This is a genomic window from Paenibacillus sp. NPDC058174 (genome assembly GCF_042883865.1).
Lineage (GTDB): Bacteria > Bacillota > Bacilli > Paenibacillales > Paenibacillaceae > Pristimantibacillus.
The window spans coordinates 1-55,745 of sequence record NZ_JBHVUY010000011.1; the positions used below are offsets into that span (position 1 = coordinate 1).

Below are 55,745 nucleotides of genomic sequence, written 5' to 3' on the forward strand. Positions count from 1 at the left end.
CTAATCGGTCGAGGGCTTATCCTAAATACCCCGATTAGGGGACGCTAAAGTGATACATTTCAATTCGCATCCGGTTTTCAAGGCGCAAAGCTTTGAAGCATATTCCCTGATAGCTCAGTTGGTAGAGCACTCGACTGTTAATCGAGTTGTCACAGGTTCGAGTCCTGTTCGGGGAGCCATATAGAGAGGTGTCCGAGTGGTCGAAGGAGCACGATTGGAAATCGTGTAGGCTCTAACCGGGTCTCGAGGGTTCGAATCCCTTCCTCTCTGCCATAATTATACTTTTCACTTACGAAGTAAGATTTTGCTTCGCAAAACTTTTAGGCCCGTTGGTCAAGGGGTTAAGACACCTCCCTTTCACGGAGGTAACAGGGGTTCGAATCCCCTACGGGTCACCATTTACAATTTCTAAACTTTAACCTAAAAAAGTATTGCAAAGTTGACCTACATATGATATATTATAAAGGTCGCTCAAGCGATATGGAGGCTTAGCTCAGCTGGGAGAGCATCTGCCTTACAAGCAGAGGGTCGGGGGTTCGATCCCCTCAGCCTCCACCATAAATACTTTTTTAACGACGCGGGGTGGAGCAGCCCGGTAGCTCGTCGGGCTCATAACCCGAAGGCCGCAGGTTCAAATCCTGCCCCCGCAACCAAAACTTTACCAATGTGTGTCCGACAATGATGTGGAGCTGTGGTGTAGAGGCCTAACATGCCTGCCTGTCACGCAGGAGACCGCGGGTTCGAATCCCGTCAGCTCCGCCATTAACACAAACATCTGGCTCGGTAGCTCAGTCGGTAGAGCAGAGGACTGAAAATCCTCGTGTCGGCGGTTCGATTCCGTCCCGAGCCACCATTTTTAACAAATGAATATGCCGGTGTAGCTCAGTTGGTAGAGCAACTGACTTGTAATCAGTAGGTCGTGGGTTCGACTCCTATCGCCGGCACCATGTTGTGGAGGGCTAGTGAAGTGGCTAAACACGGCAGACTGTAAATCTGCTCTCTTCGAGTTCGGTGGTTCGAATCCATCGCCCTCCACCACAACCTAGGGGCATAGTTTAAAGGTAGAACAAAGGTCTCCAAAACCTTTGGTGTGGGTTCAATTCCTGCTGCCCCTGCCAATCAATTGAATATGAACATGGCGGTCGTGGCGAAGTGGTTAACGCATCGGTTTGTGGATCCGACATTCGGGGGTTCAATTCCCCTCGTCCGCCCCATATTTTAATTGACATTGGGGATTAGCCAAGCGGTAAGGCAACGGACTTTGACTCCGTCATTCTCAGGTTCGATCCCTGAATCCCCAGCCATTGTTTTGCGGAAGTGGCTCAGCGGTAGAGCATCGCCTTGCCAAGGCGAGGGTCGCGGGTTCGATTCCCGTCTTCCGCTCCATCTATATGGCGCCATAGCCAAGTGGTAAGGCAGAGCTCTGCAAAAGCTCTACCCCCAGTTCGAGTCTGGGTGGCGCCTCCACAATTTAATAAGTATTTTGCGGCCTTAGCTCAGCTGGATAGAGCGTTTGACTACGAATCAAAAGGTCAGGAGTTCGAATCTCTTAGGCCGCGCCATCTTTACAAAATGCCGGTGTGGCGGAATGGCAGACGCGCGCGACTCAAAATCGTGAGGGAAACCGTGGGGGTTCGAGTCCCTTCACCGGCACCAGATTAATCAACTAGAAGTTCATTGGATATGTATCCGATGAGCTTTTTTGTTTTTTATTGAGCTTATTTTCTATTTCTTAAAAACTTAATTCATGGCGATACAAAATGCTGGTTGTGAGAATCATTTTCAATTATAATGAGGTACAGCCTTGATGAAAAGGCAACTTATTAGTATCAGGAAGTGATAGGTATGAATTGGAACGAGCATCTATTGCTGTGGAACGAGGCCAATGTCAAGCTGCTCGACATTAGACATCAGTTAGTGGTGCAAGGAGACGTGCTTCGCGGTTACAAGCTTCCCTCCAACGCTTTCCTGTGGGTGACGAGCGGACGTGGACGGGTAATGCTGGACGGAACTGGTTATGCCATCGATGGCTTTCATTTGCTTCATGGTGCAAAGGGTATGAGCCTCGATGTTATCCCTTCAGGTGACCGCCTCGAATATGATCTCATTATGTATAAGGTACTGTTAGCTTTCCCTGGCAACCGTTATTTGGAGCGGATGTTGAAACGCAGCAGTCCTTTTCATATTCAATATGGATTCACGCCTCATGCTCCGCTTGCCCTTCAGTCAAAGTTCGAGCTGATGGAACAAAGCTGGCGCAATCATACGCTGCTCGACAAGCTGTATGCCAAAGGTGTTCTCTATCAATTTGTCCATGAATTGCTTGGTCAGATGGCTGGGCAGGAGCTTGGGGAGATAAGAGCTGATCTTGTGTCCCAGGCTACTCGCTACATGGAGACCAGCTATTCGGAAGCCTTTACTTTCGAGGGGCTGGCAGAACTGCTTGGATGCAGCTCCAGCTACTTATCCCGTTTATTCAAAAGGCAGCTAGGCATAACGCCTAACGAATATTTGATCCAAGTTCGTGTCGAACATGCCAGCAGGCTTCTGACAAAGACGAATGCATCCTTGCAAGAAATTTCGTCAAGCATAGGTTACTTGGACGTATACTATTTCAGCCGCATGTTCAAAAAACAAACCGGTGTATCGCCATTGCGATTTAGATCGCTGGCAGCAGAGAAGCCGGTTCAGAAAAGTCCATTTAACAGTTCAGGACAAGCTATTGTCCCTCGCGCAGGCCGCAGCTATAATGATAATTATTCTCATTATGAAAAAGAGGGAGATTTAACGATGTCCAAAGAAATGAAACTGTCAGTAACCGCTGTAATGCTGCTCTGCATGACTTTGTTATTCAGCGGTTGTGGGGCTGCAACAGGTTCCAATGAACCATCCGCTGCGGCTGGCTCTCCGGCAGCTGTTGTACAGGAGCAGCTGCAGACCAAGTTGGTTAAACATATGATGGGGGAAAGCGAAGTTCCAAACAATCCGCAGCGCATAGCGGTAAATGGGCTCGAAGATATTATGCTGGCGCTTGATGCGCCAATGGTTCATGCTCAATCGATGAAGGGACAATACTTATACGACACGCTGCAAGCAAAAAATATCCCGTCGGTCTACACGCCAGACGGTATAAATTATGAGTCTATTCTCGATTCCAAGCCGGATCTGATTATTGCCAATCTTTTGCCCACGGATACGGAATCATATAAGCAGCTAAGCAAAATTGCGCCAACTATCGTTTATGATCGAAGCGACTGGCAGACGTCTATCGCGGCGATTGGGAAGGCAATTGGCCGCGAAGAGAAAGCTCAGTCTATCATTCATGACTACCAGGAAAAGCTGAGCAAGGCTAAAGAGGCTATTGTAGCAAAAATAGGGGCTGACCGGACATTAGCTTTTATCCGGCCGTCGAAGCAGGATGTTCAATTGTTTTTCCCGGCATTCTCCTATACCAGCATCGCGTACAAAGATTTAGGATTGACACTAGAACCGATGCTGGCTAACCTCATGAGCAAGGAGGAAGAAGGCGCTTGGGGGATAGAATCATCGCTTGAGACACTGCCCGATCTGACTGCCGACTACTTATTTGTCACAGTAGGGGGCTCATTTGATTCAGAGGATGAAGCTAAGGATGCACTAGAGGAAATGAGTGTAGTGGAGGATCTGAATGTATGGAAGTCGATTCCTGCTGTTAAGCAAGGGCATGTGTACAAAATGTCGTCCAGACATTGGATGCTGAACGGGCCTACAGCAGACAGTATGAAAATCAACGATGTACTCGCTGCCTTTGATCTGCAATAAAATCGATGTAAATGTAGAAAAACCGTTGGACATACGTTCAACGGTTTTTCTGTTTAGCAATCAGATTTAGTCCATTCACGCTTGAGGTGCAGAATTCCCTTTCTTAATACGCAAGGACATGGCCAAGCTCAATATGACAAAAAGCAGTTGAAGCGATAAAGCCAGCATAATGCCGGTTAACAAGCCCCAATTCATGGTTTGGCTAATTGCGATGAAAGCCCCGCCGATCCCGATGCTTAACCCCGGACTGAATGCGTCTGTAAATTGAAGGCTCGCGGATATTTCTCCTTCTTCACCTTTATTCGCTTGCTGCAAGGCAATCGCTCCTGTAGTTGGGTGAGCCAGCCCAATGCCAAACCCGGTAAAAATTTGCGAAATGACTGCATATACGATGCCGCCCTCAGGGAGACTGACAGCAAACATGACTGCAATAACACCAATGACCATCAATCCGATTCCAGCTGTAATCCTTTTATTCCGTCCTGTTCCGTGATCTTTGGCATCAAACCTGGATTGGAGCCAAGCTGCGGCAGACCAGCTTAATGCGCCGGCAGCTACGATTAACCCTGCTAGGTCGGCGGCCAATTTTTTGACATCTGTCAATGCAAGGACGACATAGCTTTCAGTTGCATTATAGCAAGCGACAAACAAACCTCTTGAGATTATCGTTGCTGGCAACCCTCTCCGTGCCCGGAAAGTGCCAGCTGGCAGCAGCTTCCGCAATGGCAGAATCATAATAAGTATTCCTGCTACTGTGAGCACTATTCCTTTCCAGCTCGTTATAGAGCCAAGTCCAGCCAGCAATAATCCGGTTCCAACGGCCAGTAATAGGGCATAACCTTCCTTCCGGCCGTTCTTTGATTCCGATACTTCCTCGGTTTTGAAATTGCGGAAAGCGGGCAACGTAAGGATAACGGCCAAGCCAATGAAAGGCAGTACAAACCAGAATACAAATCTCCATGAAATATATTCGGCTAACAGTCCGGCGATATAAGGACCAACTAATGCAGGCAAAATATACGCGCTTGAAAACATGGCAAGGATCTTCGTTCTCAATCGGTCAGGATAACCTGCCGTAATGCTGAAGTATACACAGGTGATGATAGCACCCGCGCCAAAACCTTGCAGCAGTCTCCCGGCGATTAACATCATCATATTGACGGAAAGAGCAGCAACAATGATCCCGATGACGAAAAAGAGAATTGAAGTGACAAATGATGCAAACACGCCTCTTTTGCTGATCCGATGTCCAGTAATCATTGTTCCGACGATTTGGGCTAGCAGGAATGCGCTAAATATCCAGCCGTATAGATGGATGCCCTGCAATTTTTGCGCGAGACTCGGAGCAATTGTAGTAATCGCTAATCCTTCAAAAGCAACTGTAGTGACGGCAAGAATAATTCCGATCGTTAAGGCTCTATACGGTGCATCAAATATGCCAATTTCTTTTTCAGTTGAATCCATTTTCATTTCTCCTTTTCATTGCTATATCACTAATTGTCGTAGCAAGTATATATTCGATGGCTAAACATATCATTCCATTTCAAAACGATAAAATAACATGTCTTGATGATAATAGACATGACAACTATATATCGCATGGATTCATTCCATTATGAATCCAATGCTGATGGTTTATTTTAAAATACCTAAATATGCGCTCCACGGACCTACATCCGAACCGTATCTTTTTGCCATAACCCGAACGATTTGCGCGATGTGCGTTAAATCATGAACGGCCCATGTTGCGATTAATTCCTTCACCTTGACGACACCAAGTGCGGGATGTGAACCGGTTCGTTCCAAATGGATTTCAGGATGAAGCTGTTCCTTAAGTGCTGTCAGATTTTGTTCTCGCAGCGTTTTGAATTCGAGCAAGTTATGTTCAATTGTTGTTTCCGTTTTTTGATTCAAGTGAGAGTACCGGTCGAATGACGGGAAGGGCTTGCTTTCACCTTCCTGAAGAATAAACGTTAGCCGAGGCATCCAATTATTTTTCTCACCTTCAATCAGGTGCTCAATGACTTCATGGACATTCCAGGTTCCTGTACCTTCGTTGCAGTGCAGCCACCCGTCAGATAAACCGGATAAAAAGAATTCCAATGTTCGTGGCGTACGCTCGAGAACTTCTATCGCTTCCTTTAATTTGAAGTGCATACGATTGCTCCTCTCACTGATTTCCGATTATAGATCTTTCACATTATTGAACATGACAGAGAGCACTCTTCTAAACGTCTCTACTTCCTCATCCGACAACCCTTTGACGGTTTTCTCGTAGGCCTCCATGGACGGAGCAAGAATTTCGTCTTTAATATCGCTGCCTTTGGCCGTTAAATAGACCCGTAAAGACCTTCGATCCGTTTCGTGAACGACCCGGTAAATAAAGCCCTTTTTCTCCAATTTGAACAACATTCTCGCAACATTGGTCTGATCCTTATACAGTCGTTCAGCAAGCTCCTTTTGAGTAATCCCTTCTTTTTCCCACAGGACGACCAGGATCTCCCACTGTTCCACTGTAATATCAAATGGATTGACTACTTTTTGATAATAGTTGTTTAGCTTTAGCGCTGCCCGTTGAACATTGACGCCAATATATTTTTCTAATTCCAAGGGATTCCTCCTTATAGTAGACATGATTATAGTTGTCGTGACCATTATATTCGTATTTGATTTTACTGTCAACGCTGCTGAGTGACTGGGAATACTATTGGCAGTCTGCTAAGGAGATTGCATTTTACAATGGAATCATTTATTATGGACAATATAGGTCTGTAATTAACGGGAGGGAGGAAATCAATATGCAATTCTCCAAAAGTACAGATTATGCGCTGCACGCTTTGCTTCATTTGGGCAACTCGCAGCGTCAACAGAATGTTGGTATTAAGGAGTTAGCTGTGTCACTCGGGGTCTCAGAAAGCTATCTGTCCAAAATCATGTCCAAGCTGAGACAGGACGGTATTGTACGAGCCGTACCTGGGGTCAATGGCGGTTATGAATTGGCAAAGTCAGCGGATCAGATTACTTTTCTTGATGTGATTCAAGTCATTGAGGGCAGACAGCAGATGTTCGAATGCTCGAATACGAATTCCCAGCAGCATCAGCTGTTAGATGATGAAGCCGCTCAGGATAACCGTAGAGGGAGTGAGTGCCTGATCGAGAAGGTCATGTACGGCGCGGAACAGCAGCTTCACCAGTATCTGCAGGCTCATACGATTCAGACGGTAATCGATGAGGCTCTCAAGCGGCATTGCACGGGCAACCATGATAAGAACAAGAAGTAAGCAGTACGCTTCTTGTTGTTTAATTATAGATATTATAGATCTAAGGAAGTATGCAGCTTGGCGGCAAAACCAATAAATAAAATTGAGGAGTGGAAGGAATGAGCATGAACGATTTTTATAATGAAGCTATCTGGGAACAAGCTTGGAAGGATCAGAGCGACATCATGTTGAAAAAGATGCAAAAGGCGGGAATCGATTTTTCCCGTTCCTTTGATCCAAAGGCAAGGGCATTTAACGAGCAATCCTTTAGTGAAGAGGGCAGGAAAAGAAGCCGGCGGATTATCAATTGGCTGGAAGGCCAGGGAGTCCGCTTTGAAAATAGCTCTGTGCTGGACATTGGCGCTGCATCAGGCGTATTCACAGTGCCATTTGCGGAGCGGGGAGCCCGGGTTACCGCTTTGGAGTCCTCTCCTCCGCTAGTTGAATTGCTGGAAGAGAACCTTGCCAAGCTTGCTGATGCTCAAGTGAGCATCGTACATGAACCATTCGAGCATATTGATGTGCAGGATAAGGGCTGGGACAAAGCCTTTGATCTCGTATTTGTATCTATGTGCCCGGTCATCCATGATTGGGAGAGCGTGGAGAAGGTGCTTGCATGCGCCCGGAAGTATTGCTATATCAGCATGCCTGTGACGCATAACGAGCATAGCTTACTGCAAGAAATTTGGCCACTCATTACGGGGCAGCCGTACAAAAAGAAACCTTTAGAAATGGGCTATTTGCTCCATCTGCTCTATATGAAAGGTTATTCTTATGAGTCGCTGCTGACACGGGAAATGAAAACAAAAGAAGTGACGCGCGAAGCGGCGCTGCAAGAGGTGATGTCCCTGCTTGGCCATTACGGTCTGCCTGTCGATGAGCGGACTGTACAAACGGCGGCAAGCTATTTGGAGAAAGCTTATCCGTCAGGCAAAGTAACCGTTCAGGAAGGCGGCCGCTTCGGCAAGGTATTGATCCGGCTGGAAGATGAGAGCATGTACAGCAAAGAAGATTAAGCTTTATCTATTGCTTGCGTAATCTGAGCGGTATGATGCTGATCATGGCTGGCTATATCCTGGATGAATTGCGCCAATGTGAATGTGTTGCCCTCTGCATCTGCATAAACTTTTGAATAATGCTCCTCCGGGATGGATTGCAGAGCATCCGTAATGGCTTTCCTGGAGCTCGTTAGAGCATGGATTAAGTCTTCCTTCGATTGGCTGAGCGCCCAAGCAGCAGCTGATGTGTTGAATGTGCTCACATCATCATCTTCCGACATCGTGATCGGGCTGTTCGTTACGATAGGATGGATTGTTGTTTCATAAAAATAGTGATCCCACCTAATCAGGTGGCCGATTACTTCCTTGATGCTCCATTTGTCTGAACCAAGAGGCGTTAGCCATACCTGTTCCTGGTAAACGCCAAGCTTTGTGACATAATCAATCAAAGCGCTGCAAGCTGTTAGCTGTTTTTGCTTTTGCACCATATTCTTGCCCCCATATATGAATTGTTTAGAGTGACAGAGCGCTTAGCGGCCTGTCATTCTTTTTTTTGTCTCATTTGTCCATAGCGATCGGGACTATGCATAGTATAAATCTTGAAGTTCACTTTAAGTCAAGCGGATGAAATATGCTATGTAAAAAAGCTCTTAAGATTTAACAATAACCTAAAGAGCTTTTTTAATGATCATTTACTTATCCGTATACCCGTCTCGCTTACAGCCACTCATTGAATTTGCGGATGTACCATTTTTTGATTACCTGCGTCAGGACGCAATAAGACAGCAACGTGGCTGCCAGCCATGGGAAGTAGGAGAGCGGCAGCGGCTCCAGGCCGATGCTTGAGCCAAACCCGCTGAACGGCAAGTAAATGCCAAGAGCCATGATAAGACTGGTCAGAAGGACGACCGGGACGCTGGCCGTGCTTTGAATAAACGGAATTTTTTCGGTACGGATCATGTGTACAATGAGAGTCTGCGACAGCAGTCCTTCAATAAACCAGCCCGATTGGAATAAGGTTTGGTGATCGACTGAGTTGGCGGAAAAAATATACCACATGATCGCATAGGTTGAGATATCGAAGATGGAGCTGATCGGCCCGATAAAAATCATAAAACGGCTAACCGACTTGGCATTCCACTTCTGCGGCTTGCGCAAATATTCCTTATCCATCCGATCCCATGGAATGGACAGCTGTGACACATCGTAGAACAGATTTTGAATAAGCAGGTGAATCGGCAGCATCGGCAAAAAAGGGATAAATGCGCTGGCGACGAGTACGCTGAACATGTTGCCAAAGTTGGAGCTGGCCGTCATTTTGATATATTTAATCATGTTGCCGAAAGTGATCCGTCCTTGAATGACACCTTGCTCCAGTACCATCAGGCTTTTCTCCAGCAGAATGATATCGGCCGATTCTTTGGCAATATCGACAGCTGTGTCCACCGAAATGCCCACATCCGCTTCCTTAAGCGATACGGCGTCGTTAATTCCGTCGCCCATAAAGCCAACCGTATGCCCTTTGCTTTTCAATACCCGGACGATTCTGGCTTTCTGCATCGGATTGATTTTTGCAAAAACCGTTGTTTTCCCGGCAATATCGGCCAACTGTTCATCGGTTAAAGTCTCAACCGTATTGCCGAGAACGATGTCATTCACATGGATACCGACATCCTTGCATACTTTGCGAGTAACTGCTGCATTGTCGCCTGTAATAACTTTAATATCGATACCATGTTCTTTAAGTGCCCGAATTGCCATTCTTGCGCTCTCTTTGGGCGGGTCGAGGAAGGCCAAGTATCCGACTAAGACAAGATCCTTCTCGTCCTGCAGTCCGTAGGCGGCATCTCTGGCTTCTGTGCGCTTAATGGCAACGGCAAGAACGCGCAAGCCGTCAGTATTCATCATGTGGACAAGCTGCTGCATCGAGTCCGTTATTTCCGGAGTAAGAGGAATGACATTCCCGTTATCTGCAGTATGGGAGCAGATGCTGAGCACTTCTTCCATTGCTCCTTTGCAGATGAGGATATGGCCAGCATGCTTTTCTTGGAGCACCACTGACATCCGCCGGCGGTTGAAATCGAACGGGATCTCATCGACTTTTGTATAGTTATTTTCTGCGCCTAGTATCTGAGCAAGCTCTGCATGTTCGAGCACGGCGGCATCAAGCAGGTTTTTCAGTCCTGTCTGATGGCAGCTGTTTAAATAGGCGTATTCCAGCACGCTGCTGTCTTCTTTTCCTTGCGTATTAAGATGCTTCTCCAGAATGATTTTGTCCTGGGTGAGCGTGCCGGTTTTATCCGTGCATAGGATATCCATTGCGCCAAAGTTTTGAATCGCGTTGAGCCGCTTGACGACGACCTTCTTACGGGCCATGACAGCCGCCCCTTTTGCTAGATTGCCAGCGACAATGACAGGCAGCATTTCCGGCGTAAGGCCAACTGCTACAGATAATCCGAATAAGAGAGCCTCCCACCAGTCTCCTTTTGTAAACCCGTTAACGAGGAAAATAATCGGAATCATGATGAACATGAACCGGATAAGCACGAAGGTGATGCTTTTGATCCCTTTGTCAAAGCCGGTAAGCGGCGGTTTTCCCGTAAGTGTGCTGGCCATAGAACCGAAATAGGTATTAGCTCCAGTCGCCATTACGACAGCTGTTGCAGAGCCGCTCACAACGTTTGTTCCCATATAGCACATATTGTCTAGCTCCAGTGCATTGATGGGCTTACTCGATTGCTTGCTTGCCAATTTTAATAAGCCGCGCGGAACGCTATCCATCTTCTCGACTGGCATTGCTTCTCCCGTCAGTGCAGATTCTCCGACATATAAATCTTTGGATAAAATCAGGCGGGCATCGGCGGGGACTAAATCCCCTGCTGACAGGTGGATAATATCTCCCGGCACCAAAAGCTCCATGTCTATCTCTTTTTGCTCCGTCTGGCTGCCCGTCTGGCGGCTTACAGAGGATGTCGTTTTGACCATCGCCTTAAGCTTCTCGGCAGTTCGCGCCGAACGGTATTCTTGCGTAAAGGTAATAATGACGCTGACTGTCACCATAACCGTGATAATGATTACGGCTTGAATATCATCATCCATAAAGTAAGAAAAAGCGGCGAGAGAAAGCAAAATAAGAATAAACGGATTTTTAAAGCAGCTGAGCAGCTGGATATACCATACCGGCGGTTTATCGTGGGCGATCCGGTTTTTTCCATGTTGTTCGAGTCTTTGCTTTGCCTCGGTTTCGGTAAGGCCTTGTGTACAGGTATTGAGCTCCTCCATCACATCCTCTTCCAGGGAAAGAGAGGTTTGGATGAGATGCTCTGCGATTTGTTGCGTTACTTTCTTCTGGTCTTTGATCGTTTTAGCCATGCTAATTCCTCCTCGCTGATTGCGATATTGCTAATGAGCGGGAACAAAAAAAAGCTCCCTCTGTGTATCAGAGAGAGCTGAGACGCATGGCCTTGCCGGTCAAAAACGCATACTCAAATAACCCTTCGCCAATAATTTTTTTCGCGAGGAGATAAGCATGGTATGAATGGGCAGGCCAAGCGGGCATAGTTCTCCCTCTGTACAGCTTTTAAATAAACGTAACTAGATCGGCAACTTGGACTACTGTCCATGACATATCCCCCCTTATTGCATAATAAAAACCCTCTAGAGTGATCTAGAGGGTAAAAAAGCGCACAAAAAAACACTTTCGGTTCCCCCTAGTCGAGTTTTGGCACTATACAACGTAAAGAGAAAGTTCTCTTAGCCACCTTATGAAAAGCCTTAATCCGGCAATCCCTGTTCTACCCATGGGCATCTTTCGATATTTCTGGGCAGTGGCCTATGTTCGTATAGGAGCCTCACCTAACGAGGATCATATTCAATTCCTTAGCCATCGTAAATGCTCAAATCTTATTTGTCAAGAGCTATTTTTCAGACAGTAAACAGCTATTGACAAGATCAAACAGTCCAAGTAAAATCTCGTAAGTAATACCCAGAATGAGTTCTAAAGCTTTCAATATTCGAAGAGGGGGAGTATTTACATGGACAGCAGTTCTAGTTTATCTATCGCTATAACTACACATTTATATCCTGTTAAGATGAAAAATTCAGTCTTTACGCTGCTTCCATGTTCCCCCGAGGCAGACCGGCATTTCTTCATTCCAGAAGAGTGTTCGCATAGGGGTTTCTTTGACATGTAATCCGGGTATCGATCGAATTTGAGCCAAGCGCTCCCTCTTGCAGGGGGCGTTTTTTTGTTATTCATTATTTTGAAAAATTAGTAAAAGAGGTGAGTTGCATGACGAATGAACTCGAAATGATGCTGAAGCTGGGGCTCGCCCTGCTATTTGGACTGCTTATTGGAATTGACCGGCAAATTAAACAAAAACAGCTCGGATTAAGGCCTAGTATGGTGATCTGTATTGCCAGCTGCCTGATCACAATCGTATCGATTGAAGCATTCGGAAAATTCGGCGGTCCCAATCATCCGAATATGGATCCTATGCGTTTAGCGGCTCAGATTGTAAGCGGCGTAGGCTTCATCGGAGCGGGTGTTATACTCCGCAGAAGCAATGAAGTGATATCAGGTCTGACCTCCGCCGCGCTTATCTGGTCGGCATCAGCGCTGGGAATTGCAATTGGCGCAGGATTCTATATACAAGCCGTCATGGGTGTTATTTTGCTAATTTTAGCGGTGAACGTTGTCCCTTTTCTAATCCGGTATTTGGGTCCTGAAACGCTTAGCCGCCATGATGTGGCGGTAAAAATTGTCGTCGAGTCCAACTACCGGATGACGGAATTAATTAAAAGAATCGAACGCAAGGATCCGCAGTCCAAGACGAAACAATTCAAAATCAGATATATGAAATTGAAAGATATCGACAACAACCGTCAACGTATCGATCTGACGCTGTCTGTGCCGGATAACCACTATACAACTGAAATTTATTATTACATTAAGAAAATTGACCACGTTCAAAGCGTTGAAGTCGAGCATTTATAAGCGGAGGCTTACATTATCTGGCTGAGGAGGAGAGAGGCGATGATTAAACTGTATGAATACAAATATAAGGAGGAGTATACGTACTATATGCTCCAAGCGTTGAAAGAGGGAAATAAAGAAGGGTTCCGGGAGCAATTTCTGGACCTGTATCCGCCTGATCAAGCAGGATTCTACATGGAGCTGGATGAAGGGAAACGGGAGCAGGTTGCGATCTATTTAACCCCTGCTGAATTTGGAGAACTATTCGATTGCAGAGCTTGATGAATATAATAAAGAGGCTGCACGGCAATTATGCCGGGCAGCCTCTGAATGATTTAAGCAGCTTCATATTTCCGGTCGGAAGCAAAGCAAGCAATAGCCAGAAGAAGTGCTAAGCCTACCAGAATCGCGCCAACCCAAGGGAGGGACACCAAGGATAGGTGAGTAATGACAAATCCGCCGATGAAAGCGCCTGTCGCATTGCCCAAATTGCCGGCTGAATGGCTCATCGTGGAAGCTAATGCGGGAGCAGACTTGGCCAGGTTCATAATGCGTACCTGCATTCCCGGGAATACAGCAAAGGATGCGGCACCCCAAAGAAATATCGTCAATACGGCGGCAATTTGGTTATGAATCGTAAATGTAAATATACCGAGAATGACGCAAGTGGCGAGATAAATACCAAGAATCGTGGGCATGAGCTTCCAGTCGGCCAGCTTGCCGCCAATGATGTTGCCTAGCGTGACACCGCATCCGAATAGAACAAGAATCCAGGTCACATGACGATCAGCAAAGCCTGTAACCTCAACAAGCAGCGGGGCGATATAAGTGAAAATCGCGAACAGGCCTGCATTGCCCAGAACAGATATCATTAGAAATACAAGCAGTCTTGGATTGGCCAGTTCGCTCAGCTGCTGCAATATGCCTGTCGCTTTCTCTTGTTTCAGCTTCGGAATAAATATAATGATGCCGATTAACGTCAAAACGCCCATGATAGCAATCGAAGCAAATGAAGCCCGCCAGCCCATATGCTGGCCGATAAAGGTTCCGAGCGGAACACCTATTATATTGGCAATGGTAAGGCCAGCCATCATCATGGACACAGCGCCGGCTCTTCGGTCTGGATGGACAAGTCTTGATGCGATAACGGCACCAACTCCAAAGAATGTTCCATGCGTCAGTGCGGTAATTAACCGGGCAGCCATTAGAATGGAATAGTTCGGGGCGAATACAGCGGCAACGTTGCCAAAAATAAACAGACCCATCAAGAAAATCAGCAGTTTCTTTTGCGAAATTTTGTGGGTCAGCATAGTCAGTATAGGAGCTCCGACTGCTACACCGAGCGCATACATCGTAATAAGCTGCCCAGCGGCAGAAATGCTAACCCCCAAATCCTCGGCCACATTCGGCAGAATGCCCATAATGACAAATTCCGTCATGCCGATTGCAAATGCTCCTACCGTTAGGGAAAACAAGGAGATCGGAAATTTTTTGGAAGCTTCTTGCGCAACACCAGGTTGAGATAAAATCATGACAGTCTGTTCACCTTTCATTAATAACGATTATAATGTTAGCTTAGCCGGAAGCGGCTAAATCATAAGAAGATTTGTTTATCTTAAACTGCATTGATCAAAGAAACAATACACGGAGCGTAAAATTAAATAAGCTACGTTCTCCAAGTCCGATCTTACAGGCTAGAGCAGCCTCTATGTCAATAGATGAAGAGGGAGTTTTCATCATGGCGAACGGGATGTTTTTCATACGGAGAATAGCCGGGTTTTTATGATAGAATAGATGGGGAAACCCCGCTAATCCGCAGGGCTGGCAGGCTGCCCCGACTAAGGTCTAGTGCAGATACCGCCGTAAGTCCGTTTTAGAAAACCTAAAATCGATCTAGAATAAGAACATAAGCAAGAGAGCAGCAGCAACCAAAAGAATAGAGCAAAGAAATGGAAAGGTGGTGGAGTTAACAATGGATGGTAAAAAAGTGCTTGGCATCCTGTTGGCCGTCGTCGGCGGCATCGTCGTACTTAATTTTATCGGGGTTCACATCGGTTCCATAATCGGCTTTTTGTTCCCGTTTATTCTGATTGGACTTGGGGTGGTCGGTTACCGTAACGACAAGAAATGGCTCGGCGGCATACTAGTTGCGCTTGGTGCGATCTGGCTGTTTGGCAAATACCTGGGGCTGATCCTCGTGATCGCGGCAATCGTGCTTATCATATATGGCGTTTCCCAATACCGGAATAGACGCAGCTACTAATGAATGAAATTTGGCGAGGAGGTCATTGAATGAGCATTATGCGGCGAGTTCGCGACATTACAGTCGCTACCTTAAATGAACGGCTGGAGAAAGCAGAGGATCCGGTTCGGTTGATTGATCAGTTTCTCTGGTCTACAAGAGAAGACATTATCCAAGCGGAGCGGCTGTATCAGCAGTACGCTGGACATAGCAATCACTTGAAGGCACAGTGGCTTCAGGCGGAGCAGCAGAAAGAGAAACGCGAGCAGCAAGCGCTGACGGCGCTGAAGGCAGGCGAAGAGCAGCTGGCAAGAATTGCGCTGCACGAGAAAGCAAGCAGCGAGGAGCGTTCGAACCAATACCGTGATCTGTACGAGCAAAGCAGACAAAACACGGTTGAGCTGGAAGAGCAGCTCCGCCAGATGCGCAGCGAATACCAGACGGTATACGACAAGCGCGAGTATTACGCGGCAAGAATGGAATCGCTCCGATTGCAGCAGAGGCTGAACTCCAGATACTCAGGTATCGGCGAGCAAAGCGCGAATCCTGGCACGATGTTCCGTCGTCTGGAAGACCGGATCAGCGATATGGAGCTGGAAGCCAAGAGCTTTCAGGACCTGCGCAGAATGGGCCGGGAATTCGCTTCCGAAGCGGGACAGACGGTACAATCCGTCATCGAACGCGAACTGGAGCAATTAAAGCGCAAACTCGATAAGGAAGGATGGTCGTCTTGAAAAAACTATACCGTTCGGCACGCGATAAAAAGTTATTCGGACTATGCGGCGGCCTAGCGGATGTGCTTAATGTAGACGCAACACTGCTGCGGATTCTGCTTATCGTTGCAGCGATCTTCACAAGCGGCATGGTCATCCCCGTCTATATTATCGCAGGTCTTGTCGTACCGAAGGAGCCGCCATATGATAACGGATTTGGTCCTGGACCAGGTTACGGCGGATACGGCAATGGATATGGAAGCAACTACAACAACCAGTACGGAAACCATAACAACGGCAGCTTTGGACATAACTTCGGCACGCATGCAGGAGGCCCTTACAAAAATCCTCCGCAGCCGCCGAAACCGCCATGGGGCAATAATGCAGCTACGCAGTCTTCTGATCCGACGCCGCAGCAATCCTCGGCTCAGTTTGATCGGATGATGGATGATTTGGAGAAAAAAGCACTTCGCAAAGAAGTAGATGAGCTTCGCGCAAAACTTGCGCAAATTGAGAAGGGAGAGAAATAAACATGGGAATTTTTAAAAGAATGAAGGATATGACTAAAGCTTCGGTGAATGAGGCGCTCGATAAAATTGAAGATCCGGTAGTAATGCTGAATCAATACTTGCGTGATATGGAGGCTGAGATTCATCAAGCCGAGGTGACGGTTGCGAAGCAAATGGCGAATGAACGCCGTATGAAGCAGCGTCTGGAAGAAGCTGTCCGCAGCACGGCCGACCGCGAGTCGAAAGCGGAAGCGGCACTTCGCGCAGGACAAGAAGATCTGGCCCGCAAGCTGTTGGAAGAAAAGCTGTACTTCGAGCAAAAGACTAGCGAGTACACAGACCTTCATGCGCAAACAAAAGCGCAAGCTGATGATTTGATGCAGCAATTGCACGGCATGAAAGAGGAGTTCTATCAGCTCCGCAACAAACGCAACGAGCTGGCATCCCGCGCTCAAGTAGCCAAAGCGCAAAAACAAATGGCGCAATTGAGCTCGAACCATACGATTGACAGCGGCTCGGCATCGAGAGGCTTCCACCGGATGGAAGAAAAAATTATGCAGATGGAAGCAGAAGCGGATGTGCTCCGTGCACCTTACGCTTTTGGCGGAAGCAGCACGGCCGTCAATTCGATCAACATCGCGGATGTTGAAAAGCGGATGAAGGTTGACGAGCAGCTCGAAGCTTTGAAGAGCAAGCTCAATAAAGCTTCGGCTCCGGTTGAAGCAGACCCGGCCGAGTAAGATAACAAAACAGATTGATTAAGCACAGAGCGGATCGGGCGCGCCCGGTCTGCTCTTGCCTGCTTTCATAATGATTGGCATTGAGGGAGTGAGCGGAAATGGCGGAATCGAAGCCGTCCGAGCAACAGAATAAGGCGGCTCGCCGTAAAAATATAACCGAGACGGTGCTGTGGCTGATTATTATTATTAGTCTTGTCGTTATCGTGCTGCAAAGCATCGGTTATATTCAACTTTTCACCTTGCAGGGGAAATGGGCTGTAATAGGCCTTACCGTTATTGGAGCCTCTATGGCTGCAGCGGCATTTGTCGGCTATTTGCAAAACTCGAAATTAAAGGCTGCGATCCAGCGGTTGACGGAGCAGCAGCGCAAGCGCAATATACGCGTGACAATTGACACTCCGGATGACGCTTCTAATGAAACGCAATCTGAAGAGGAGCAAAGCGACGCGATCTGGGCGGAGAAGGTTAAGTTCTCTGCTGTTCTGGAGGAGCGACAGCGTCTTGCCCGGGAGCTTCACGATGCGGTCAGCCAGCAGTTGTTTGCGATCTCGATGACGGCAACGGCCGTTAGCCGGACGATCGAGCGGGATTGGGAGCGGGCTAAGCGTCAGGTTCAGCTGATCGAGGAGATGGCTTCCGTGGCGCAATCGGAGATGCGTGCATTGCTGCTGCATCTAAGGCCTGTCCATCTGGATGGTAAAAACTTAGGGATGGCGTTGACCGCATTGGTGGACGAGCTCAAGCAGAAGGTTCCGATGCAAATTATACTGGAGGTCGATGATTCGATTTCTCTGCAGACCGATGCAGAGGATCATTTATTCCGTATTGCTCAAGAAGCGCTGTCTAACACGCTGCGCCATTCCAAGGCGGAGCGGATGGAAATCAAGCTGCTGCGCGATGGTCCTTATGTAAGACTGCTCTTGATCGACGATGGCGTCGGCTTCGATCTGGAAGTGAAAAAACAGACCTCTTACGGGCTGCTTACGATGGAAGAACGGGTAAACGAGCTGGGCGGTCTGCTGCATATGGCTTCGAAGCCTGGCGAGGGCACTATGATCGATATCCGGGTTCCGTTGGAAGCCGCATGAAGAATGAGTTAATATAGATGTAGCGAATATGAAACGTTATAAGAAAGCGGTGGGAGCGGGTGGAGCCGATGGAACAGTTGAATCAACGGATTAAAGTATTGCTGGTGGATGACCATGAGATGGTTCGGATCGGACTTGCGGCGGTATTGGATACGGAGGAAGGAATCGAGGTCGTAGGCGAGGCTAGCAATGGCTATGATGGCATCAGGCTGGCGCAAGCCTACAAACCCGATGTCGTTCTCATGGACCTCGTAATGGACGGCATGGACGGCGTGGAGACGACGCAGAAGCTGTTGGAGCTGTATCCGGAGTGCAAAGTCATTGTGCTGACGAGTTATTTGGACGACAGTAAGCTGTATCCTGTCATTGAAGCGGGTGCCTTCAGCTATTTGCTGAAAACTTCGCGGGCGACGGAGATTGCCGATGCGATTCGGGCGGCTTCACGTGGCCAGTCCGTATTGGAGTCCCAGGTGGCAGCCAAGATGATGAGCCGGCTCCGTCAGCCGAAACAGCCATCCCAGGCTCCATTGCATGAGGAATTGACCGAGCGGGAGATGGATGTGCTTAAGCGAGTGGCGCAGGGCATGTCCAATCAGGAAATTGCGGATGAGCTGTATATTGGCATCAAGACAGTGAAATTCCATATTACGAATATATTCAATAAGCTTGGCGTCGACGATCGGACACAAGCGGCGATATATGCTCATAAACAAGGCATCGCGGAATAATTCATCAATGAAGTAACACCGGATATCCGGTGTTATTTTTGTTCTAAATTTGGTAAAATGAGTTTAAATATACTGATCGATCCATCTGCCTCGGCCGTTTACCCCACCCAGTTTGCTTAGATTCAGGGAACGGTCATAGCTCGTATAGTCAGGTTCTCTCTCCTGAACGAAGCGGGACGGTTTTCGCATCCATACAGAAGGCAGCTGTGGTTCATCCTCGCGGAACGAATAAGCAGCGCTGCGTTCGACTGCTTTCACAGGCAACACACGCTCGGCATATCGCGGGGTACGGTAAATTGGACGAATGGACATTGTAAACTGCCTCCTTTGTTTCGGTCGTTTGGTGGACAGCTGGAAAGCCAGCTTTCATTCCAGCTTAAACCGGATGGGGCGCAAAGTCTGACGAATGCCGCTGTCGACTTTGCGGCGATATTGGCGATCTTATAGAAGCAGGAACAGGAAAGCGACTAAAGCCAGATCAAGGGCGATCCTCCCGCCAAACGGGAAATACGGATTGTAGGCGTAAGGGTCATACGGATAGGCTTGTGCCTGCACCGTTTCCTTTTTGGCAGCGGGTGCTTTCGAGCTCTTCCCTTTTCCCTTCTTCTGCTTACCGGGCTTAGCCTGGTTCACTTCTGCGGCAGCTTCGGCTTCGCCTTCTTGCTCGTTCAGCGTCAGTCTGCCGTTGCGGCAATGACTCAGCACTCCGATATGACGCGTTCCGTCCCGCATAATAACGCAAACCGGCAATCCGCAAAAATTAGCGATAACCTCTTCCTGAAGCGGATAAATTTGTTCCATAATGGCATCCCCCACTGATCGATTTGCAACCAGTGTATTCACCTACAGGCATATGCGTATGGATATATACCCAGTTCAAGACGCGTTTAAACAGAATCAATGAAGGATTGGCGAAATGATGTGCCGGGAGGCGGACGCTATCTCAACTTCTTACTATTCGATTCGGACGATTAAGGACCAGAAACGGCAGCAATTGCGTGCCCGTTTGGCTGTGCTTGCTGCTGTCGTTGTACTTGTCGCCGGCGGCGGCTGGGCATTTATGCAGAAAGGGACCGACACAGCGGGGCAAAGCGCTTTTCAGCATGATATGCAAGCGTTATGGTCCTGGACGGACAAGCTGTTCAAAGATGGTGCAAGTTCCGCGGAATGGAGCTTGCGCTGGGATGCGGAGGGTGAAGGAGCAACGGTCGGAAAACTAGTGTTAATGATGACCTCAGAAGATGAAAGGCAGGATAAGAATGTTCTGTACACAGAGGGCGCGGATGAGGCTGCCATTATACTAGAGGACTATGGCGGAGAATTGTCTATTCACAGCCTTCCGGCCGGCAGAGAAAGAAGAGCCATTATGCAGTTCCGTACGAGCGGCGAGGCCAGCAAGCAAAATCTGCTTGATCTTGTGCAAAAGGTGGAAAAGGGACTTGAATGGGCGGGTACGAAATACACAGAAGGTATAACCGCGCGGGGGAAGACGGAATATAATGATGCAATAAGCCGTCTGGAGAAGGCGGGGCAGGCGAGGGAGATCGAGCATTACGCCGATGGCGGCACGGTGAGCAATTCTTACTACACGGATCGGCTGAAGAAATCGGTGCAGAGCGGAGGCAAGGAAGGCAGGCTGATCAGCTTCCAGGCAGCTGTTCACCGTGAAGCCGGCTCCAAGCAGCATGATTTGATTGTCGGTCTTCCGCTAATTACGGGGGATTATGCAAAGAGCGCCCCATAATCAGCAGAAATAACGCAACTTATCAGTTATTTTTATGTGGAAGATGAATAGCAGTTTAAGGATTATTATGCTAAACTACATAACATGTGAAACTACAAAATGAATAGGAAAGAATGAGGAAAATGAACCATACTACGAACCTGGAATCAACCCTCGGGCAGGGCGCCGTATACTATTTGTTTGGGGCAACAGGAGATTTGGCTAAACGTAAATTGTTCCCCGCCTTGTTCAGCTTATATAAAGAAGGCAAGCTGTCCGAAAACTTTGCAGTAGTCGGCCTTGCCCGCCGCACCCGCACGAATGAGCAGTTCCGTTCCGACGTGTACGAATCCATCGTCGAGTTTTGCCGTTACAAAGCCGATGATACCGAGCTGTGGAACCGGTTCGCCGAGCATTTCGAGTATATGCCGCTCGATATTAATAACGTGGATGCGTTCCGCGAGCTTGGCAAGCTCTCTGAGCAGCTGGATGAGAAATTCGATATTCCGGGCAACCGTTTGTTCTATTTGGCGCTGGCGCCGGAACTGTTCGGACCGGTATCGTTCAACCTTCGCGACGGCGGATTGCTGGAGTCGAAGGGCTGGCATCGCGTTGTCATTGAGAAGCCGTTCGGTTATGATCTGGAATCGGCCCGCAAGCTGAACGATCAGATCAGACAGGTTTTCAAAGAGGAAGAAGTATTCCGCATTGACCACTATCTCGGCAAGGAAATGGTTCAGAACATTCAAGTGATTCGTTTTGCCAACGCTTTGTTCGAGCCGCTGTGGAATAATAACCATATTGCTAACGTGCAAATTACGCTGTCGGAAACGGTTGGCGTCGAGGAGCGCGGAGGCTATTACGACAAATCAGGCGCATTGCGCGATATGGGCCAGAACCATATGCTGCAAATGCTTACGATGATCGCGATGGAGCCGCCTAGCCGTCTGCATGGCGAAGATATTCGCGATGAGAAGGTAAAAGTGCTGCGTTCGCTGCGCAGCTACAATTCGCATGAAGATGTCCGCAGCAACGTTATCCGCGGCCAATACAGCGCGGGCGAAGCTCGCGGAACACAGCTTCCGGGCTACCGTGAGGAAGATTCGGTCGGTGAAGGCTCCAATACGGAAACGTATTTCGCGGCGAAAATTGCCGTAGATAACTTCCGCTGGGCTGGCGTACCGTTCTATATCCGTACAGGCAAACGCCTTCCAGTCAAGACGACGGAAGTCGTAATCGAGTTCAAGTCGATGCCGCAAAACGTATTGTTCGCGCAGCGTCACGATCTGGCGCCTAACCTGCTCGTTATTCGCGTCAATCCGACGGAAGGCATTTACATTAAAGTGAATGCAAAAACGCCGGGCGTTGACAATTCGGTACAGCCGGTTGCGATGGAGTTCTGCCAAAGCTGCCAGATTGGCTTGAATACGCCGGAAGCTTACGAGCGTCTGATTCACGATGCGGTTCGCGGCGATTCGACGTACTTTACCCGTTGGGATGAAGTTGCGCAAGCATGGGAATTCGTTGATCGCATCGCTGCTGCATGGCGCGACGATTCCGCTGACTTGAAGCATTATCCAGCTGGCTCCTGGGGACCAAAGGCAGCCGAAGAGCTGCTTGCCAAAGACGGCTTCCACTGGTGGCCGGTTAACGGCCAGGACGAAGACAACGTGATTTGGATTACGAACAACGGCAAATAAATAAAGTTAAATTCAGCGTCTCATCGTCCTTCAACAGCGATGAGACGCTTCGTAATGAGAAGGGAAGGCATGCATGAGTCAATCATTAGGCAATGAAATTAAGCAAGAAGTCGATAAGCGCCGCACATTCGCCATCATCTCTCACCCCGATGCGGGTAAAACGACGCTGACGGAAAAGCTTCTATTGTTCGGAGGAGCGATCCGGCTCGCCGGTTCGGTTAAAGCGCGGAAAGCAAGCCGCCATGCTACATCCGACTGGATGGAAATCGAGAAGCAGCGGGGTATCTCGGTTACGTCCAGCGTGATGCAGTTCGACTACTTGGGACACCGCGTAAACATACTGGATACGCCAGGTCACCAAGACTTCAGTGAGGACACGTACCGCACCTTAACGGCAGCGGATAGTGCGGTCATGCTTATCGACGTCGCAAAAGGCGTCGAGGCGCAGACGATCAAGCTGTTCCAAGTATGCCGCAAACGGGGCATTCCGATCTTCACCTTTATTAACAAGCTTGACCGTGAAGGACAAAGTCCGTTTGAGCTCATGGAGGAGCTGGAGCGGGTGCTTGGCATCCGTTCTGTACCGATGAACTGGCCAATCGGCATGGGGCGCGAGCTTTGCGGCGTCTATGACCGGATGAAAAATCAGGTCGAGCTGTTCCAGGGCAATGATCATAACACGATCGAGGTCCGCAAGGTGGATGACTATAACGATCCTATCATCCGCGAGATGGCCGGCGATTTCTTGCATGATCAGCTTGTGCAGGATTTGGAGCTGCTTGACGTTGCAGGCGACCCGTTCGATTTGGAAAAGGTGCAGGCTGGCGAGCTGACACCCGTTTTCTTCGGCAGTGCCGTTAACAACTTCGGTGTTCAGACCTTCCTGGAAAATTTCCTGCAGCTGGCACCGAAGCCTGAGCTGCGCATGAGCACGAATGGACCAATAGAGCCTACAAACGAGAAGTTCTCTGGCTATGTGTTCAAAATCCAAGCGAACATGAACCCGGCTCACCGCGACCGTATTGCGTTTCTGCGTATTTGCTCAGGCCGGTTCGAGCGTGGTATGAGCGTTCGCCATGTCCGGGCAGGCAAAGATATCAAGCTGTCGCAGCCGCAGCAGTTTTTGGCTCAAGACCGTGATATCGTGGAGACGGCATATCCGGGGGATATTATCGGATTGTTCGATCCTGGTATTTTCCGCATCGGCGATTCTTTGTCGCAAGGCTCCGAGATCGTATTCGATGAGCTGCCGACGTTCTCGCCGGAGATTTTCGCTAAAGTAACCGTTAAAAATGCGTTGAAGCATAAGCAGTATCAGAAGGGCATCGATCAGCTGACGGAAGAAGGAACGATTCAAGTCTTCCATTCCGCAGGCGGCTTCGAGGAGACGATTCTCGGCGTTGTCGGCCATCTCCAGTTCGAGGTGTTCGAGTACCGGATGCGCGGCGAGTACGGCGTAGAAATTCAGCTGCACCGGATGCAATTCCAATTCGCCCGCTGGATCGTAGATGAGACGAATAAGATCGATCCGTCCAAGTTCCGGATCAACTCTTCACTCGTGAAGGATAAGAAGGGCAATTATGTCGTTTTGTTCGAGAACGAATATGCAATGCGGACTGCGATGGACAAAAACCCGACGATGAAGTTTTTGGAGACGGCGCCATAAGCACCGTTTTTGCAGCAAATAGCAACTAACAAACAACCCCTGATGGATACGCAGTATGACTCGCGTTTCCGTCAGGGGTTGTTTGTTATCGTTTTAGAACTGCTGCTGTTGTTGCTGCGTGCGGTGATGAATGATCTGCTCCACGAGCTGATGCTCCAGCACACTGTTGTATTCCCGTACCATCCTTGAAATCAGGCATAAATCGACGATGATCCAAATGAGCAGCGCAATTGCTGGTACAAGGAATAGAACAAGGGAGACTACGAATAAAGCCACACTCCCTATTCCCTCATCAATAAAAGCGGTCATAAATCCGAAAAAAATATAGCCGCCAGACGCAAGGAGGAAGAGGACAAGCTGGATGATGGCTGAAACCTTCTTTTTCAAATAAAAACGATGGACGCCCAAATGGCCGCCTATTAGCATAAGGTAGGCGATTGCTGCGGATTTCTCCACATTTTTCATCTCGGAGTTGAACACCAGCAATTCATTTAAAGTAAGATCGCTTCTATTCATAGCAGCCTACAGCATTCCGTTGCCGGTAAATGCTTTGTGAGCTTGAATCTCGTTAAGGACTTGAGCTTCGATCGCTTGGTTGTGATCCTTGATCCATTGATGAAGCAGGAAGGCGTCGACGATCCACCAGATGAGTGTAATGAAACTGCCGAGAACTGTCAGTGTCAAAATTAATTGTGCGATAGCTGAACCTGTGCGGCCCGTGTAAAAGCGGTGTGCGCCAACGATACCAAGAAAGTACCAAAGTACATAGGCGATAACCATATTTTTGCCACGGTTTTTAACTTCCTGGTCGAGCAAGAGGAGCTCTCTTGCATCCAACTGGCTTTTTTGCGCTATATTGAAATTCATGACCAATCTTTCCCCTCTATCTTATTTATTTTATAGGGCAGTCTAGAGTATAACTGAAATGACAATATCAGACAAGATTCTGAAGCCGTTTCTCCGTAAAAAAATTATAAATTTACATTAAAGTTTATTGACGCATAAGCGCTTTCATGACATAATGTACGCGTGTACATTATTGAAATCGCAAGACATGAAATTGTTGAGGATGATGCTTTATTCGAAAGGAAGTTGCGAAGCTGGCCGGTGTATCGGAAGCAACCGTGTCCCGGGTGCTCAATGATGTAGGGCCAATCAAGCCAGAGACGAAGGAACGGGTACTCGCCGCCGCGCGGGAGCTGGGGTATGTGCCCAACGCGCTTGCGCAGCGTCTTGCGCGCCGGAAGAGCGGCAATATCGGCGTTATTGTGCCGGTCGTGCCGAAGGTGCATCTATTCAGCACTTATTATTTCGCTGAAATATTGAGCGGGATCGGCGATGCGGCAAAGCGCTGTGATTATGATCTGCTCCTAATTTTTCGCGAGATGGATGGGGAGCGTGATTATGCCAAGCTGTTCCGGACGCAGAAGGTGGATGCTTGCATCGTGCTCGGTGCTCAGAACGTTGCGGAAGAACGGGATGCGCTTCGGGAGCTGAAGACGGAGGGGTATCCGTTCTGTCTTGTCAATCAGCGGTTTGACGGAGAAGGCTTCATGTATGTTGACGCTGACCACGAGGCCGGAAGCTATGAAGCAGTGCGCCATCTTCTGGAGCAGGGCCATCGCGACATCGCTTTCTTGAATGGACCGGACGTGTATTCAAACAGTGGGGACAGGCTGGCGGGTTATACACGTGCACTTAATGAAGCAGGGCTTCCCGTGCGGACGGAGCATTTGTTCGAAGGCAACTACAGCCGCAAGAGCGGCTACGAGGCAGCTGCGGGTATTGCCGGGCTGCAGCGGAGCGGCAATATTGACGCGGTATTTGCGGCCAATGACCGGATGGCAATCGGCCTGATGGACGGCTTGCGCGAGCACGGCATTGAGCCGGGCAAGCAGTTGGCTGTCGTTGGCTATGATGATTCGGACGGCTCGCGTATCGTAAGTCCTCGCTTGTCCACGGTGACAGTACCCTTCTACGAGATGGGCAAAACAGCGGCGCTTCGTCTGCTGGCGCCTTCAGCAGTAGAGCTTCCGAAGGGGGACCCTCTGCTTCCAGTGCAGTTCGTGCATCGAGAAACCTCTTAAATAAAATTCGAAGGGCGGTAATCGGAAATGAGCAAAGTTCGTGTCGGAATGGTCGGTTACAAATTTATGGGCAAGGCGCATAGCAACGCGTACCGCGCGCTGCCGATGTTTTTCCCTGATGCGGCTGCAAAGCCGGAAATGAAAGCGATTTGCGGGCGCAGTCCCGAAGGGCTGGAGCAGGCGCGCGCGCAGTTCGGCTGGGAGAGCGGCGAGACGGACTGGCGCAAGCTGATTGCCCGCGACGATATCGATTTGATCGATATCAATGCGCCAAGCGACGCGCATAAGGAAATCGCGATTGAAGCGGCTAAAGCCGGCAAGCATCTCTTTTGCGAGAAACCACTTGCTCTGACGCTGGAAGATTCCAAAGCGATGCTGGATGCTGCTGAAGCGGCTGGCGTTAAGCATATGGTTGGTTTTAACTACCGGTTTGCTCCAGCCGTTCAACTGGCCAAGAAGCTGATCGATGAAGGCAGACTGGGCGAAATTTATCATTTCCGTGCCGTGTTCCTGCAGGATTGGGTACTTGACCCGGACTTCCCGCTCGTATGGCGTCTGCAGAAGGAAATTGCCGGCTCCGGCTCTCATGGCGACCTAGGTGCTCACTTGATCGATATGGCGCGTTATCTCGTCGGCGAGTTCAAAGAGGTAGTCGGAATGGGAGAGACGTTCATCAAAGAAAGACCGCTTCCGACGTCAATGACGGGACTTAGCGCCAAGGGCTCGAAGGATGCGCCTCGGGGCGAGGTTACGGTCGATGATGCAACTTTGTTCATGACCCGGTTTGAGAACGGCGCATTGGGCAGCTTTGAAGCAACGCGTTTTGCAGCAGGTCATCGCTGTACGAACTCCTTCGAAATTAACGGAAGCAAAGGCAGCGTAATTTTCGACTTTGAGCGGATGAACGAGCTTCAGGTGTATTTTACGGACGATGCCGAGGATGTACAGGGCTTCCGCCGCGTACTGGCAACCGATGCAGCCCATGCTTACATGGACGCTTGGTGGCCGGCCGGACATACGATCGGTTACGAGCATACGTTCACGCATGAAGTGCTGGAGCTGATGAACGCGATTGCTGAAGACCGTCAGCCAGTTCCAAACTTCCATGACGGGGTGAAATGCCAAGAGGTGCTGGAGGCCGTTGAGCGTTCGGTTCAGGAGCGCCGATGGGTTGCGCTGCAGGAGCTTCAATAGGGAGCGTCATAGAGGAGCGAAATGATCTTTGTCTAGGAAGCTTCACTACGATTAGTGTTGGAGTTGCTGGCTCTGGTGATGACACCAGAGGGAGAATATGAACAAGAACAAGCCTTATTAAGATGAACTAATACTATATGGCAAGGGAGAATGGCGGCATATGCGTAAAGCGTTAATCGTATGGGGCGGCTGGGACGGGCATCAGCCGAAGGAAGTAGCAGGTATTTTTCAAGAGGTGCTGGAGAAGGAAGGCTTTGAAGTAGAGGTATCGGATACGCTTGAAGCATTCGCAGACGGGGAGAAGCTGAAGGCGCTTGATCTGATCGTACCGGTATGGACGATGGGCAAAATCGAAAATCACCTCGTAGACAACGTATCGGCAGCCGTACAAAGCGGCGTTGGCTTGGCTGGCTGTCATGGCGGTATGTGCGATTCATTCCGTGACAATGTCGACTGGCAGTTCATGACGGGCGGCCAGTGGGTGGCGCATCCCGGCAATGACGGCACGAACTATGTCGTTAATGTGAAGCACAGCTCCAGCACATTGACGGAGGGCATCGAAGATTTCGAAGTGTCCAGTGAGCAATATTATTTGCACGTCGATCCGGTAGTAAATGTTCTTGCAACGACGCGTTTCCCGGTTGCGGAAGGCCCGCATTCGCTTAACGGCGCCGTTGATATGCCGGTTGCTTGGACGAAGCGCTGGGGCGTTGGCCGCGTATATTACAACTCGCTTGGCCATCAAGCCAATATCGTTGACATTCCGGTCGTGAAGGAAATGATTCGCAGAGGCTTCCTCTGGTGTGCAGAAGGTAAACAGGCAGCGAACAATGGGGGTCAGAACTAAAATGAGTAAAGTAAATGTAGGCATTATCGGCACAGGCAACATAAGCAGCGCTTATTTGAACAATCGTGCACAATTTCCTTCGATGGAAATCGTAGCTTGCGCCGATCTCGATGTAGCGCGTGCCGTTGCGAAGGGCGAAGAGTTTGGTATTCGCGGCTGCTCTGTAGAAGAGCTGCTTGCCGATCCGGACATTCAACTGATTATTAACCTGACCATTCCGCAGGCGCATGCTGCCGTATGCTTGCAAGCATTGGAAGCCGGCAAGCATGTCTATGTGGAGAAGCCGTTCACAGTAACCCGCGAGGAAGCGCAGCAGGTGCTTGAGCTGGCAGAACGGAAAGGATTGCTCGTGGGCAGCGCACCGGATACCTTCCTCGGAGGCGGTATTCAAACCTGCGTGAAGCTGATCGAAGACGGCTGGATCGGCCAGCCGATCGGCGCTACCGCATTTATGATGTCGGGCGGACATGAGTCCTGGCACCCTGCACCCGAATTCTACTATCAAAAGGGCGGCGGTCCAATGTTCGATATGGGACCGTATTACTTGACGGCGCTTGTGGCGATGCTTGGACCAATTAGCCGTGTAACCGGCTCAGCCCGCATCTCGTTCCCAGAGCGGACGATTACGAGCCAGCCGAAGCACGGGCAAAAGGTTGAGGTTGAAGTGCCTACGCATGTGGCAGGCCTCATCGATTTTGCTGCTGGTGCTGTGGGCACAATCGTAACCAGCTTTGACGTGAAGGGCGGCTCCGTATTGCCGCATATCGAAGTGTACGGCAGTGCAGGTACACTTCGCGTTCCGGATCCGAATGGCTTCGGCGGTCCGATCCGCCTGTGCCGTGCAGGCTCCAACGAATGGGTGGAGATTCCTCTCGCATTCGGCTTCACAGACAACTCCCGCGGCATTGGCGCGGCCGACATGGCGAAAGCGATCCAATCGGGACGCAAGCATCGCGCTAACGGCAACATGGCTTACCATGTGCTTGAGGCGATGCACGGCTTCCACGACGCATCGGAGCAAGGCACACATTACGTGATGAAGAGCACTTGCGAGCGTCCGGCGCTCTTGCCTCTGAAGCAAGGCCTGGAGCCGTTTGGATTGGACTAGAGCTTAATAGAGTTGTGAAAACAGCAAGGCGTCCGGTTGGACGCCTTGCTGTTTTTTTGCTAATCAATGAATTAAACTTTCGCTGTCCGCCGCCGTATGCTGTTGATGAGGTTGCATGGTCACATCTAGCGAACCGGGTTCGCAAATTAGCGAAGTGAACTTCGCTGTCCGCCACCAAATGTTGCTGATAAGGCTGTGTGAGGCGGAATAGCGAACCAGCTTCGCAAATTAACGAAGTGAACTTCGCTGTCCGCCGCCAAATGCTGCTGATAGGGCTGTGTGAGGCGGAATAGCGAACCAGCTTCGCAGATTAGCGAACTGAAGTTCGCTGCACGATGTGAGAGTGGCTCCACCATTCCGCACAGCGAACTAAATTTCGCAATTCGCGAACCTAAGTTCATGGAAAGCGAAGTTTGGTTCGCTCTAGAGATAGGTATAGCAATCTGCAAGGGTTACAGCGAAAATGGCTTCGTTAAACAGCGAATGAGCTTCGCTATTTTTGACTGGAAGCTCTGTAGGGAAGTTTGAAGTATGCAAAAAAGCAGGTTAGTCCAGATAGCGAACCAGCTTCGCAAATTAGCGAATTAAACTTCACTGTACACCATCGTAAGATGCTGGTGAGGCTGCATGATGACATATAACGAACCAGCTTCGCAAAATAGCGAACTGAACTTCGCTGCACGATGCGAGAGAGGCTCCACCATTCCGCACAGCGAAGCAAATTTCGCAATTCGCGAACCTAGGTTCATGGAAAGCGAAGTTTAGTTCGCTGTAGAGATAGGTACAGCAATCTGTAGAGATTACAGCGAAAATGGCTTCTTTAAACAGCGAACCAGCTTCGCTAATGCATAATCGGAAATAACTTGCAGGGTGATGGGAAGTATAACGCAAGTTAGAGACATTTTACAGCAACCCCATCAGCAGTGATATTTAACAAACTGGAAGCTGTTTACAGAACATCGGAAATGTTATACTCATCAGTAACAGAAACGTTCGATGGAGGGAGGGGTAAGCTTGAAACCAGTATGCATAAAAAATGGATGGGTTGTTCTTCCAGATGCTGTAGTTAAAGCGGATATTTATGTGCAGGAGGGCAAAATAAGGAGAATTTCAGCAGCAGGGGATGGCGCGGTTTCGGCAGATACCGAGGGTACGAACGTTGGCGCTAGTCAACAGTTGATTGATGCTGCGGATACATACTCAAATACTAAGAATTCGTTGATTGACACTGAGGATACATACTCTGATATTAAAAATTTGATGATGGATGCCGAGTGTAATCATGCCGGACATTCAATCATCAGTACTGCATTCAACGAAGAAAACTATGCTGTCATCGACGCTAACGGCAGCTATGTGCTGCCGGGACTTGTCGATATTCATAATGATGCGATTGAAAAAGAAGTGCAGCCGAGGCCCAATACGCTTTTTCCACTAGAGATGTCCTTGCTGGAATTTGAGCGCAAACTCCCTCTTCACGGGATTACGACCATGTACCATTCGCTATCGCTTGGCGTTGGCCTTAGTTTGCGCGGAGATCATCTCCTGACGGAAATGGTTAAGCTTATCAACAGGTACCGGGCCACGCGTTCGGTCATCCGCAACCGAATCCATCTGCGCTACGAAATTTCTCATTTGCAGGGATTGCACATCGTATCCCAATTCATAAAAGAGAACAAAATTGATTATTTGTCCTTTATGGATCACAGCCCAGGGCAGGGTCAGTACCGGAGAGAAGGATCTTTCGAGCGTTATGTGATGAAAAATCAGGGGATGGAGCTTACAGAGGCGCAAGCTTTAGTCGTCGATCTAATGGAGCGCAGAAAGCAGATTGATTGGGATCAACTGAGGCAGCTCGGACATCAAGCTTTGAAGCAAGGTATCTCCCTGGCATCTCACGACGATGATTCGCTAGACCGGGTGGATATTTTTAAAAGCTATGGCATCAACGTGTCCGAGTTTCCCATTAACCTTGAAACCGCACAACACGCAATGGAGCAAGGCTTGGCGGTTTGCGTAGGTGCGCCCAATATAGTCAGAGGCGTGTCGCATGACCAGAATTTGCGTGCGGTTGATGCGATAACAGCGGGTGCTGCTTCAATTATCTGCTCGGATTATCATTCATCTTCACTTCTTCAGTCTGTGTTCAAACTGGCCGATGAGAAAATAGCCGCTTTGCCTGCGGCCGTTCGGATGGCTACCCTTCATCCGGCGCAAGCTTGCGGCATTGCGGATGAGGCGGGCTCCATTGAGCCTGGCAAAGCGGCCGATCTCATTATTGTTCAGCGTTATAATGGACATCCATGGGTGACACATACGCTAGTTGGCGGTAAAACCGTGTATACAGCTGATACACGTTACCAAGCGGATTAAGATTTTCCCGTTGCCGGCTGCAGCTGTTGAAGATGGTTGTAGAGTACATCAACGAGCTTGTTTTGCTCTTGATCATCAATTTGCTGCCAGATCATTTCGAACAAGACGCCAAGCCCCGGAAGGGTGCGCTCGTCATGGCCGACTGAACCCGTAATGACTTCTTCCAGCTGCTGTTTGTCGTTGTTTTGAACACGTTGGACGATCGCTTGCCTTAAATCCAAAACCGGTGGTTTCATAAAAGGAACCCTCCATGTCAAAAGTTCACCGATCGCATGGCGACCGCTACTGGATTGCACGTACGTAAATTACTATGTCCCTGAGCGCCTTTTTTCATCCCGTGCTTGGGGTTATGTTATAATGGAATACAACGTTATGATGGGCAAAGACTTAGCTTTTTTTTCAAAGGAGAGCATGAATCGGATGGCCAAAAAACAATTTGCCGTAATCGGGATGGGCCGGTTCGGATCTAGCGTAGCTGCTGCTTTGACTGGGATGGGCTTTGAAGTTCTTGCAATTGATTCGAATGAGGACCGGATTCAGGATGCGATCAATAAGGTAACGCATGCCGTATCTGCAGATTCAACCGATGAGGAAGCGATGCGTTCTCTTGGAATCCGCAACTTTGATGTCGTTGTGGTAGCGATTGGACAAGACATACAGTCGAGTATTCTGACGACTTTAATATTGAAGGATTTAGGCGTAGGCACGATCATTGTAAAAGCGCAAAGCGAGCTGCACGGTAAAGTGCTTGCGAAAATTGGCGCGGATAAAATAATTTACCCGGAGCGCGATATGGGCCTGCGGGTTGCGCATCATTTGGTATCGCCTAATATTTTGGACTATATCGAAATTTCCGAGGACTACAGTATTGTTGAAATTAAAGCTCCTCCGGCTATGGTTGGCAAAAGCTTGGTGCAGCTCGATATTCGCCAGAAATTCAAATGCAACGTAATGGGAATCAAGACGGGAACATCAATGAACATCTCTCCGTATCCAGAAGATTTAATTAAGTCGGGCGACGTGCTCGTCATTGTTGGCAAAAACCAAGATTTATCCAATTTGGAAATCGCTTATTCGGAAGGCTGATTAGAACCGTGAATAACTATAATCATGAAAAAATAACGTCCGTACAAAATGACAGGGTCAAGCTTTGGGCTTCCCTTCTGGATAAAAAATTTCGCGATCGAACAGGCAAGTTTGTGATCGAGGGCGTACATCTTTTGCTGGAAGCGATCAAAGCTTCTGCTCCCATTGAAACGATCGTATACGATGGAGAGCGCGGCATCCCTCAGGAATTGCAAAATGAAGCTGCTGATTCATCAGGCTTCGAATGGGTAGAGACATCCTCGCAGGTGATGGCGAAATGTACGGGGACCGACACGCCGCCGCCGATATTTGCTGTTGTCGGCAAGCTGGAGTGGGACAAGGAGTCATTGTTCCGGGACAACAGTCTTGTTGTCGTATTAGACGGGGTACGCGATCCCGGCAATGTTGGCACCATCATCCGCAGTGCAGATGCAGTGGGAGCGGATGCGGTTGTGCTCGGCAAAGGCTGTGTCGACTTGTACAACCCCAAAACAGTACGTTCCACAATGGGCTCATTATTCCATTTGCCTCTTATTGAAGCGGACTTGCTGGAGCTTCTGCCTGCCGCTAAGGAGCGGGGTATTAAGCTTATCGGTACAAGTCTGCAAGCTACGCATACTTGTTATTCCTATGACTGGACGGCAGCTTCTTGGTTGCTACTTGGGAATGAGTCCAACGGTGTGTCGGCAGCAGTAAGCGAGCAAGCAGACGAAGCTGTAATTATTCCGATGCGCGGACAAGCCGAATCGCTGAATGTAGCGATGGCGGGTACGGTGTTGCTGTACGAGGCGATGAGACAGCGGGATTTTAAGTAATAGAACAACCGTCTCAGTGAATTTCATGTATCTTTCAAGCAAAGTCCTGACCACCAAGATGGCTATCTTGAATGGTCAGGATTTTTTCTTAGGTTCATGCGACAGCCATTAAGATCATAGTCAATAATTTGGCTGTTCCCTCCGTACAGTTCTAAGCGCAAATCTGTACCGGTACAGATATCGTTTTTCACAATTGTGGCAAAGACTTCTCCCGTTTAGAATGATGACAGAGTTAAACACACACATGGTTCATACGAGGAGAATGAATAATGAATACATCACGAGTAAACGTTAGTGCTTATCTGGCTGCAATCGCCTATGCTGTTATTATTGGCTTTTCTTTTTTGTTTGTTAAAGTTACGGTTGCGACTGCTCATCCGCTGGATGTGCTGGCGCACCGATTTTCTATCGGCTTGATCGCAGTTGCCATCCCTTTTCTGCTCGGCTGGGTTCGTATCCGAATTAAGCTTCGGGATCTATGGAGAATAGCCCCGCTGGCCTTATTTTCACCAGTACTATTTTTTTTCTTCCAATCTTATGGAATGATTAATGCTTCTTCATCGGAGGGCGGAATTATTTTAGCAACGGTTCCTATATTCACTTTGCTTCTCGCTTCTATCTTCCTTAAAGAACGCACAAGCCTTATTCAGAAGCTGTCATTGTTTTTGTCCGTTGCCGGCGTGGTGTTCATATTCATGATGAAGGATGGAAGCGGGCTGGATGCGGCGAATTTAAAGGGACTCCTGCTACTGCTGCTGTCAGCCGTTTCATTTGCCGGATACAGTGTTTTGACACGTCCTCTGGCTCAGAAATATGCGCCGATGGAGATTACCCTTGTTACGACAGGGATCGGATTTATAGCGTTTTTGTCTGTATCTCTGATTCGGCATGCGGCTGAAGGCACGCTCCAACCTTTTTTTCAGCCATTTGCCCAGCCTTCCTATGTGCTAGCCTTGTTCTACCTGGGTGTAGTCTCATCAGTGGGAACGACACTGCTGTCCAGCTTTGCATTGTCCCGGCTTGAAGCTTCTAAGGTTAGCGTGTTCAGTAACTTGTCGACATTAATATCAATAATGGCCGGAGCGCTTATTTTAAATGAACGGATAACGATTTATCATGTAATAGGTGCGATTATGATCATAGCTGGGGTGCTGGGTACAAATAAAAAACAACAGCTGCGGCATCCGGCAAATCAGTCTGTTAAGGGGTTAGAGAGATGAGCGTAAAAAGTATTTTATTTTTACTGGGGATTAGTTTGATCTGGGGGTCACAGTTTTTCTTTGTAGACAAGGTGATCGCGAGCGTTCAGCCTGTATCGCTTGCAGCAATTAAGGCAATAGTGGGGGCTGTTACACTAGCCTTGATCTATGGCCTGATGAGCAAGAAATCGCAAGGGCAGCAGACCACCACGCCTCGTCCTAAAAAGAATCTGGGCATCCTATTTCTAACGATTGCTTTGTTCGAAGCCGTTATCCCGTTTTTCTTAATCGGATGGGGGCAGCAGCGGGTATCGAGCAGTATAGCTTCCATTATTATGGGGACGATTCCGATTTTTACGCTGCTTATTTTATTTATCCTCAGAATTAGCCGATTGCGGATGCTGCATTTTTTAAGTATAGGGATAGGCTTTGCCGGTATTCTCATTATGATTCTGCCCACGCTAACGATCGACTTTGGAAACCAAAGCCTGTGGGGGATGGCGGCGCTTATAGGAGCTTCTTTAAGTTTCGCTTTATCCTTGGTACTCCTGGAAAAGCTTCCGCCGATGTCTTCCGTGCTGGCGATGAGAAATGTGCTGTTGATCGCATCCGTCATTCTGATTCCGCTTAGTTTTATAGCCGAGAATCCGTTAAGTATCAGACCCACCCTTGTTGAGCTGATTTCTCTCCTCATTCTAGGCGTGTTCCATGCGGGAATTGTATACATGATGTACAATACGCTCATTAGACAATCTGGGGCGGCTTTTGCAGCTCTAACCAATTACATCGTCCCCGTCATAGGCGTTATTCTGGGTACGTTATTGTTAGGAGATCAGATTAACTCGAATACATGGTTTGCATTAATCATTATCCTTGTATCTTTGCTTTTAGGAAGCATGGCCTCTAAAAATAAACCAAGTACAGAGCCTCAATAAACGGCTCTCATTATCCCAACTTCCAATGGAGCTTGTCCGGCAATTGCTGCGGGCAGGCTCCATTTTTTTTATGGGAAAAGCTATTGTCACTTATATCGCGACGTGATATACTCACCTCATGATATATCACGTCGCGATATAACGTGCGGTGATGTAAGTGTACGGGAGGTAAACTCATTGGTTGAAAAACTGTTGCGAAGCTATTTGCCGATGTCGGAGACGGCTTACTATATTTTGCTGTCCCTAACAGAAGTTCGTCATGGGTACGGCATTATGCAGGATGTTGGCGAGTTGACAAAGGGCCGGATACATCTGGGAGCAGGTACGCTCTACGGCAGCTTGTCTCGAATGGAGAAGGATGGACTCATTGCTGTTGTGCTCGAGGAAGAACGCAAGAAGTTCTATCAGATAACGGAAACGGGCAAGTTGATTCTGAGGGAAGAAATAGCGAGAATCGGCGAGCTGTACGATAACGCAAAGAAAATGGAGGGTAAGCTGTATGAGTGAGTTGAAGAGCCAGTTCAAGTGGTGGGGCGGCTGGGAGCCGGATAAGGTTGAAAGCTGGCTCGAACAGAGGGAAGCAGACGGCTGGCAGCTCGTGAAGGTGAAGGGAAATGGCGTACGGTTCCAGTTCCAGAAAGGCGAGCCCCGGAAGATGAGGTATTGCGTCGATTATCAGAATAAAATCGATAAAGCTTATATCAGTCTATTTGAAGAAGCAGGCTGGGAGTTGATGTATAAAGGCACGACTAACGGCTGGTTTATTTGGAGGATGGCTTACGAGGGCGATCAGCGGCCGGAAATTTATTCGGATATCGATTCGCTGATCGAGCGGAATAAAAGATTTTCGACCACGCTGGCCATATTAATTATCGTTCAATTCCCAATAATCATTGCGAATAATTCGGTAATAAGCAAGTTTCCATATCTGCTGATTGTTTATATTCCCCTTTTTTGTTTTTTGTTGTACGGTATCCTTAGGCTCAACGCTGCCAATCGCCGTTATAAGGAACAGGGCGGCAGATTTGACAACCGAACCTGACACAGCCTCCGCTTTTCCGGCGGAATCTATTAACATGGCAAATCCATGCAGCATGGCTTTATAAAAGCTTAACAATGCGTTAATATAATGAATAGAAAAGATAGAGAGGCCGTCGTCTTTGACGGCTTTTTTGCGTTCATAGATTGGAGTGATGGCTTTGCGTTTGCAATTTTTTGATGATGGCTACCGGCGTTCGCCTTTTGTAACGCTGTTGCTGCTGTTGTTTGCTAAATTCGTGCTGTTTCGCGTCTTTTTGTTCAAAGGCGTTACGTTTACAGGCATGCTTTCTGATTTGGCGGCAATTCTCGCTGTACTTCTCCTGTGCGAGCTTGCAATACCCGGCAGATGGAAAGGGCTCGGCTATTGGCTGGTCAACTTCGTTATTTCCCTGCTGTTGTTTGCATCAACCGTCTACTTTGCTTATTACGGCTCGATTCCAACATTTACGGCGTTAAAAGCGCTGAATCAAGTGGGGCAAATCGGGGACAGTATCAATGCGCTTATTAAAGGGGTTTATTTTGTCTATTTTATTGACCTTGCTATTATTTTCGTCATTTATCTTGTTAATAGATTCAGAGGCATACGGGTAAAAGGGCGCAAGCGCATCGGCCGGACGGCTATTCTGCTTGGCAGCGCCGTCTTCTGCCTTGCTTTGTCGGTTCGCTCCGTTTATGTAGCCAAGGCTATTCCGAATGAATTGGAGCAGGCTCAAAGCGTCGGCTTCATTAATTATCAAGCTGCGGCGGCATGGCAGGCAGGCAGTGAATCGTTAGCCGCTAAAAACGGGAGCCTGGAAGAGGTCACGGCACAGATCAAGGAACTGCAGTCCTCTTATCCTTATCAATCCGGATCCCAGTCCCAATCTCAGTCTCAATCGGCGCACGCCGGGCAATCGCCGGTTGCCTTCGGACAAGCGAAAGGGAAGAACGTCATCGTTGTCCAGCTCGAAGCGTTTCAGAACTTCCCGATTCATCTGAGCGTTGGCGGGGAAGAACTGACGCCGGTTCTGAACAAGCTGGTCTCAGGAAGCTATTACTTCCCGCATGTGTTTCAGCAAATCGGGCAGGGCAATACGTCGGATGCCGAGTTTATGTCGAACACGTCCATTTATCCGGTAGGAAATATGGCGATGTCTACGGGCTACGGGGACCGGCAGCTGCCAAGCATGCCGCGCATGCTGCAGACTGAAGGCTACGAGGCTTATACGTTCCATGTCAATGACGTAACCTTTTGGAATCGGGATAAGTTGTATCCTGCGCTGCATTTTAACGGCTATTATGATAAACCTTATTATGAGAATGACAATTTCAATGAATTTGGGCCTTCGGATGAGGAACTATACAAGACGGGCATTGCCAAGCTTAGCGAGCTTCATGCCAAGGGCCAGCCGTTCTATGCGCAGTTCGTTAGCGTCTCCAGCCATTTTCCGTTTAAAGTGCCGGAGGATCGCGGGCCACAGCTGAAATTGCCAGAGGAGATGGACGGTACCCACCTGGGCGATTACTTGCGTGCCGTACATTACACGGACTATGCGCTCGGCACATTTATCGAGCAGCTTAAAGCGAAGGGCATGTGGGATGATACCGTGCTTGTCATCTATGGCGACCACTTTGGTCTGCAGCCTGATAAGGCCGATGCCGCAACGATCAGCTCACAGCTGGGCATTCATTATGATTCACGTCTAAGCCGGTTTAATATTCCGTTTATTGTTCATGATCCGTCGCAAAGGGAAGGCCATGTCATCGAGCAGCCGGGCGGGCAGCTGGATATGATGCCGACGCTTGCCAATTTGCTTGGCCTGAAGCCAGCGGAGAAGGGCGTTGTTGCCTTTGGACGGGATTTACTGAACACGGACCACAATGTCTTCGGCATGCGTTATTATTTGCCGACTGGCTCGTTTTTCAACAATGAAGTGTTGTTCGTGCCGGGCAAAGGTTTTGAAGACGGAACGGCTGTATCGCTTAAGACGATGGAGCCCGTTGCCGATATCGAGCAATACCGCAGCGACTACGATTATATTATGCAGCTGATGAACCTCTCTGATCAGTATGTAAGGCTGCTGCCGAAGCGGGGGCCAAGCCAATAAGATAGCAAAAAGCTGGCGAAAATCTGCAGCTGCAATATGCAGCTCTGATTTCGCCAGCTTTTTAATGGAATCTCCGATTCTTCTTACGAACGAGCGAAGCCTTCTTCATCCATGTACTCGACAGCTTCCTCATACGTTTCAAACGCCATCTCCAGATTCAATCCGGAGTAGATATACCACATCTCATCCTCAAGCTTTAAGATGAGCTTCTGGTCGGAGAGGCCGTACCACTCCTCTTCCTTCACCTTTTTCCGTTTGCGCGAAGGCTTCGGCTCTGGAGCTTCCTCCCGGCGGGACAAAGAATCAATAGCGTCGCGGATCAGCAGGCGAAGCGAATCCTCGCTGAAATTCCTGATGTTCACAAGGCCTTTGTCATCTGTCGGATAACCTTTCAAAAGGCCTGCATACACATAGCCGTTGCCGTTAGGATGCAGATGATAAACGACATTTTTACGGTCGTACAGACTGTCTTCATACTGAAAGTTAACTCTTCCGAGCGATACGTCGTTTCGCTGCAGCTCTTCGAAAGAGGTGATAACAGCCAGTTTTTGATCAAAATTCAACATTAGAAAAATCCCCCAAGCTATAGATGCTCCCGATTTACCTGTTCATTACGAACCATTTGCTCTAACTTCTCCACCAGTCTATCATGCTCCGGATCGACCTTTTTCAAGCCAAACCAGGATTTGCGCTTTTGCTGCTTCAGCAGCTTCAGCAGGTAGAGCTTCTCTTTTAACGTCAGCACTTGCAATCAACTCCTCCGAGAACGACGGGATCAAGTTGCTTTTCATTAATAGTACCTGATTTTTGCTCAGGCGGCTACCTGAGGGCTTCCTTCTTTTTTGTCCCGCACATGCATAAGCTTGAACATATAGGAAGCGGGACAAACGGATCTTGGCGCTGAAATGGCAATGGCAAGGAGGGAACAAGTGTGGCGCGATGGGGGAGAAGAGGACTGCTGTCCCGGATGATGGACCGCTTGCCGGGCGGATCTATGAAACGGGTGAAGACGGTGAGCTGGGGAAATCGATTTTCGTCAAGCAATAGCGGCAAAGCATGGGGCGGCAAATGGCAGCCAAAGCCTAAAATGCGGACGAAGGCGATGACCGGAGGGCCGCGTCCGGCATGGGGCGGTCTTCGCAGTGCACCGCGGCTGCGGCCGCGCGCGTTCAAATCATCGGGCAGCGGGAGGACAGTTGCAATAAGCGGAGGCGATTCACCGCCAGTGTCTCCACGAAGGAAAAAACGTTACTGGGTGCTTTTCGCGCTCCTCGTACTGCTGCTGGGGACGATTCAATCCTTCGTCTACATCGAGAAGCATTTGCGGCCGCCTCTAATGAAGGTAGCAGAAATCCGGATCAAGCAGGTGGCAACACAGGCCATAAATAAAGCGACAACCGAGGAAGTGGTCTCTAATTCGGATTTCGAGAAGCTTATCGATTGGAAAATGAACAGTGCCGGCAAAGTGTCCGGCTTCATGCTGAACTATGCCGAGCATACGAAAATACGGGCGCAAACGATCGATACCGTACAGTCTACGTTGTCTGATCTGAAAGAAATACCGGAGCGTATTCCGATCGGCAACGCACTAGGAAGCGCGATTATTTCATCTTACGGCCCCAGAGTTCCGGTTAAATTCGAGCCGGTAGGCGCGGTAAAGGTCGATCTGAATACGAGGCAGAAAAATGCCGGTATCAACATGATCCTCATTGAAGTCTATATTCATATCGTGACGGAGGTTGCCATCATCGTTCCGTTTGAAACCGAGCCGCAGCTGGTCGAGACTGAAATTCCGATTTCTTACCTGCTCGTCGTCGGCGATGTGCCTATGTACTATTACGATAATAAAGGCAATCCGGTGGGCGACTCCGCAGCTCAAGCTCCTAACATATCGGTGCCGTTAACAAATGGCGAGGGCGTATCCAAACCTTCGGATGGCAGCATGATTGAGGAGCATCTGAACGCTCCATCGCTTCCTGCGCCAGGGGCAGCTGCAAATGGCAGCAGTGATTAATAGTCATGAACGCGAAAAAGCTGATCCCCTTTGTATATGACGGGGATCAGCTTTTTTTACCCATTGGATCGAAGCCGCTTGCGTTCGTCTGTCTCCCACTTCTTCAGGAGCGGATAGGGATCGAAGGACCACTCGATCAGGCCGCGATCGCGGTAGACGCCGTAATGCAGATGAGGCGGAAATTTGCCTTGTGTACCTGGCTTGCCGTAGCCAGAGCTTCCGACCCAGCCGATGACCTGCCCGGGATTGACGAGCGAGCCGACGCCAATGGACTTATCGAAGCCCTGCAGATGGGCGTAATAATGATAGTAGTTGTTGAGATCACGTATGCCGATTCTCCATCCGCCGTAGGGGTTCCATCCCTTTACTTCAATAATGCCGTAGCAGGTGCTGCGGACAGGAATGCCGTAAGGCGCGAAAATATCAGTGCCCTCATGGCTTCGTCTGCCGCCCCAGCTGCGGGCATTGCCCCATGTGCTGCGGTAAGAGTAGTTATTGGTTCCTACCGGAATTGGAAAAGCATGCTCAAACAAATCCAGACGCTCATGAGCAGCGTAAATTTGCGCAAATTGCTGGATTCGCTGAACCGCTCTGCTATTGCGGTAATAATCCCACAGGCCAATTGCAAAATCATCCTCTGTGGAGCCGCCATGCTGCAGCAGCCGGCTTGTAACGGAATAGAGCAGATCAAGGTCATTGTACCGATCTGCGATGCCATCGCCGTCACCGTCCCGGCCTACCCCATTAAACCATTGAATGGAAGCTGGCGACATGTCGCTAATATCGGGATTGAGCGGGCCGGCCCATTGCTCCTCCTCGATAAATACGCCGCTGACATCGCCAAGCTGGGGCCGTAATTTCGGCTTTGCTTTGCTAAGTGTCCGCTCATATTGATCGATTGCGGCAATGCGGTACCATGGAATTTCCGTTACGATACTTAATCGTTCATACAACTGCTGCCTCAGCTTGAGGATGTCCGCGTCGCTTCGCGTATCCGCCGTCCCCGCTTGCGCTGCGGCAGGCTTGTCAGCTTTCTGCGCGGCACAGGGCTGGCCTGCCAAGGCAATGGAAACGGCTAGTATGGCTGCGGCAATTGAAATGGTCTGTTTCAAACGTTCCACCCTTTCGCTGGCTCTTTCGCATAATCGTTATGTTTTGCAAATCATTGGCTTTTATGCGAAACATGTTATAATAAACGGAGAACTCCGCACCAGCTCACAGTGTTTTAAGAGCTGCGCGTAATGAGGGGTTAGTTGTTTTTATACGCACAGTAACGTTGACAATCGTTTCTATATCAGTTGAAATCGATATTGAAAGCAGGGAAAGCTAATGAAACAAAAACAGAAGGACAAACTGCCAAAGCCGGATTGGCTTCGCATAAAACTTTCGACGGATGGCAACTATTCCGAAATTAAGGACATGATGCGTTCTAAGACGCTGCATAGCGTTTGTGAAGAAGCTCGTTGCCCGAATATATATGAATGCTGGTCCAATCGTACCGCTACGTTTATGATCCTGGGCGATATTTGTACGCGTGCTTGCCGGTTCTGCGCCGTTAAGACGGGATTGCCTACAGAGCTTGATCTGCAGGAGCCGGAACGCGTAGCAGAAGCAGCTGAGCAAATGGGGCTGCGCCACTGCGTTATTACATCGGTTGCCCGTGATGATCTCGCGGACGGCGGCGCTCAAATTTTTGCCGGTTCAATTAAGGCCATTCGCGAACGGATGCCATTTTGCCGGGTAGAAGTGCTTATTCCCGATTTCCTCGGCAACGCAGATGCGTTGAAAATCGTTATGGATGCAAAACCGGATATTTTGAACCACAACATCGAGACGGTGGAACGGCTGTCCGATCGCGTTCGCGCGCGTGCGAAGTACTCGCGCTCGCTAGAGCTGCTGAAACGGGCGAAGGAAATGAATCCGAAGATTCCGACCAAGTCCAGCATCATGCTGGGCGTAGGCGAGACTTACGAGGAAGTATTGCAGGCAATGGACGACTTGCGTGCTGTGGATTGCAACATCCTCACTTTGGGACAATACTTGCAGCCGACGCCTAATCATTTGGCAATCGAGCGTTATGTACATCCCGATGAGTTCGCCAAGCTGAAAGAAGAAGGACTGAAACGGGGCTTCCGCCATGTTGAGTCCGGACCGCTTGTCCGCAGTTCCTATCATGCCCATGAGCAGACGGATTCCGCTGAACAGGCGCAATCACGCGAGCTTACAGGGGTATAAGTTATATTTTAAGCTCCGAGAGATGGGGGAGACGCGTTGATTCAGATCGGTGGGAAAATCTATGAGCTGCTGCATGAGAACCGCAATGGCTGGAATGCAGATGCTTTTAAGGACCGGTACAGCGAAGTGCTGGAGAGGTATGATTTTATAATTGGTGATTGGGGCTACAACCAGTTGCGGCTGAAAGGTTTTTTTCGCGATAACCATATGAAGGCAACGAAGGATAGCGCATTCTCCGGAATGACCGATTATATTAATGAATATTGCAATTTCGGCTGCGCTTTTTTCGTTTTGGAGAAGACAGGCAGCGTGAAGCGTTCACCTGAGGAAGAAGCGAATGAGGAAGAGGAAGCGCTGCTGAACACAGATGCAGACGGACTGTTGCCAGAAGGCGATGATTCGCTCATCTCGGCAATTGTTGCTGGCGTAGCTGCGGCTGCCGCTTCGTCAGCGGCTCCGATTGCTGCAGTTCCTCCTCAGGTGTCCAAGGGCACGCGAGAGCGGGAAGGACAAGGAGGCGCGCAGCCGCAGCAGCATGAGAAGCAGCAGTCGCAGCGCGGTCCCCGCAATGAGCACCGCCGCGGCTACCGTCCGAATGGCGGTGATCGGAATAAGAAGCCGATCAAGCCTCCGGCAGGCAAAGCGGTTGCTGTTGCTTCCGAGAAGCAGCAACAGCCGCAGCAGCAGGTTCAAGCTTCGCAGTCTAAAGAGAGCGAACGCTCAACAACATAAAAGCAAGATAGAAAACCTCCAGCCCATTGGGTTGGAGGTTTTGTTTTATTTTACATATCGATGAACGCATCACGCACGCGGTTCCAGAACGGGAGCGGACGATAACGGGCGAAGTTCACTTTATGGGAGCTGACCGTGCAGCGGATCGAGCGGATATCATTGCGCTGAATGCTGACGTGATCGATAACGAGCTGCAGCCTTTGTTCTTTTCTGGAGATGATATCGCAGTGATGATGCTTCGGCAGCAAAAAAGAAGAGCCAAGCGTCCGGTACACCCGGTTGTTAATGGAAGCAATCTCTGCAATTTGCAGCGATTCAATCGAAGGGTGAACGACGGCTCCGCCGACGCTTTTGTTATAGGCGGTGCTGCCAGAAGGCGTCGAGATGACGATGCCGTCGCCGCGGAACATTTCGAACGGCTCGTCATTAACATTCATCTGAACGACCAGCGTTGCGTCTACACCTTTGATTGTAAAATCATTTAGCGCAAAATAATGCGACTTCTCATTTGGCGTCTCCACTTCAATCTCGACAAGCGGATAATGAACCAGATGAGGCTCTTCTTTGGCCATTAATTGGACAAGCTTGCTCAGTTCATTGGCTTGCCAATCGGCATAAAACCCAAGGTGACCTGTATGGATACCAACAAAGGCGACCTCTTCTACCCGGTGTACATAATTATGGAAAGCTTGAAGCAATGTGCCGTCGCCGCCGATTGAGATGACGATTTCCGGTTTTTCATCTTCCCTCTGGAAGCCATGCTCTGCCGCAAGTTGATGAAATTGCTCTGCAAGTGATTTTGATAATGTATCTCCTCGGTCAATAACCGCGTATTTCAACTAAATTGAACCCCTTCCGAAAACTCTGTATACCATAGATGATATCGGAATCTGTCGGCAAATACAATGAGGAGCGCAATGTTGTTTTATGGGGCTAGCCAGCCCCACAGCAAGTAGACTAAGGCGATGGAAATGAAACCGTGAAGCATTCGGGAGACAAGAAGCGGCGCATACCGCATATCGGTACGGCTAAGCAAGCTGACAACCTGTGCATGAACGGATAAACCTCCCCAAGACAGCACCCACGCGGCAATAGCAACTTTGTGCATCAAAAAAGTGTCGGCGCTTCCCGCGGCTTTGGCTCCGAGCGTTACCTCGAACAGGCCGTATATAACGGCATCGGCTAGCTGCATCGGCAGGCCAAACCACTGGAACAAGATGCGGAGCAGCTCTGCCATCGCTTCGGCAACGCCGGTTTGGGTCAGCATCTCGATAACGACGGAAAAGAAAACGACAAGGCCGCCGATAACAATCATGAGGCGCAGCGCCGATTGGATGGAGTCCTGAAGCAGTTTGCCGAGGCTGCGTCCATCGAGCAGCCGGGCTTCATGCATTGCTTTTAAGGCGGATGTGATCCGCGGTTCTCTTCGTTTGTTGTGATTGTCGGACGGATGGCGCTGTGGCCCGCTGCTCATCGGCGCTTTGCGGTCGTGAAACCTCATGAGCAGCCCTATAATGAGTGCTCCGACATAGTGGGCGGCAGCAAGAATCGGAGCCAGAGCGGCATTGTGAAAAAAACCTACCGATACCGCACCGATCAGGAAGACGGGATCGGATGTTGTGGTGAATGCTACCAGCCGTTCGCCCTCCGCCCGGTTGACGAGCCGCTGCTCCCAAAGCTGGACCGTTAATTTGGCCCCAACAGGATAACCTGATACGTAGCCCATTGCGACAACAAAGCTGCCGATGCCGGGAAGCCGGAACAAGGGCCGCATGAGCGGATCAAGCAGCTTGCCGAAAAAGTGAACGATGCCGAAGCCTAACATCAGCTCGGAAATGACTAGAAACGGGAATAAAGCAGGGAACAGCACCTGCCACCATATCATGATGCCTCTTAGCGAGGATTCCAAGGTTTGAGACGGGAAGCAAGCCATGAGCAGAATGATCAATAAAGCTCCTAATCCGGCTAGTGAAGCGGGATGCGCGAGGGTGCGCAGCATAGACAATCCTCCTTGAAGCAGCGCTTCTGTTTTACACCTTTGGGATGTGAACTTTGTCTGGGCGCGCGTCGCTGTGCAGCGCTTAAATGCTTGTCTATTACATATATGTGGGAGGGTGGACATCCATCCCTAACCGAGGATTGGAAAGTTGAAAAATAATTCTCATTATTTTAAGAAAACGCTTGCAAGGACAGGGATCATCCATGCTACAATAGAAATATCCTAAGGGCATGGAGGGATCGGAATGTTCATGAGTGTAATTGCTGGCATCCTAGTCTGCGCGTTTGTCTATGTCATTCGAGAGTCTCTTACCGCACCTGGCGAAGAGGACTATGAGAGTTAAACAAGCAACTTCCACATATAGCGCCCCGCATCGACAGCGATGCGGGATTTTTTTAATTTGAGCAAGATCTTGCTAGCGAAGCAGGTTCGTACAATAGCGAAGCTAACTTCGCTGTAGCGAGGCCATGACGAATAGACAGATGATAGCGAAGCACGTTCGCAAAATAACGAAGCTAACTTCGCTGTAGGAGGGGGAAGAGGTAGCGTTGCTCGTTACAGCGAATTAATTTTCGCAATCCGCGAACCTAGGTTCACCAATAGCGAAATTAGCTTCGCTGTAGAAAGTCCATGTGATGGGGAATGCGTATATAACGAAGATAGCTTCGTTATATAACGAATCAGGTTCGCTACAGTGTGGAATGCAATCCGCAGATGTGGCAGAGCGAGGCAAGTTATGTTAAATAGCGAACAGCTTCGCTATAGTGTGACCATGCTGCTGGGCAGAGGTGACCGAGCGAAAGTAGTTTTGCTAATAACGAATTAGGTTTGTTGCAGCGAGGAAATGCCATGATAGCAGCAAGGATAGCGAAGCAGGTTCGCAAAATAGCGAAGCTAACTTCGCTGTAGGAGGAGTTTGAGGCTGGGTTGCTCTCTACAGCGAAGTAAATTTCTTAATCTGCGAACCTAGGTTCACCAATAGCGAAATTAGCTTCGCTGTAGAAGTCCGTGCAGCGGGGAAGGTGTATATAACGAAGATAGCTTCGTTAAATAACGAACCAGGTTCGTTGTAACGTGACCATGCTGTCTGGAGAGTTGACCGTGCGAAAGTAGATTCGCGAATAACGAATTAGGTTTGTTGCAGCGAGGAAATGCTACGATACAGCAAGGATAGCGAAGCACGTTCGCAAAATAACGAAGCTAATTTCGCTCTAGGAGGAGTCTAAGGCTGCGTTGCTGGCTACAGCGAAGTAAATTTCGCAATTCGCGAACCTAGGTTCACCAATAGCGAAATTAGCTTCGCTGTAGAAAGTCCGTGTAGCGGGGAAGGTGTATTTAACGAAGATAGCTTCGTTAAATAACGAACCTAGTTCGCTATAGCGACGCAATGCTATTGGGGGTGGAGGCCGAGAGAAATAAGTTGCATTAAATAACGAATCAGGTTCGCAATAGTGTGATCATATCGTCGGTAAGAGGCCGAGCAAAATGTAATCTTTGAATGCCAGATAGTCCATTCCTCTCAAATCATTTTCTTTTATCCTCCCAAATACCTACACAATCGCGCTAGTTTTGTCGATAGATAAGTATATATGCACATACAGAATAGGAGATGTGAACCATATGGATCCACTCTATCAGACAAACTTGCAATGCATTTGCTGCGAAAGCAGCTATCCAACTTCCAAGGTGAGGCCAAGCTTCAAGAAAGCGACCACAACGGACACCGATTTTTGCGGTTATTATAAAAATGGGATCAATCCCGACTTTTATGTCGTTCGCGTATGCCCAAGCTGCGGCTTTGCTTCGACGGAGAACGGGTTAAGCCAATTGAGCGACCGGCAAAAGAAGCAGTACTATGAACAGGTTGGCGTGCGCTGGTCGGTACGGGAATTTGGCGGGGAGCGGGATATGGAGCAAGCACTGTCATGCTATAAGCTCGCTTTGCTGTCCGGACAATCCGTCGGAGAAAAAGAGCGCGTGTTAGCGGGAATTCTTCATCATATTGCATGGCTGTACCGGTATCAGGGGAAGGTGCAGGAAGAGCAGCGTTTTCTGCGTTTTGCGCTGCAGTCCTATATCAAAGTATATGAAGAAGAGGGCGAGCAGTTAAACAACGCTAGGCTGATGTATATCATTGGGGAGCTTAACAAACGGATCGGGGAGTCAAGCGAGGCGGTGAGGTGGTTCTCGCGAATCATCAATGATAAGCGTATTATGGATGCGGCGATGATCCGGGCCAGCCGCGATCAATGGCAGCAGCTTCGTGAAGAAATGGCCGCCTCCGGTCAAGACAGCTTGTCCGCAGGCGGCCTGGGCTGATAACAAGGAGCTTCGTTCCAAGAGTCAGCCTGTTTAACCTCTTATAGTGCGCAAAGCCTGATCTGCCAGCATATAGTCGCTATCCATATCGACGATCGTTGCTTTATTGTGACAGCAGGGGAAGACGAGCAGCTTTTTCTTGCCATGCTGAATGTCGGCAATTTCCCTAACTCGAAGCGGGATGAGCACATTGTCTGTACCGCAAAACGGGCAACTAGGCACGTAAACATCGTTCATGAGGATATCATAGGGCCAGCTGCGTTCGAATGGAATCATAAGGACGAATCTTCCGTTTTATCGGATTGTCCGGCAGCGCTGCCGGCTTCTGCTTTTGCCAGCTCGGCCAGCTTTTGCAGTAAAATATGACGAGGCATATGCATCAAATGCTCAATCGGCACGCCAAGCTGCTTCGAAAGCTTGATTGCGGTGTCCGGTGAAATTTGCAACGGTTTAGACATGGTGGAATACCTCCATCAATCAGGATATAATTAAGTTATACACCGCTGATAGAGATTGCGCAAATAAAACGCAAATCGCTAAGGCGGTGTTTTTGCGCTTGGCATAGCGTATAATGAACAATTAATAGACAATAAGCACAGCTGCATATAGAATTCGAGCAATGAAAGGAGACGGTATAAATGGCTGAATATCCACTTACATGGGACCTGGACGTTTTTTATAAAGGAGGCTCTGGTTCTCCGGACTTTGCCGCTGAGCTGAAAGGAATTGAGGATGATATTGCTCAATTGGATCAGAGGCTGGAGGCCTGTTCCGCTCAGCCGCTGGAACAGCTTGCCGCCACGACGGAGCTGGTGCAATCGATCTTGCTGCGTCTTCGGCAGTCTGATTCTTTCGTTGCCTGCTTAATGGCGCAGGATATGAAGGACAAGGCGGCAAGCGGACTCAATGACCGTGTCAAAACGGCAATGGCTAAGTTTCTAGGCGCTTTGACCCGTTACGACAATGGGCTTCGGGAAATCGGTGACGCCGAGTGGACAAGCTGGCTGCATAGCGCTTCGAATGAAATCAAGCAGGTTGCCTTCAATTTGAATGAGCGGCGCGAGCAGGCGCGCGAGAAGCTGGCACCGGAACTCGAAGCGCTGGCTGGTGATTTGGCTGTGGACGGCTACCACGGCTGGGGCGATCTGTACAACTTGATCGTTTCTGGTGCAAAGTTCAATACGACGGGTGCGGACGGGGAGCAGAAGACGTTGTCGGCCGGTCAAATGTTCAACCGCCTCTCCGATGGCGACCGCAGTGTACGTCAGGCGGCTTTTGCTGAATGGGAGCGGGTATGGAGCGAGCTGGCTGAACTATGCGCGGACACGCTCAATCGCATTGCAGGTTTCCGTCTTAAGCTGTATGACAAGCGGGGCTGGCAGTCTGTGCTGAAGGAGCCGCTGCAGATCAACCGGATGAGCGAAGCGACGCTGGATGCGATGTGGTCTGCTATCGAAGCAGGCAAGCCTGAGCTTGTCCGCTATCTGGAGCGTAAAGCGAAGCTGCTCGGCGTGGAGAAGCTGGACTGGCATGACATTAGCGCACCGCTGGGCTCCTCGGCCAAAACGATCAGCTATGATGAGGGCGCGCAGTTCATTAAGGAGCAGTTTCATAAATTTAGCCCGGATCTGGCCGAATTTACAGAAATGGCCCTCAAGCAAGGCTGGGTAGAGGCAGAGGACCGGGCGGGCAAAAGACCCGGCGGCTTCTGTACGGCCTTTCCTAAGGATGGACAGACGCGTATTTTCATGACCTATGCCGGCACTCCGGACAATGTATCGACGCTGGCACATGAGCTTGGGCATGCTTACCATCAGCATGTAATGAATGATCTGCCGGCATTCTCGCAGGAATATGCGATGAACGTTGCAGAGACGGCTTCCACCTTTGCAGAGCTGATCGTATCCGATTCTGCGATGAAGGCCGCGACCGACAAGGAAGAGAAGATTGGCCTTTTGGAAAATAAAATTCAAAACTCCGTGGCGTTCTATATGAACATTCACGCCCGGTTCCTGTTCGAAACCCGGTTTTTCGAGAAGCGCAGACAAGGCATGGTGACGGCAGCGGAGCTGAGCGAGCTGATGGAGGCTGCGCAACGCGAAGCATTCAGCGGCACGCTGGGTGAAGTTCATCCGCATTTCTGGGCTTCAAAGCTTCACTTCTACTTAACCGACGTACCGTTCTACAACTTCCCTTATACATTCGGCTACCTGTTCAGCGCCGGTATCTATGCCCGTGCCCAACAGGAAGGGCCTGTGTTCGCTGAGCGCTATGTACAGCTGCTGCGCGATACAGGCTCCATGACGGTGGAGGAGCTGGCACAGAAGCATCTAGGCGTAAAGCTGGATGAAGAAGGCTTCTGGCGCGATGCTGTGGCTTTGACAAATGAGGATATCAAGCTGTTTCTGGAGCTGACGAACGAATAGGCTCTCCTGTATAAATAGCAGCCCCCGGCAAAGCGAGCGCTTGCCGGGGTTTTCATACGAACATGATTCGACTGATTTGGGTTGGGGGACGGACTTATGAATGAAATGATCATTTATGTTTGCTCGGATGCCGTCGGGGAGACGGGAGAAGCGGTTGCCAAAGCGACGTTGCGTCAGTTCGCATCGGAGGAAGTGAAAATAAAACGGTACGGTCATATGAAAAGCGAAGATGAAGTCATTCAGGTCGTATCGGAGGCTGCCAGTACAGGAGGTTTCATCAGTTACACACTGGTTCAGCCAAAGCTTCGGGCACGTATGAAAGAGGAAGCATTCCGTTGGGGAGTGAGGGCAGTTGACGTAATGGGACCCATGCTGGAAGCCTATGTCGATACGTTTGGCAGCTCTCCAAACCGCAAGCCGGGTTTGCTGCATTCTATCGATGAAGACTATCATCGGCGGATTGAAGCGATCGAATTTGCTGTCAAATATGATGACGGCAAGGATGCCAGGGGCTTTATGCAGGCCGAAGTCGTCCTGATCGGCGTCTCCCGGACCTCGAAGACGCCGCTGAGCGTTTTTCTCTCCCACAAAGGGATAAAGACGGCCAACCTGCCGCTTATGCCGGAGGTAACGCTGCCGGCGGAGCTGGTGTCGGCGCCTGGCAGACTCATTATCGGACTGACGATGCAGCCTGAGCATCTGCTTGGTATTCGGACGGAGCGTCTTAAGACGCTGGGTCTTCCGCCGACAGCGCCCTATGCTTCGGAAGAAAGAATTCTTGAAGAGCTACGTTATGCCGAGAAGATTATGGAATCATTCCAATGTCCTGTCATTGATGTTACGAATCGTGCGATAGAGGAAACAGCGGGACTTATTATTGAAATGCTATATAGGCAAACGGAGAGCAGGAACGACTGGTTTTAGTCGGTTTATGTCATTTTTTGGCCGAGAATAGGAATAGGAAGGCTGTAAGTTGGCAATACGTAGGAGTGAGGGCAATTGAGCGCAACGCCCGGCTCTGCCTCCCTTATCTATGGGCAAAGACACTTGGGATATGTTGCGAAACAGCTACTGAAGCTAGAGAAGGAGAGAATGGAATGGAACGTACATTTATATTAGTGAAGCCGGACGGTGTCAAGCGCGGATTAGTCGGAAACATCGTATCGCGATTTGAAAGCAAAGGCTTCCATCTTGCGCAGGCGAAGCTGATTAGCATTGACCAATCACTGGCTGAAACTCATTATGCCGAGCATGCCGCACGGCCATTCTTCGGTGATCTCGTCTCGTTTATTACCTCCGGTCCGTCTTTTGCCATGGTATGGGAAGGAGACGGCGCGGTGAAAAACGCCCGTTCATTGATCGGAAAGACGAATCCCGCTGACGCCGAGCCCGGCACCATCCGCGGAGATTTCGCGTTAAGTGTCGAGAGCAATATCGTCCATGGCTCGGATTCCCCGGAGAACGCGGATCGGGAAATCGGCCTCTTCTTCCATTAATCGGATATCAGCTTCAAAGACCCCCGTACAGCGGTAATCATCCGCGTGCGGGGGTCTTTACGTTTTACGGAAAGGGTGAAAAAGGGATTGACATGATACAAATTGTATCTTAAAGTAAGGAGTATTAAAGATACAATTTGTATCGTAGATGAACGGCTCTACTTTTTTGAAAAAGATAGATAAATGAATAGGGATAGGGTGATGGAGACGATGAAAAAAGTAAAAAAAGCGATTATACCTGCTGCCGGACTTGGTACACGTTTTTTGCCTGCCACGAAAGCGATGCCCAAAGAGATGCTTCCGATTGTCGACAAGCCGACGATTCAGTACATCGTGGAGGAAGCCGTCGCTTCCGGCATCGAGGATATCATCATCGTAACGGGCAAAGGAAAACGGGCAATCGAGGATCACTTCGACCACTCGTTTGAATTGGAAAACAACTTATTCAGCAAAGGCAAATTCGATTTGCTAGATGAGGTGCGCAGATCTTCAAACGTTGACATTCACTATATCCGGCAAAAAGAAGCGAAGGGACTCGGCCATGCTGTCTGGTGCGCGCGCAATTTTATCGGCAATGAGCCGTTTGCCGTTTTGCTTGGAGATGATATCGTCCGTTCCGAGGTTCCCTGCGTCAGGCAGCTGATTCAGCAGTATGAAGAGACGCAGCGATCCGTAATTGGGGTGCAGACGGTAAAATCCGAGGAGACGCACCGCTACGGAATTGTGGATCCCTTGGCCTGCTATGGCCGGCTCTATGAAGTAAACCGGTTTGTTGAGAAGCCTGCTGCCGGATTTGCGCCTTCTAATCTCGCAATAATGGGCCGCTATATTTTGACCCCTGAAATATTCGAATTTCTTGCTCATCAGGAGGAAGGGGCCGGCGGTGAAATTCAGCTGACGGACGCCATTCAGAAGCTGAATGCAGCCGAAGGCGTATATGCCTACAACTTCGAGGGCATCCGCTATGACGTGGGAGAGAAGCTCGGCTTTATTACAACGACGCTTGATTTTGCCCTTCGGAATGAAGAGCTGAGAATACCGCTGCTCGCCGTAATGGAGCAAATGATGAAGCAGCAATATTCGAATAAGTAAAAGGACAGGTGAAAGCGATGGCTCCAACTTCCCCTCAACGGAATGACATCGAGGCTGTTATTGAAACCCGAACTTTATATACCGGCTATGAGCGAAATCTTTCATTAAGATTTTATCTGATGGCCAAACGAGCAGTGGACTTGCTAGGCGCCTCCGTAGGCCTCATCCTGTTGTCGCCGATTTTGCTGCTTGTCGTTTTCAGTATAAAAATAGAGGATCCTAAAGGGTCCGTTTTTTTTTATCAAAAGCGGGTCGGCAAGAATGAACGCCAGTTTAATATGTACAAATTTCGCTCGATGGTGTCGGATGCGGAGAAGCAGCTGGATGCGCTTCTGGAACGGAATGAAATCGAAGGCGCGATGTTCAAAATGAAAAATGACCCCCGCATTACGAAGGTTGGCAAGTGGATACGGAAGACCAGCATCGACGAGCTGCCGCAGCTGTGGAATGTCATTCGCGGCGATATGTCGCTTGTTGGCCCGCGCCCGGCTTTGCCTCGCGAGGTTCAGGAATACAGCAGCTACGACAGGCTTAGGCTGAAGGTAACGCCGGGCTGTACCGGGCTTTGGCAGGTTAGCGGACGAAACGCATTAAGCTTCCGGGAAATGGTGGAGCTTGATTTGCATTATATTGAACGGCGCAGTCTTCTGTTGGACTTGAAGCTTATTTTAATGACCGTCAGAGTGATGTTTGGCTCTAGCGACGCCTATTAAGAGGGGAGAAAAGGATATGAAGCTCGTATTGTTGTCCGGCGGATCGGGCAAGCGTCTCTGGCCTCTCTCAAATGACGCCAGGTCGAAGCAGTTCTTGAAGGTGCTGGAGGATGAAGATCAGCGCAGAGTGTCAATGGTGCAGCGGGTATGGGGGCAATTGGAGCAAAGCGGCTTGGCGGAATCCAGCCTGATTGCCACGAGCCAGTCGCAGGTAGAGATGATGCATAGCCAGCTAGGCGAGCAGGTACCGCTAATTATTGAGCCGGAGCGCAGAGATACGTTCGCGGCGATTGCACTGTCCGCTGTTTATTTATACTCGCAGAAAGGTGCGAGCCTGGATGAAGTAGCAATTGTTTTACCCGTAGATCCTTATGTCGAAACCCGTTTTTTCGACACCGTCAAGGATCTGGAAGCGACGCTCCACGCCTCTCAGGCAGAGATGGCGCTCATTGGCATTCAGCCCACTTATGCCTCTTCCAAATACGGATATATTGTTCCTTCCTCTAAACCGGATGCTTCCGTCCAGCCCATCTACCGCACCGTAGAACGTTTTGTCGAAAAGCCGGATGAAGAAAAGGCTCAAGCGCTGATGAGTCAAAATGCGTTGTGGAACTCCGGCGTATTTGCATTTCGAATCGGTTACATGACCGATCTATTGGAACGCAAGGGCTTTCCCATTCAATATGAAGAGCTTGCCAAGCAATATCATCTTCTGCCCAAAATAAGCTTCGATTACGAGGTAATCGAGCGAATGGACAATATCGTAGTCATCCCTTACGACGGGTATTGGAAGGACCTTGGCACTTGGAATACGCTAACGGAAGAGATGAACAGCAACCAGCTGGGCAGAGGGATGGTTAGCCCCGATAGCATCAATACACATTTGATCAATGAAACCGATATGCCGGTTTCGATTATTGGCGTATCTAATGTAGTCGTTGCGGTTAGTCCCGACGGCATTCTCGTGACGGATAAGCAGGCCAGTCCACGCGTGAAGGATTTCATCGATTACGATCAAGAGCCGATGTTCGAAGAACGGCAATGGGGATATTCCCGTGTGCTGGATTATCAGAAATACGAGGACGGCAGCTGCGTCGTGACGAAGCGTGCCTTGATCCGGCAGAATAGAAGCTTCGGCTATCAATTGAATGTTCATCGTGAAGAGAGCTGGACCGTCATACGGGGAACTGGGGAATTCGTGCTGAACGGACGATTCATGTCCGTCAAAGCGGGCAGCACCTTGCATATTCCGATGCAATCTCTGCATAGCATTCGAGCGATAACGGAGCTGGAGATTATCGTGATCCAGACTGGCCGGGATGCGGATCACAATCAGGTGATGGAGCTGTACCGGACTTGGGATGAAGTGGCGGAGCATGCAATATATAAACGCTAAGCGGCGGAATAAGAATAAATTTGTTTACCTTCATGTATTGACATGCTACTAATTGTATCATAAAGTAGAGTTGTAGCGAATGTTACAAAATGTATCTATTAATTATCCGAAGCTTCGCGGGGGTGCGATTGTGGATTTAAATCGTTATTTAAGTTTGGTCAAAAAGAAATGGTGGCTCTTGACTGTATTTGTTATCGTTGCTTGCGCAGCCGTTGCCGTAAAGAGCTACTATTTCACAACGCCAATCTACGAGGCAAGAGCCAAGCTGATCGTAAATCAAGTCAATTCCAACCTCATGCCAAACGTAGGATCGCTGCAATTCGATTTAATGCTGATGGGCTCCTACAAAGAAATTATGCTCTCCTCCGCGATTTTGGATAAAGTCGTTGAGCTGTATCCGGGGCTTGG

The 55,745-nt window shown here is 49.2% G+C and carries 55 protein-coding genes, 16 tRNA genes and 1 riboswitch (1 of these 72 running past the window's edge); of the genes, 53 read left to right on the plus strand and 18 right to left on the minus strand.

What is annotated here, in order from left to right:
* Positions 1-103 precede the first annotated feature (103 nt).
* The 17 genes from ACFVVF_RS27170 (at position 104) to ACFVVF_RS27250 (ending at position 3,801) form a co-directional block, all read left to right on the plus strand.
* Positions 104-179, plus strand: a tRNA-Asn gene (locus ACFVVF_RS27170).
* Positions 180-182: 3 nt separating this feature from the next.
* Positions 183-273: transfer RNA gene (locus ACFVVF_RS27175), tRNA-Ser, on the plus strand.
* 50 nt (positions 274-323) lie between these two features.
* Positions 324-398 (plus strand) — tRNA-Glu (locus tag ACFVVF_RS27180).
* A gap of 84 nt (positions 399-482) precedes the next feature.
* Positions 483-558 (plus strand) — tRNA-Val (locus tag ACFVVF_RS27185).
* 18 nt (positions 559-576) lie between these two features.
* Positions 577-653: transfer RNA gene (locus ACFVVF_RS27190), tRNA-Met, on the plus strand.
* Between the two features lie 32 nt (positions 654-685).
* Positions 686-762: transfer RNA gene (locus ACFVVF_RS27195), tRNA-Asp, on the plus strand.
* 15 nt (positions 763-777) lie between these two features.
* Positions 778-853: transfer RNA gene (locus ACFVVF_RS27200), tRNA-Phe, on the plus strand.
* A gap of 18 nt (positions 854-871) precedes the next feature.
* A tRNA-Thr gene (locus ACFVVF_RS27205) sits at positions 872-947 on the plus strand.
* A 6-nt stretch (positions 948-953) separates the two neighbouring features.
* A tRNA-Tyr gene (locus ACFVVF_RS27210) sits at positions 954-1,038 on the plus strand.
* A 6-nt stretch (positions 1,039-1,044) separates the two neighbouring features.
* A tRNA-Trp gene (locus tag ACFVVF_RS27215) sits at positions 1,045-1,118 on the plus strand.
* Positions 1,119-1,138: 20 nt separating this feature from the next.
* Positions 1,139-1,214: transfer RNA gene (locus tag ACFVVF_RS27220), tRNA-His, on the plus strand.
* A 15-nt stretch (positions 1,215-1,229) separates the two neighbouring features.
* Positions 1,230-1,304 (plus strand) — tRNA-Gln (locus tag ACFVVF_RS27225).
* A gap of 7 nt (positions 1,305-1,311) precedes the next feature.
* Positions 1,312-1,386: transfer RNA gene (locus ACFVVF_RS27230), tRNA-Gly, on the plus strand.
* A 7-nt stretch (positions 1,387-1,393) separates the two neighbouring features.
* Positions 1,394-1,467: transfer RNA gene (locus ACFVVF_RS27235), tRNA-Cys, on the plus strand.
* Positions 1,468-1,485: 18 nt separating this feature from the next.
* Positions 1,486-1,562 (plus strand) — tRNA-Arg (locus tag ACFVVF_RS27240).
* A 12-nt stretch (positions 1,563-1,574) separates the two neighbouring features.
* Positions 1,575-1,656, plus strand: a tRNA-Leu gene (locus ACFVVF_RS27245).
* Between the two features lie 189 nt (positions 1,657-1,845).
* A complete protein-coding gene (locus ACFVVF_RS27250; protein WP_387816158.1) occupies positions 1,846-3,801 on the plus strand; it encodes an AraC family transcriptional regulator in 1,956 nt (651 codons plus the stop codon).
* A gap of 75 nt (positions 3,802-3,876) precedes the next feature.
* On the opposite strand, the gene ACFVVF_RS27255 is transcribed toward ACFVVF_RS27250, so the two are convergent.
* The 3 genes from ACFVVF_RS27255 to ACFVVF_RS27265 all read right to left on the minus strand — a co-directional run bounded on the left by ACFVVF_RS27255 (position 3,877) and on the right by ACFVVF_RS27265 (position 6,411).
* Positions 3,877-5,265, minus strand: a complete 1,389-nt coding sequence (locus ACFVVF_RS27255) for an MFS transporter (RefSeq protein WP_387816160.1) — start codon at positions 5,263-5,265, stop codon at positions 3,877-3,879.
* Between the two features lie 171 nt (positions 5,266-5,436).
* A complete protein-coding gene (locus ACFVVF_RS27260; RefSeq protein WP_387816162.1) occupies positions 5,437-5,958 on the minus strand; it encodes a DinB family protein in 522 nt (173 codons plus the stop codon).
* A 27-nt stretch (positions 5,959-5,985) separates the two neighbouring features.
* Complete coding sequence (locus ACFVVF_RS27265) at positions 5,986-6,411, minus strand: MarR family winged helix-turn-helix transcriptional regulator (protein ID WP_387816164.1); 426 nt, start codon at positions 6,409-6,411, stop codon at positions 5,986-5,988.
* 188 nt (positions 6,412-6,599) lie between these two features.
* Between ACFVVF_RS27265 and ACFVVF_RS27270 the strand changes: the two genes are divergently transcribed.
* Positions 6,600-7,082: an RrF2 family transcriptional regulator gene (locus ACFVVF_RS27270; RefSeq protein ID WP_387816166.1), complete on the plus strand. Its 483-nt coding sequence runs from the start codon at positions 6,600-6,602 to the stop codon at positions 7,080-7,082.
* Between the two features lie 104 nt (positions 7,083-7,186).
* The gene (locus ACFVVF_RS27275) at positions 7,187-8,077 is read left to right on the plus strand and encodes a class I SAM-dependent methyltransferase (RefSeq protein ID WP_387816316.1); all 891 of its coding nucleotides are present in this window, start codon (positions 7,187-7,189) and stop codon (positions 8,075-8,077) included.
* On the opposite strand, the gene ACFVVF_RS27280 is transcribed toward ACFVVF_RS27275, so the two are convergent.
* Together ACFVVF_RS27280 and mgtA are read right to left on the minus strand one after the other, a co-directional pair.
* Complete coding sequence (locus tag ACFVVF_RS27280; protein ID WP_387816168.1) at positions 8,074-8,547, minus strand: DinB family protein; 474 nt, start codon at positions 8,545-8,547, stop codon at positions 8,074-8,076. The two genes, ACFVVF_RS27275 and ACFVVF_RS27280, sit on opposite strands and share 4 nt — an antisense overlap.
* Before the next feature lie 229 nt (positions 8,548-8,776).
* A complete protein-coding gene (gene mgtA / locus ACFVVF_RS27285; RefSeq protein WP_387816170.1) occupies positions 8,777-11,431 on the minus strand; it encodes a magnesium-translocating P-type ATPase in 2,655 nt (884 codons plus the stop codon).
* A 328-nt stretch (positions 11,432-11,759) separates the two neighbouring features.
* A riboswitch (M-box (ykoK) riboswitch) is annotated at positions 11,760-11,929 on the minus strand.
* 421 nt (positions 11,930-12,350) lie between these two features.
* On the opposite strand from mgtA, the gene ACFVVF_RS27290 reads away from it, so the two are divergent.
* A complete protein-coding gene (locus tag ACFVVF_RS27290) occupies positions 12,351-13,055 on the plus strand; it encodes an MgtC/SapB family protein (protein WP_387816172.1) in 705 nt (234 codons plus the stop codon).
* A 39-nt stretch (positions 13,056-13,094) separates the two neighbouring features.
* The gene (locus tag ACFVVF_RS27295) at positions 13,095-13,316 is read left to right on the plus strand and encodes a hypothetical protein (protein ID WP_387816174.1); all 222 of its coding nucleotides are present in this window, start codon (positions 13,095-13,097) and stop codon (positions 13,314-13,316) included.
* Between the two features lie 53 nt (positions 13,317-13,369).
* On the opposite strand, the gene ACFVVF_RS27300 is transcribed toward ACFVVF_RS27295, so the two are convergent.
* Positions 13,370-14,566 carry an MFS transporter gene (locus ACFVVF_RS27300; RefSeq protein WP_387816176.1) on the minus strand — a complete coding sequence of 399 codons (1,197 nt, stop codon included), beginning with the start codon at positions 14,564-14,566 and terminating at the stop codon, positions 13,370-13,372.
* A gap of 440 nt (positions 14,567-15,006) precedes the next feature.
* Between ACFVVF_RS27300 and ACFVVF_RS27305 the strand changes: the two genes are divergently transcribed.
* From ACFVVF_RS27305 to ACFVVF_RS27330, 6 genes are all read left to right on the plus strand, one after another.
* The gene (locus tag ACFVVF_RS27305) at positions 15,007-15,297 is read left to right on the plus strand and encodes a LiaF transmembrane domain-containing protein (protein WP_387816178.1); all 291 of its coding nucleotides are present in this window, start codon (positions 15,007-15,009) and stop codon (positions 15,295-15,297) included.
* Positions 15,298-15,326: 29 nt separating this feature from the next.
* Positions 15,327-16,010 (plus strand): PspA/IM30 family protein, encoded by a 684-nt coding sequence (locus tag ACFVVF_RS27310; protein WP_387816180.1) that lies wholly within the window; start codon positions 15,327-15,329, stop codon positions 16,008-16,010.
* Positions 15,998-16,519, plus strand: coding sequence for a PspC domain-containing protein (locus tag ACFVVF_RS27315; RefSeq protein WP_387816182.1), 522 nt, complete (start codon positions 15,998-16,000; stop codon positions 16,517-16,519). Before ACFVVF_RS27310 ends, ACFVVF_RS27315 begins: the two co-directional genes overlap by 13 nt.
* A gap of 2 nt (positions 16,520-16,521) precedes the next feature.
* The gene (locus ACFVVF_RS27320) at positions 16,522-17,238 is read left to right on the plus strand and encodes a PspA/IM30 family protein (protein WP_387816184.1); all 717 of its coding nucleotides are present in this window, start codon (positions 16,522-16,524) and stop codon (positions 17,236-17,238) included.
* Positions 17,239-17,336: 98 nt separating this feature from the next.
* Complete coding sequence (locus ACFVVF_RS27325; protein WP_387816186.1) at positions 17,337-18,326, plus strand: sensor histidine kinase; 990 nt, start codon at positions 17,337-17,339, stop codon at positions 18,324-18,326.
* A 68-nt stretch (positions 18,327-18,394) separates the two neighbouring features.
* Positions 18,395-19,054: a response regulator gene (locus ACFVVF_RS27330; RefSeq protein WP_387816188.1), complete on the plus strand. Its 660-nt coding sequence runs from the start codon at positions 18,395-18,397 to the stop codon at positions 19,052-19,054.
* Between the two features lie 63 nt (positions 19,055-19,117).
* Here ACFVVF_RS27330 and ACFVVF_RS27335 read toward each other — a convergent pair whose 3' ends face one another.
* The gene (locus ACFVVF_RS27335; protein ID WP_387816190.1) at positions 19,118-19,366 is read right to left on the minus strand and encodes a hypothetical protein; all 249 of its coding nucleotides are present in this window, start codon (positions 19,364-19,366) and stop codon (positions 19,118-19,120) included.
* A gap of 129 nt (positions 19,367-19,495) precedes the next feature.
* Complete coding sequence (locus ACFVVF_RS27340) at positions 19,496-19,855, minus strand: hypothetical protein (protein WP_387816192.1); 360 nt, start codon at positions 19,853-19,855, stop codon at positions 19,496-19,498.
* A gap of 115 nt (positions 19,856-19,970) precedes the next feature.
* Here ACFVVF_RS27340 and ACFVVF_RS27345 point away from each other — a divergent pair, with 115 nt between their 5' ends.
* From ACFVVF_RS27345 to ACFVVF_RS27355, 3 genes are all read left to right on the plus strand, one after another.
* A complete protein-coding gene (locus tag ACFVVF_RS27345; RefSeq protein WP_387816194.1) occupies positions 19,971-20,798 on the plus strand; it encodes a YwmB family TATA-box binding protein in 828 nt (275 codons plus the stop codon).
* 122 nt (positions 20,799-20,920) lie between these two features.
* The gene (gene zwf, locus ACFVVF_RS27350) at positions 20,921-22,477 is read left to right on the plus strand and encodes a glucose-6-phosphate dehydrogenase (protein WP_387816196.1); all 1,557 of its coding nucleotides are present in this window, start codon (positions 20,921-20,923) and stop codon (positions 22,475-22,477) included.
* Positions 22,478-22,550: 73 nt separating this feature from the next.
* Positions 22,551-24,143, plus strand: coding sequence for a peptide chain release factor 3 (locus ACFVVF_RS27355; RefSeq protein WP_387816198.1), 1,593 nt, complete (start codon positions 22,551-22,553; stop codon positions 24,141-24,143).
* 93 nt (positions 24,144-24,236) lie between these two features.
* On the opposite strand, the gene ACFVVF_RS27360 is transcribed toward ACFVVF_RS27355, so the two are convergent.
* Together ACFVVF_RS27360 and ACFVVF_RS27365 are read right to left on the minus strand one after the other, a co-directional pair.
* Entirely contained in the window at positions 24,237-24,659 is a 423-nt protein-coding gene (locus ACFVVF_RS27360) for an NINE protein (protein ID WP_387816200.1), read from the minus strand.
* A gap of 6 nt (positions 24,660-24,665) precedes the next feature.
* Positions 24,666-25,010, minus strand: a complete 345-nt coding sequence (locus tag ACFVVF_RS27365) for a TM2 domain-containing protein (RefSeq protein WP_387816202.1) — start codon at positions 25,008-25,010, stop codon at positions 24,666-24,668.
* A 212-nt stretch (positions 25,011-25,222) separates the two neighbouring features.
* Here ACFVVF_RS27365 and ACFVVF_RS27370 point away from each other — a divergent pair, with 212 nt between their 5' ends.
* From ACFVVF_RS27370 to ACFVVF_RS27390, 5 genes are all read left to right on the plus strand, one after another.
* A complete protein-coding gene (locus tag ACFVVF_RS27370) occupies positions 25,223-26,230 on the plus strand; it encodes a LacI family DNA-binding transcriptional regulator (protein ID WP_387816318.1) in 1,008 nt (335 codons plus the stop codon).
* A 27-nt stretch (positions 26,231-26,257) separates the two neighbouring features.
* A complete protein-coding gene (locus ACFVVF_RS27375; RefSeq protein ID WP_387816204.1) occupies positions 26,258-27,424 on the plus strand; it encodes a Gfo/Idh/MocA family protein in 1,167 nt (388 codons plus the stop codon).
* 160 nt (positions 27,425-27,584) lie between these two features.
* Positions 27,585-28,271 carry a ThuA domain-containing protein gene (locus ACFVVF_RS27380; RefSeq protein WP_387816206.1) on the plus strand — a complete coding sequence of 229 codons (687 nt, stop codon included), beginning with the start codon at positions 27,585-27,587 and terminating at the stop codon, positions 28,269-28,271.
* Between the two features lies 1 nt (position 28,272).
* Complete coding sequence (locus ACFVVF_RS27385; RefSeq protein ID WP_387816208.1) at positions 28,273-29,379, plus strand: Gfo/Idh/MocA family protein; 1,107 nt, start codon at positions 28,273-28,275, stop codon at positions 29,377-29,379.
* A gap of 1,014 nt (positions 29,380-30,393) precedes the next feature.
* Positions 30,394-31,752, plus strand: a complete 1,359-nt coding sequence (locus ACFVVF_RS27390; protein ID WP_387816210.1) for an alpha-D-ribose 1-methylphosphonate 5-triphosphate diphosphatase — start codon at positions 30,394-30,396, stop codon at positions 31,750-31,752.
* Here the strand turns inward: ACFVVF_RS27390 and sspI are convergent.
* Positions 31,749-31,988, minus strand: coding sequence for a small acid-soluble spore protein SspI (gene sspI / locus ACFVVF_RS27395; protein ID WP_387816212.1), 240 nt, complete (start codon positions 31,986-31,988; stop codon positions 31,749-31,751). The two genes, ACFVVF_RS27390 and sspI, sit on opposite strands and share 4 nt — an antisense overlap.
* Positions 31,989-32,163: 175 nt before the next feature.
* Between sspI and ACFVVF_RS27400 the strand changes: the two genes are divergently transcribed.
* The 7 genes from ACFVVF_RS27400 (at position 32,164) to ACFVVF_RS27430 (ending at position 38,915) form a co-directional block, all read left to right on the plus strand.
* Positions 32,164-32,838, plus strand: a complete 675-nt coding sequence (locus tag ACFVVF_RS27400) for a potassium channel family protein (RefSeq protein ID WP_387816320.1) — start codon at positions 32,164-32,166, stop codon at positions 32,836-32,838.
* A gap of 8 nt (positions 32,839-32,846) precedes the next feature.
* A complete protein-coding gene (locus ACFVVF_RS27405) occupies positions 32,847-33,653 on the plus strand; it encodes a TrmH family RNA methyltransferase (RefSeq protein WP_387816214.1) in 807 nt (268 codons plus the stop codon).
* Between the two features lie 269 nt (positions 33,654-33,922).
* Complete coding sequence (locus ACFVVF_RS27410) at positions 33,923-34,873, plus strand: DMT family transporter (RefSeq protein WP_387816216.1); 951 nt, start codon at positions 33,923-33,925, stop codon at positions 34,871-34,873.
* Positions 34,870-35,787, plus strand: coding sequence for a DMT family transporter (locus tag ACFVVF_RS27415; protein WP_387816218.1), 918 nt, complete (start codon positions 34,870-34,872; stop codon positions 35,785-35,787). The genes ACFVVF_RS27410 and ACFVVF_RS27415 overlap by 4 nt, the downstream gene beginning before the upstream one ends.
* 177 nt (positions 35,788-35,964) lie before the next feature.
* Positions 35,965-36,294: a PadR family transcriptional regulator gene (locus tag ACFVVF_RS27420; protein WP_387816220.1), complete on the plus strand. Its 330-nt coding sequence runs from the start codon at positions 35,965-35,967 to the stop codon at positions 36,292-36,294.
* Positions 36,287-36,829 carry a DUF2812 domain-containing protein gene (locus tag ACFVVF_RS27425; RefSeq protein ID WP_387816222.1) on the plus strand — a complete coding sequence of 181 codons (543 nt, stop codon included), beginning with the start codon at positions 36,287-36,289 and terminating at the stop codon, positions 36,827-36,829. Before ACFVVF_RS27420 ends, ACFVVF_RS27425 begins: the two co-directional genes overlap by 8 nt.
* A gap of 157 nt (positions 36,830-36,986) precedes the next feature.
* Positions 36,987-38,915, plus strand: coding sequence for an LTA synthase family protein (locus tag ACFVVF_RS27430; protein WP_387816224.1), 1,929 nt, complete (start codon positions 36,987-36,989; stop codon positions 38,913-38,915).
* 83 nt (positions 38,916-38,998) lie between these two features.
* On the opposite strand, the gene ACFVVF_RS27435 is transcribed toward ACFVVF_RS27430, so the two are convergent.
* Both ACFVVF_RS27435 and ACFVVF_RS27440 read right to left on the minus strand, forming a co-directional pair.
* A complete protein-coding gene (locus ACFVVF_RS27435; protein WP_387816226.1) occupies positions 38,999-39,481 on the minus strand; it encodes a hypothetical protein in 483 nt (160 codons plus the stop codon).
* Between the two features lie 17 nt (positions 39,482-39,498).
* Positions 39,499-39,660 (minus strand): hypothetical protein, encoded by a 162-nt coding sequence (locus ACFVVF_RS27440; protein ID WP_387816228.1) that lies wholly within the window; start codon positions 39,658-39,660, stop codon positions 39,499-39,501.
* A 186-nt stretch (positions 39,661-39,846) separates the two neighbouring features.
* Here ACFVVF_RS27440 and yunB point away from each other — a divergent pair, with 186 nt between their 5' ends.
* Positions 39,847-40,929, plus strand: a complete 1,083-nt coding sequence (yunB, locus tag ACFVVF_RS27445) for a sporulation protein YunB (protein ID WP_387816230.1) — start codon at positions 39,847-39,849, stop codon at positions 40,927-40,929.
* A 56-nt stretch (positions 40,930-40,985) separates the two neighbouring features.
* Here yunB and ACFVVF_RS27450 read toward each other — a convergent pair whose 3' ends face one another.
* Positions 40,986-42,050, minus strand: a complete 1,065-nt coding sequence (locus tag ACFVVF_RS27450) for a M23 family metallopeptidase (protein WP_387816232.1) — start codon at positions 42,048-42,050, stop codon at positions 40,986-40,988.
* 208 nt (positions 42,051-42,258) lie between these two features.
* Between ACFVVF_RS27450 and lipA the strand changes: the two genes are divergently transcribed.
* Complete coding sequence (gene lipA / locus ACFVVF_RS27455) at positions 42,259-43,164, plus strand: lipoyl synthase (protein ID WP_387816234.1); 906 nt, start codon at positions 42,259-42,261, stop codon at positions 43,162-43,164.
* A 36-nt stretch (positions 43,165-43,200) separates the two neighbouring features.
* Positions 43,201-43,896 (plus strand): YutD-like domain-containing protein, encoded by a 696-nt coding sequence (locus tag ACFVVF_RS27460; protein ID WP_387816236.1) that lies wholly within the window; start codon positions 43,201-43,203, stop codon positions 43,894-43,896.
* Between the two features lie 50 nt (positions 43,897-43,946).
* Here the strand turns inward: ACFVVF_RS27460 and ACFVVF_RS27465 are convergent, their stop codons facing one another.
* Both ACFVVF_RS27465 and ylbJ read right to left on the minus strand, forming a co-directional pair.
* The gene (locus tag ACFVVF_RS27465; protein ID WP_387816238.1) at positions 43,947-44,735 is read right to left on the minus strand and encodes an NAD kinase; all 789 of its coding nucleotides are present in this window, start codon (positions 44,733-44,735) and stop codon (positions 43,947-43,949) included.
* 86 nt (positions 44,736-44,821) lie between these two features.
* Positions 44,822-45,895: a sporulation integral membrane protein YlbJ gene (gene ylbJ, locus ACFVVF_RS27470; RefSeq protein WP_387816240.1), complete on the minus strand. Its 1,074-nt coding sequence runs from the start codon at positions 45,893-45,895 to the stop codon at positions 44,822-44,824.
* 1,620 nt (positions 45,896-47,515) lie between these two features.
* On the opposite strand from ylbJ, the gene ACFVVF_RS27475 reads away from it, so the two are divergent.
* Complete coding sequence (locus ACFVVF_RS27475) at positions 47,516-48,214, plus strand: DUF2225 domain-containing protein (protein ID WP_387816242.1); 699 nt, start codon at positions 47,516-47,518, stop codon at positions 48,212-48,214.
* Positions 48,215-48,247: 33 nt separating this feature from the next.
* Here ACFVVF_RS27475 and ACFVVF_RS27480 read toward each other — a convergent pair whose 3' ends face one another.
* Both ACFVVF_RS27480 and ACFVVF_RS27485 read right to left on the minus strand, forming a co-directional pair.
* A complete protein-coding gene (locus ACFVVF_RS27480; RefSeq protein WP_387816244.1) occupies positions 48,248-48,490 on the minus strand; it encodes a hypothetical protein in 243 nt (80 codons plus the stop codon).
* Positions 48,487-48,672, minus strand: a complete 186-nt coding sequence (locus ACFVVF_RS27485; RefSeq protein ID WP_387816246.1) for a YycC family protein — start codon at positions 48,670-48,672, stop codon at positions 48,487-48,489. The genes ACFVVF_RS27480 and ACFVVF_RS27485 overlap by 4 nt, the downstream gene beginning before the upstream one ends.
* Before the next feature lie 180 nt (positions 48,673-48,852).
* On the opposite strand from ACFVVF_RS27485, the gene ACFVVF_RS27490 reads away from it, so the two are divergent.
* The 7 genes from ACFVVF_RS27490 to ACFVVF_RS27520 form a co-directional block, all read left to right on the plus strand.
* The gene (locus ACFVVF_RS27490; RefSeq protein ID WP_387816247.1) at positions 48,853-50,640 is read left to right on the plus strand and encodes a M3 family oligoendopeptidase; all 1,788 of its coding nucleotides are present in this window, start codon (positions 48,853-48,855) and stop codon (positions 50,638-50,640) included.
* A gap of 96 nt (positions 50,641-50,736) precedes the next feature.
* A complete protein-coding gene (locus ACFVVF_RS27495) occupies positions 50,737-51,564 on the plus strand; it encodes a pyruvate, water dikinase regulatory protein (RefSeq protein WP_387816249.1) in 828 nt (275 codons plus the stop codon).
* A 173-nt stretch (positions 51,565-51,737) separates the two neighbouring features.
* Positions 51,738-52,136, plus strand: coding sequence for a nucleoside-diphosphate kinase (gene ndk / locus ACFVVF_RS27500; RefSeq protein WP_042164375.1), 399 nt, complete (start codon positions 51,738-51,740; stop codon positions 52,134-52,136).
* 210 nt (positions 52,137-52,346) lie between these two features.
* Positions 52,347-53,228: a UTP--glucose-1-phosphate uridylyltransferase GalU gene (gene galU, locus ACFVVF_RS27505; protein WP_387816322.1), complete on the plus strand. Its 882-nt coding sequence runs from the start codon at positions 52,347-52,349 to the stop codon at positions 53,226-53,228.
* 17 nt (positions 53,229-53,245) lie between these two features.
* Positions 53,246-53,941, plus strand: a complete 696-nt coding sequence (locus tag ACFVVF_RS27510) for a sugar transferase (RefSeq protein ID WP_387816324.1) — start codon at positions 53,246-53,248, stop codon at positions 53,939-53,941.
* A 16-nt stretch (positions 53,942-53,957) separates the two neighbouring features.
* Positions 53,958-55,337: a sugar phosphate nucleotidyltransferase gene (locus ACFVVF_RS27515; RefSeq protein WP_387816250.1), complete on the plus strand. Its 1,380-nt coding sequence runs from the start codon at positions 53,958-53,960 to the stop codon at positions 55,335-55,337.
* 79 nt (positions 55,338-55,416) lie between these two features.
* On the plus strand, positions 55,417-55,745 hold the 5' end (the start) of the coding sequence (locus tag ACFVVF_RS27520) for a YveK family protein (RefSeq protein ID WP_387816252.1). It continues 478 nt past the right edge of the window; 329 of the gene's 807 nt are visible here — the first part of the coding sequence; its start codon is at positions 55,417-55,419; the stop codon falls past the right edge of the window.

What these genes read in the sequence shown, in the direction of transcription:
- ACFVVF_RS27250 (WP_387816158.1), top strand. Translation starts at nt 1,846, where the DNA reads ATGAATTGGAACGAGCATCTATTGCTGTGGAACGAGGCCAATGTCAAG.
- ACFVVF_RS27255 (WP_387816160.1), bottom strand. Translation starts at nt 5,265, where the DNA reads ATGGATTCAACTGAAAAAGAAATTGGCATATTTGATGCACCGTATAGA.
- ACFVVF_RS27260 (WP_387816162.1), bottom strand. Translation starts at nt 5,958, where the DNA reads ATGCACTTCAAATTAAAGGAAGCGATAGAAGTTCTCGAGCGTACGCCA.
- ACFVVF_RS27270 (WP_387816166.1), top strand. Translation starts at nt 6,600, where the DNA reads ATGCAATTCTCCAAAAGTACAGATTATGCGCTGCACGCTTTGCTTCAT.
- ACFVVF_RS27275 (WP_387816316.1), top strand. Translation starts at nt 7,187, where the DNA reads ATGAACGATTTTTATAATGAAGCTATCTGGGAACAAGCTTGGAAGGAT.
- ACFVVF_RS27280 (WP_387816168.1), bottom strand. Translation starts at nt 8,547, where the DNA reads ATGGTGCAAAAGCAAAAACAGCTAACAGCTTGCAGCGCTTTGATTGAT.
- mgtA (WP_387816170.1), bottom strand. Translation starts at nt 11,431, where the DNA reads ATGGCTAAAACGATCAAAGACCAGAAGAAAGTAACGCAACAAATCGCA.
- ACFVVF_RS27290 (WP_387816172.1), top strand. Translation starts at nt 12,351, where the DNA reads ATGACGAATGAACTCGAAATGATGCTGAAGCTGGGGCTCGCCCTGCTA.
- ACFVVF_RS27295 (WP_387816174.1), top strand. Translation starts at nt 13,095, where the DNA reads ATGATTAAACTGTATGAATACAAATATAAGGAGGAGTATACGTACTAT.
- ACFVVF_RS27300 (WP_387816176.1), bottom strand. Translation starts at nt 14,566, where the DNA reads ATGATTTTATCTCAACCTGGTGTTGCGCAAGAAGCTTCCAAAAAATTT.
- ACFVVF_RS27305 (WP_387816178.1), top strand. Translation starts at nt 15,007, where the DNA reads ATGGATGGTAAAAAAGTGCTTGGCATCCTGTTGGCCGTCGTCGGCGGC.
- ACFVVF_RS27310 (WP_387816180.1), top strand. Translation starts at nt 15,327, where the DNA reads ATGAGCATTATGCGGCGAGTTCGCGACATTACAGTCGCTACCTTAAAT.
- ACFVVF_RS27315 (WP_387816182.1), top strand. Translation starts at nt 15,998, where the DNA reads ATGGTCGTCTTGAAAAAACTATACCGTTCGGCACGCGATAAAAAGTTA.
- ACFVVF_RS27320 (WP_387816184.1), top strand. Translation starts at nt 16,522, where the DNA reads ATGGGAATTTTTAAAAGAATGAAGGATATGACTAAAGCTTCGGTGAAT.
- ACFVVF_RS27325 (WP_387816186.1), top strand. Translation starts at nt 17,337, where the DNA reads ATGGCGGAATCGAAGCCGTCCGAGCAACAGAATAAGGCGGCTCGCCGT.
- ACFVVF_RS27330 (WP_387816188.1), top strand. Translation starts at nt 18,395, where the DNA reads ATGGAACAGTTGAATCAACGGATTAAAGTATTGCTGGTGGATGACCAT.
- ACFVVF_RS27335 (WP_387816190.1), bottom strand. Translation starts at nt 19,366, where the DNA reads ATGTCCATTCGTCCAATTTACCGTACCCCGCGATATGCCGAGCGTGTG.
- ACFVVF_RS27340 (WP_387816192.1), bottom strand. Translation starts at nt 19,855, where the DNA reads ATGGAACAAATTTATCCGCTTCAGGAAGAGGTTATCGCTAATTTTTGC.
- ACFVVF_RS27345 (WP_387816194.1), top strand. Translation starts at nt 19,971, where the DNA reads ATGATGTGCCGGGAGGCGGACGCTATCTCAACTTCTTACTATTCGATT.
- zwf (WP_387816196.1), top strand. Translation starts at nt 20,921, where the DNA reads ATGAACCATACTACGAACCTGGAATCAACCCTCGGGCAGGGCGCCGTA.
- ACFVVF_RS27355 (WP_387816198.1), top strand. Translation starts at nt 22,551, where the DNA reads ATGAGTCAATCATTAGGCAATGAAATTAAGCAAGAAGTCGATAAGCGC.
- ACFVVF_RS27360 (WP_387816200.1), bottom strand. Translation starts at nt 24,659, where the DNA reads ATGAATAGAAGCGATCTTACTTTAAATGAATTGCTGGTGTTCAACTCC.
- ACFVVF_RS27365 (WP_387816202.1), bottom strand. Translation starts at nt 25,010, where the DNA reads ATGAATTTCAATATAGCGCAAAAAAGCCAGTTGGATGCAAGAGAGCTC.
- ACFVVF_RS27375 (WP_387816204.1), top strand. Translation starts at nt 26,258, where the DNA reads ATGAGCAAAGTTCGTGTCGGAATGGTCGGTTACAAATTTATGGGCAAG.
- ACFVVF_RS27380 (WP_387816206.1), top strand. Translation starts at nt 27,585, where the DNA reads ATGCGTAAAGCGTTAATCGTATGGGGCGGCTGGGACGGGCATCAGCCG.
- ACFVVF_RS27385 (WP_387816208.1), top strand. Translation starts at nt 28,273, where the DNA reads ATGAGTAAAGTAAATGTAGGCATTATCGGCACAGGCAACATAAGCAGC.
- sspI (WP_387816212.1), bottom strand. Translation starts at nt 31,988, where the DNA reads ATGAAACCACCGGTTTTGGATTTAAGGCAAGCGATCGTCCAACGTGTT.
- ACFVVF_RS27400 (WP_387816320.1), top strand. Translation starts at nt 32,164, where the DNA reads ATGAATCGGATGGCCAAAAAACAATTTGCCGTAATCGGGATGGGCCGG.
- ACFVVF_RS27410 (WP_387816216.1), top strand. Translation starts at nt 33,923, where the DNA reads ATGAATACATCACGAGTAAACGTTAGTGCTTATCTGGCTGCAATCGCC.
- ACFVVF_RS27415 (WP_387816218.1), top strand. Translation starts at nt 34,870, where the DNA reads ATGAGCGTAAAAAGTATTTTATTTTTACTGGGGATTAGTTTGATCTGG.
- ACFVVF_RS27425 (WP_387816222.1), top strand. Translation starts at nt 36,287, where the DNA reads ATGAGTGAGTTGAAGAGCCAGTTCAAGTGGTGGGGCGGCTGGGAGCCG.
- ACFVVF_RS27435 (WP_387816226.1), bottom strand. Translation starts at nt 39,481, where the DNA reads ATGTTGAATTTTGATCAAAAACTGGCTGTTATCACCTCTTTCGAAGAG.
- lipA (WP_387816234.1), top strand. Translation starts at nt 42,259, where the DNA reads ATGAAACAAAAACAGAAGGACAAACTGCCAAAGCCGGATTGGCTTCGC.
- ylbJ (WP_387816240.1), bottom strand. Translation starts at nt 45,895, where the DNA reads ATGCTGCGCACCCTCGCGCATCCCGCTTCACTAGCCGGATTAGGAGCT.
- ACFVVF_RS27475 (WP_387816242.1), top strand. Translation starts at nt 47,516, where the DNA reads ATGGATCCACTCTATCAGACAAACTTGCAATGCATTTGCTGCGAAAGC.
- ACFVVF_RS27480 (WP_387816244.1), bottom strand. Translation starts at nt 48,490, where the DNA reads ATGATTCCATTCGAACGCAGCTGGCCCTATGATATCCTCATGAACGAT.
- ACFVVF_RS27485 (WP_387816246.1), bottom strand. Translation starts at nt 48,672, where the DNA reads ATGTCTAAACCGTTGCAAATTTCACCGGACACCGCAATCAAGCTTTCG.
- ACFVVF_RS27490 (WP_387816247.1), top strand. Translation starts at nt 48,853, where the DNA reads ATGGCTGAATATCCACTTACATGGGACCTGGACGTTTTTTATAAAGGA.
- ACFVVF_RS27495 (WP_387816249.1), top strand. Translation starts at nt 50,737, where the DNA reads ATGAATGAAATGATCATTTATGTTTGCTCGGATGCCGTCGGGGAGACG.
- ndk (WP_042164375.1), top strand. Translation starts at nt 51,738, where the DNA reads ATGGAACGTACATTTATATTAGTGAAGCCGGACGGTGTCAAGCGCGGA.
- galU (WP_387816322.1), top strand. Translation starts at nt 52,347, where the DNA reads ATGAAAAAAGTAAAAAAAGCGATTATACCTGCTGCCGGACTTGGTACA.
- ACFVVF_RS27510 (WP_387816324.1), top strand. Translation starts at nt 53,246, where the DNA reads ATGGCTCCAACTTCCCCTCAACGGAATGACATCGAGGCTGTTATTGAA.
- ACFVVF_RS27515 (WP_387816250.1), top strand. Translation starts at nt 53,958, where the DNA reads ATGAAGCTCGTATTGTTGTCCGGCGGATCGGGCAAGCGTCTCTGGCCT.